We start from the raw sequence: 56670 nt of genomic DNA on the forward strand, positions 1-56670 counted from the left end.
CCTTGACTAGAGCTGCGCGCGCCATCTCCACGCTTCCACGGTCGGGACGAAGAGCTGGCCTGCAATCGAACAAAGAGCTGACCATAAACCTTGACACACCAAATCCCCATGTGAGCAATCCAGACTGTCTCTGCGGTGGGATTCTGGATTGCTTCGCTGCGCTCGCAATGACGAAAACAACAAAGAACATTCGCAGGGGGGAACATCAGTGACTGACACATTCGACTTCGTCGTCGTGGGCGCGGGCTCCGGCGGCTGCGCAGTGGCGGGGCGGTTGTCGGAGGATGCGGCGACATCCGTCGCGCTGCTGGATGCGGGCGGACGCAACGACAATTGGCGGATCACCACGCCGTTCGGACTGGCGTTGCCATACAAGGCGGCCAACTGGGCCTTCGACACCGTACCGCAGAAGGGATTGAACGGCCGGATCGGCTATCAGCCGCGCGGCAAGGGGCTCGGCGGCTCCTCGGCGATCAACGCCATGGTCTATATCCGCGGCCACAAATCGGACTACGACCACTGGGCTTCGCTCGGCAATGCCGGCTGGTCGTATGCCGACGTGCTGCCCTACTTCAAGCGCTCGGAGAACAATGCCGATTTCGACGGCGCCTATCACGCCAAAGGCGGCCCGCTGCATGTCAACAGGCTGCGCGCAGACAATCCGATCCATGACGTCTTCCACCAGGCTGCGCGCGAGGCGCAGTTCCGCATCCGCGAGGACTTCAACGAAGAGGATCATGAAGGGCTCGGCAGCTACCAGGTAACGCAGCACAATGGCGAGCGCTGGAGCGCGGCGCGCGCTTATCTGCAACCCCACATCGACAAGCGCGGGAATCTTCGCATCGAGACGGGCGCGCATGCCACGCGCATCCTGTTCGAGGGCAAGCGCGCGGTCGGCGTCGAATATGTGCAGGGCAGGCAGACGAAGCAGCTGCGCGCCCGCCGCGAGGTGATCCTCGCCGCGGGCGCGTTTCAGTCGCCGCAATTGCTGATGCTGTCGGGCATCGGCGACGGCGAGGCGCTTGACAAGCATGGCGTCGGCGTCGTGCATCATCTGCCGGGCGTCGGGCAGAATCTGCAGGACCATCCGGATTTCGTGTTCGTCTACGCCTCCGACTATCCGCACTTCGCTCACGCCTCGCTCGGCCGGCTGCCATCCCTGCTCCGCGCCATTCAGCGCTACCGGCGCGAACGGCGCGGCCTGATGACTACCAATTTCGCCGAATGCGGCGGGTTCCTGAAGACGCAGCCCCAGCTCGACGTGCCTGATATTCAGCTCCACTTCGTGGTCGCGATGCTCGACGACCACGGCCGCAAGAAGCACAAGGAAGCGGGCTTCTCCTGCCACGTCTGCCTGCTCCGGCCGAAGAGCCGCGGCAGCGTCGCGCTCGCAAGCAACGATGCGATGCAGGCACCGCTGATCGACCCGAACTTTTTGGGCGAGGAGGACGATCTCGAGACCATGGTCGCGGGCTTCAAGACCACGCGCAGCCTGATGGAAACGCCCGCGCTGCGCGCGCTTCAGACGAAAGACATGTTCACCGCGAATGTGCGCACCGACGACGACATCCGCGCGCTGCTGCGCGCGCGCGTCGATACGGTCTATCATCCCGTCGGCACCTGCCGGATGGGCACGGATGCGATGGCCGTGGTCGATCCGAAGCTGAAGGTGCACGGCGTGGAGGGCTTGCGGGTCGTGGACGCCTCGATCATGCCGACGCTGATCGGGGGCAATACCAATGCGCCGACCATCATGATCGGGGAGAAGGCGGCGGATATGATCAAGGCGGAGATGCGGTAGCTCTCTCCCTCTCCCCGCAAGCGGGGAGAGGCGAAGTGGGGCTCAATTGAGCAGGAACCCACCGTCGACCGTAATCACACTCCCCGTCATGTACCGCGACGCCTTCGACGCCAGCAGCAGGATGGCGCCGTCGAGATCGGACTCGGCGCCGACGCGGCGCTGGGGGATGCGTTTTGCCAGGCGCTCGCCGGCGGGCGTCGACCAGAACGCGTGGTTCATCTCGGTGTCGATGTAGCCGGGCGCGAGCGCGTTGATGCGGATGTTTTGGCCCGCGAGCTCCAGCGCCATCGCTTTGGTTGCCTGGAGGATGCCAGCCTTGGAGATCGCATAAGGTGACACCGCCTTGAGCACACCGGTGCCGAGCACGGAAGCGATGTTGACGATGTTGCCTTCCTGCTTGCGCGCGATCATGCGCCGCGCGACTTCGGTCGCGAGGAAATAGGCGCCCTTGAGATTGGCGCCGATCACGGCGTCCCAATCGGCTTCTGTCTGCTCGGTCGCGAGCTTCTCGATGGCGATGCCGGCATTGTTGATCAGCACCGTGACGGGGCCGAGCGCCGCTTCCGTCGCATCGACCGCCTTCGCGATCGATGCGGTGTCGGTGACATCGAGCGCGACAGCGGCGGCGCGGCCGCCCTTGCCGCGGATTTCTTCCTCAAGGCTCTTCAATTTGTCGGTCTGCCGTGCCGCCAGCGCGACGGCCGCGCCATGAGCCGCCAGCACACGGGCAAATTGCCGCCCCAGCCCCTGGCTCGCCCCGGTGACGAGGATGGTTTCTTGACTGACGTCGAATAGGTCTGACATGTGGCGCAATCCCTGAGCTTTGGAGCCACCAATACAGACGATTTTAGCGATCTGAAACCGGAATGATCGGTCCGGCGTTCATTCGTTCCATCGTTCCATCCGAGGTTGGGCTCGCGCTCATGAACAGCTTTGATCTTGCCGTCTATGCCGCGCTCGCCATTGCGATCGGCTTCGGTTTCAGGACCGGCCTGCTCCAGAGCGCCATGACCATCCTCGCCTATCTGCTCGCAGCGCCGATCGCGGTTGCGCTGATGCCGCTGATCGCGCCGCAGATCGCAGGCAATCCGAATCCGCCGCTGCTGCAGAACTGGATCTGGTTCTTCGGCATCTTCCTCGTCGTCGGCATGCTGTTCGGATATATCGGGCGCCTGGCGCTGAGCGACACGGTTCGCGACGCCGGGATCGGCGACCGGCTCGGCGGTGCGGCGCTCGGCGCCATCAGGGTCGGGCTCGTCGCCACCACGCTGGTGCTGGTGTTCGACCAGATCGTGCCGGCCAACCGCCAGCCGCCTTTCCTGGCCGGCTCGCAGCTGCGGCCGCTGTTCTCGCTGGTCGGCCAGATGGGCTTCAAGACGCTGCCGCCGGAGGCCGCCGCCGCGATCGACCGCCTCAAGCAGGAGCGGCGCATCTGAAGCGCGATCGGATCTTTTCCGGATCATGCCCGCACATTTGCATCGCAGCGCGGACGCGCATGCATTTTGACGCGGGCCCCTCCCTTATCAGCGGCATCGATGTTGGATAGAGTGCGGCCCGTCCAAAACCTGCCTGACATTATGGGAGTGAAACAGTGGATCTTGGGATCAAAGGTCGCCGCGCCATCGTCTGCGCATCCAGCAAGGGCCTCGGCCGCGCTTGCGCCATCTCGCTGGCCGAAGCCGGCGTTGACGTCACGCTGACCGCGCGCGGCGCCGAAGCCCTGAAGAAGACGGCCGACGAAATCCGGAAGGCCTACCCGGGCGTGAAGGTCACCGAGATCGTCGGCGACATCACGACGCCCGCCGGCCGCGAGGCCGTGCTCAAGGCCTGCCCCGAGCCGGACATTCTGATCAACAATGCCGGCGGCCCGCCGCCCGGCGATTTCCGCAACTGGACCCGCGACGACTGGATCAAGGCGATCGACGCCAACATGCTCACCCCGATCGAGCTGATCAAGGCGACCGTTGACGGCATGATGGCGCGCAAGTTCGGCCGCATCGTCAACATCACCTCGGCCGCGGTGAAGGCGCCGATCGATATCCTCGGTCTCTCCAACGGCGCCCGCGCCGGCCTCACCGGCTTCATCGCCGGCCTGTCGCGCAAGACCGTGATCAACAACGTCACCATCAACGGCCTGCTGCCCGGCCCGTTCGAGACCGATCGTCTCACCGGCACCGCGAAGGCCGAGGCCGACAAGCGCGGCACGACGCCGGAGCAGATTTTGGCCGAGCGCGCAAAACTCAACCCGGCCGGCCGCTTCGGCCAGCCCGACGAGTTCGGCTATGCCTGCGCCTTCCTCTGCGGCGCCAAGGCCGGCTTCATCACCGGGCAGAACATCCTGCTCGATGGTGGTGCTTTCCCCGGAACGCTGTGAGAGCGGTCTGGTACGAGCAAACGGGGCCGGCGGCGGACGTTCTCACCTATGGTGAGATGGCGACGCCGGTCACAGGCCCAGGCGAAGTTCGCATTCGCCTGGAAGCCTCCGGCGTCAACCCCGCCGATGTCGGCCGGCGCGGCGGCAGCTATCGCGCAATGGAGTATCCGCGCGTCATTCCCAACAGCGACGGTGCGGGATTCGTCGACCAGATCGGCGATGGCGTGACGCGCTTCAAGGTGGGCGATCGCGTCTGGCTGTTCAACGGTCAGCGTAACGGCCGCGCTTTCGGTACCGCGGCCGAATATATCGCGCTTGCCGAGCCGCTGGTGACATCGCTGCCGGACAATCTGTCTTTTGCGGAAGGCGCAACGCTCGGCATCCCCGCGATGACGGCATGGTGCAGCCTGTTTGCCGGCGGACCGATCGTCGGCAAGACAGTGCTGGTCACCGGCGGCGCCGGCGCAGTCGGCCATTATACGGTGCAGCTCGCGAAATGGGGCGGCGCGCAGGTGATCGCGACCGTCAGCTCGGCGATGAAGGGCGAGCAGGCGCGGCGAGCGGGCGCCGATCTCGTCATCAACTATAAAGATGACGACGTCGTCGCCAAGGCGATGGCGTTCACCGGCGGCCGCGGTGTCGACCATGTCGTCGATGTCGATTTCGGCGGCAACATCGCGACCACCCTGAAGCTGATGGCCGTCAATTCGACCATCGCCGTCTACGCCACCAACGGCAACCGCACGCCTGTGGTACCGATGCGCGAGCTGATGGAGAAATGCATCAACCTGCGATCGCTGGTACTGTTCGCACTGCCGCCTGCGTTGCTCGCAGCGGCGCAAGCCGACATCTCGAAGTGGCTGGCGGCAGGGCCGCGGATCCACAACGTCGCGGCGCAGTTCGCGCTGTCGGACACCGCCCAGGCCCATCTCGCCGTCGAGAAGGGCGACAAGCTCGGCACCGTGATCGTCGACTGCGCGCGGTGAGAGCTAGGAGACAGGCGTGGTCCGCTCGTCGGACCAGTCGATGCCGAGCTCGTCCATGCCGTCGGCGAGCAGATCGCCCAGCATCGGCTCGCCCAGGAGGTACTGCACGGCCTCGCGGCGAGGGGCCTTGAATTCGGCGCGGGCCTCGACGGCGCGGGCACGCAGATCGTCCCACTCCTCCACATCACCGTCGCCGCGGCCGAGCCACATCAGCGTGACCAGGTCGAGCTGCTCGTCCTCGTTCAACGCCCGGATGAAGCCCGCGAGTTCACTCGCGACCGGATCGGACGAGGTGTCTTCCAGCACGTCGATCTCATCATCGTCGGCTGCGTTGGAGCCCGAGTCCGGATCGGAGGCCCCTTCCTTGACGTCGAATTCGCGCGCCTTCTCGATGATGAAGGCGACCTTGTCGGTGGAAATGGCAAGCTCTGGCATTGGGCTCCCCTCGGCGCGTCGTTCGTGGTTCCAGGTTCCTGCAATAACGCAACATCACGACAGATGATCCATTGCGTTCGACGGCGGAAGGCCGCATCTTTCGCGAAAGCAAGAAAATGCAGGGGGCGCAGCGCATGCAATGGACGGTGGGCAAGGTCAGGATCACGAAGCTGGTCGAAATGGAGACGGTCGGCTCGACCCGTTTCATCCTCCCCGCGGCGACCGATGATGAAATCCGCAAGCTGCCCTGGCTGATCCCGCATTTCGCCACGGAAGAGGGCCGGCTGAAAATGTCGATCCATTCGCTGGTGGTGGAGACGCCGACGCGCCGCATCGTGGTCGACACCGGCCTTGGCAACGACAAGCAGGGCCGCGGCGTGCCGACCTGGAATAACCGGAGCACGCCGTTCCTGGAGACGATGACCGCGGCGGGCTTTCCGCCTGAGAGCATCGACACCGTGCTGTGCACCCATCTTCACGTCGACCACGTCGGCTGGAACACGAAGCTGGTCCAGGGCCAATGGGTGCCGACCTTCCCCAAGGCGCGCTATTTGTTCGGCAAGACGGAATACGAGTACTGGCGCGACTATACGGCCGAGCCGGACAAGATCGCGGTGTTCAACGATTCCGTGAAGCCGGTCGTCGATGTGGGCCTCAACGACCTGATCCCGAGCGACCACCGTATCTGCGAGGAGATCAGCGTGATCCCGACCCCCGGCCACAGCCCCGGGCATATGAGCGTCCTGATCGAGTCCGGCGGCGAGCAGGGGCTGCTCAGCGGCGACGTCGCCCATCATCCCTGCCAGATGGCGCATCTCGACTGGTGCTCGGTCGTCGACAGCGATCCCGCCCAGTCGGCCGCGAGCCGGCTCAAGCTGTTCTCGCGCTTTGCCGACACCCCGACACTGGTGATCGGCGGACATTTCTCGGCCGGGCACATCAAGCGGGACGGTGATGCGTTCAGGTTTGTGGCGCTGGGCTAGATCTCGTGCCCCGGATGCTGCGCAGCACGAAGTGATGCGCTGCTAAGCCGGGGCCCACGATTGTAGCAATCTGGGTCCCGGTTCTGCGCCGCACCGCTTCGCGCTGCGTCGCGTCCGGGACACGCAGCCCAGTGCGTCCGCCCACCGAATCCGGAAGCCTGCAATGCACCCCTCTTTGGGCGGTTGAATTTCCCGTCGCCCTGTTCCATGAAGCTCTTTAACCGATCAGTCCATCCCAAGGAGAAACGAGAATGAAGCTTGTTCGTTATGGCGAAAAGGGTGCGGAAAAGCCCGGCCTGATCGATAAATCCGGCCAGTTGCGCGACCTGTCGGCGCATGTGAAGGATCTGACCGGCGAGGCCTATTCGCCGGAATCCCTGAAGAAGCTGGCCGCCATCGACCCCGCTTCGCTGCCCGCCGTCTCCGGCAAGCCGCGCTTCGGCGCGCCCGTGACCGGCATCTCGAAATTCATCGCCATCGGCCTCAATTACAGCGACCACGCCAAGGAGACCGGCGCGGCGATCCCGACCGAGCCGATCATCTTCATGAAGGCCAACACCTCGCTGTCCGGCCCGAACGACGCGGTCGAGAAGCCGCGCGGCTCGACCAAGCTCGACTGGGAAGTCGAGATCGCCGCCATCATCGGCACCCGCGCCAAGTACGTCTCGGAAGCCGACGCGCTGAACCACGTCGCCGGCTATTGCGTCTGCAACGACGTCTCCGAGCGCGCCTTCCAGATCGAGCGCCTGGGTCAATGGACCAAGGGCAAGTCGCACGACACCTTTGGCCCGGTCGGACCGTGGCTTGCGACCAAGGACGAGATCAAGGAAGTGCAGAACCTGTCGATGTGGCTCGACGTCAACGGCCAGCGCCGCCAGACCGGCTCGACCAAGACCATGATCTTCTCGATGGCCAAGTGCATCTCCTACGTCTCGCAGTTCATGACGCTGCTGCCGGGCGACATCATCACGACAGGCACCCCGCCCGGCGTCGGCCTCGGCATGAATCCGCCGACCTTCCTCAATGTCGGCGACGTCATCACGCTCGGCATTGAGGGCCTCGGCGAGCAGCGCCAGGAGATCGTCGCGGCGTAAGGTTCTCCGACCTCTCCCCGTCATTGCGAGGAGCCCGCGACAAAATTGCGAAGCAATTTTGCGCGGGCGACGAAGCAATCCAGACTATTTCCACAGAGACAGCCTGGATTGCTTCGCTTCGCTCGCAATGACGAAAAATAACTGCCGGTCACCCCGTAGGACATTCCCATGAAACTCTCCTTCTCCGCCGCCTCGCCCTTCGCCCGCAAGGTGCGCATTGCCGCGATCGAGCTCGGGCTGATCGACAAGATCGAACTCACGCCGGCAACCGTCGCGCCGGGCACGGCCAACGAGGACTATTCCAAGATCACGCCGCTGAAGAAGCTGCCGGTGCTGATCACCAATGACGGCGACGTCATTCTGGATTCCTATGTCATCGTCGAATATCTCAACGAGATGGCCGGCGGCAGCCTGATCCCGGACTACGGCCCGCGGCGCTGGAAAGCCAAGACCAATCACTCGCTGATCAACGGCATGCTCGATTCCATGCTGCTGTGCCGCTACGAAAAGATGGTGCGGCCGCAGGGCCTGCAGTGGCAGGCATGGTCGGACGACCACTGGAACCGCGCCTGGACCGGCATGGCGCGCTTCGAGAACATGCCTGACGTTCTGAACGGCCCGTTCGACATCTCCCAGATCGGCCTCGTTTGCGTGCTCGGCTATGCCGACTTCCGTTTCGCCGATTGCGGCTGGCGCAAGGCTTATCCGCAACTCGACGCTTTCCACCAGAAGATGCTGGAGCGGCCCTCCGTGAAGATCTCGGTGCCGCCGGCGGCGTAGCGAAGAGTTGGCGGGAGAATGACGATGCACGATCGGTTCTCCCGTCTCACAAGCTTCAGTGCGAGCCTCGTGCTCGGGCTCTCCGTCTCAGCCACCGATCTACGGGCCGAGAGCGTGACGCCTGGACAACGCCATCAGGCCTGCGGATCACCGTCATGGATCGACGATGGCTGGGAGACCGCCTCGCTCGACAGTGTCGGCATGGACGAGGCGCGGCTTTGCGGCATCGCCGCGCGGCTCGAGCAGCGGGCAACCGCAGTCCATTCGATCGTCGTGGTCAGGCATGGCAAGCTCGTCTTCGAGCAATATTTCCCCGGCTACGACCAGCCGTGGGGACAGCCCGAAGGCCGGCACGAATTCACCGCCACGACCAGGCACGACATGCGCTCGGCAAGCAAGAGCGTGACCTCGCTGCTGGTTGGAATCGCGATCGACCGCAAGCTCATCGCAGGCGTCGACGAGCCCGTTCTGAAATTTTTCCCCGACTACGCAGCAGTGAAGCAGCAGGGATGGGACGCCATCACGCTGCGCCATCTGCTGACGATGTCATCGGGTTTTAAATGGGACGAGGCGCGGGCCTGGACCGATCCGAAAAACGACGAGCCGCATCTCGTCACCGAGCCGGATCCGCTTGGCTATATATTGTCGCGACCGGTCGCAGCATCGCCCGATACGCTGTGGACTTACAGTGGTGGCAGCACAGAGCTGCTCGGCAACATCGTCGAGCGCGCCTCGAAACAACCGCTGGAGGCATTCGCACGCGAGGTGCTGTTCCAGCCGCTCGGCATCACGGATGTCGAATGGAAACCCTATAAGAACGGCAAGATCGCAGCGGCCGCGGGCCTGCGCCTGCGGCCGCGCGATGCGGCAAAGATCGGCCAGCTCGTGCTCAATCGCGGCCAGTGGAACGGCCAGCAAATCGTCTCGGCCGACTGGATCGCACAATCGATCACGCCGCGCTTCCAGGCTGTCGGTTATTTCGGCGGCACGCTGTTCTACGGCTATCAATGGTGGATGGGCCGCTCGCTCGCCGGCGGCAAGGACATCAAATGGGTGGGCGCCTTCGGCTGGGGCGGGCAACGCATCTTCATCGTGCCCGAGCTTGATCTCGTCATGATGACGACCGCCGCGCAATATGGCCAGCCCAAGGAAGGCATGGCCGCGATCGACATCCTCTCCAATATCGTCATTCCATCGGCGCGCGACGCGCACTGACAACAGAGGAAGCGAGCATGAGCCTGAAATACGCGGTCGGCGATCTCACCATCCAGCGCGTCATCGAGCAGGAGACTTCCTTCGTCCCGGCACTGGAGATGCTGCCGGGACTGACGCCCGAGGCCCTTGCCGAGAACCGGGACTGGATGCGCGAGGCGCGGGCGCTGGACGAACAGGACGTGCTGCTGCTGTGCTTCCAGTCCTACGTGGTGAAGACGCCGCACCACACCATTCTGATCGACAGCTGCATCGGCAACGACAAGCCGCGCCCCAATCGGCCGAAATGGAATATGAAGACCGACGACACCTATCTGCGCGAGCTCAACGCCGCCGGGTTTGCGGTCGATGACATCGATTTCGTGATGTGCACGCATCTGCATGTCGATCACGTCGGCTGGAACACGCGGCTGGAGAATGGCCGCTGGGTGCCGACCTTCCCCAGGGCACGCTACGTGTTCGCCAAGCAGGAATTCGACCATTGGTCGGAGCAGAATGCGAAGACGGAGATTCCGCCCTTCGCCGACAGCGTGCTGCCGGTGGTCGAGGCGGGGCGCCACGAGCTGGTCGGCAATGATCACCAGATCGGCGATCACGTCCGTATCCTGCCGACACCGGGCCACACGCCTGGCCACGTCGCCGTCACGATGGGCCGCGGCAAGGACGACGCCGTGTTCTCCGGCGACCTCATGCACTCGCCGCTGCAGACGCTCTATCCGGAGCTGTCGATCAAGTTCGACGTCGATCCGGCCGCTGCTGCAAAAACGCGCCGCGGTTTCCTGGAACGCTATTGCGACACCGACACGCTGTGCTGCACGGCGCATTTCCCGTCACCGTCGGTGGGGAAGATCCGGCGCAAGGGCAACGCGTTCGTGTGCGAGTCGGTTTAGCGAGCTGCCGTAGGGTGGGTTAGCTCTGCGGCTACGCGAAGCGTAGGCGCTGAGCGTAACCCACCTCTTTAGGGTCTACAGGACAGAAGCGGTGGGTTACGCCTTCGGCTAACCCACCCTACGATTCCACCCGAGTGGAGAGATTCGATGGCTGCACTCCCCGACATCCCCCTGCCCGCCGGCATCCGCTCGCGCACTATCGACGGCATCAACGGCTTGCGCATGCATGTGCTGGAAGCCGGCTTCGAGACCAAGGGGCGGCCATGCATCCTCTTGCTGCACGGCTTTCCCGAGCTCGCCTTCTCCTGGCGCAAGGTGATGCCGGCGCTGGCGGCCGCGGGCTACCACGTGATCGCGCCGGACCAGCGCGGCTACGGCCGCACCACGGGATGGACTGCCGACTACGACGGCGATCTCACGCCGTTCTCGCTGCTCAACCTAGTGCGCGACGCGCTCGCCCTGGTGTCGGCGTTCGGCTACAGGCAGGTCGATCTCGCCGGACATGATTTCGGCAGCCCGGTCGCGGCGTGGTGCGCACTGATAAGGCCGGACGTATTTCGTTCGGTGACGTTGATGAGCGCGCCGTTCGGCGGCGCACCGCAGCTGCCCTTCAACACCGTCGATAGCCCGGCGAAGCCTGCGGTCGAAGATCCCGTGCATCGCGAGCTTGCCGCGCTGCCGCGTCCGCGCAAGCACTATCAATGGTACTATTCGACACGCGAAGCGAATAACGACATGCAACGCGCGCCGCAGGGCGTGCATGATTTCCTGCGCGCCTACTATCACCACAAGAGCGCGGACTGGACCGACAACAAGCCCTATCCGCTGAAGTCGTGGTCGGCGGGCGAACTCGCAAAACTGCCGACCTACTACGTGATGGACGCCGGCGAGACCATGGCCGAGACGGTCGCCAAGGAGATGCCTTCGCCCGCCGCGATTGCCGCCAACCAATGGCTGCCGGACAGCGACCTCGCTTTTTACAGCGCCGAATATGGCCGCACCGGATTCCAGGGTGGGCTGCAATGGTATCGCTACGGCACGACGGGCATTCTCAACAGCGAGATGCAGCTGTTCGCCGGGCGGAGCATCGACGTGCCCTCCTGCTTCATCTCGGGCAAGCAGGATTGGGGCACCTATCAGCGCCCTGGCGTGTTCGAGGCGATGCATGGACGCGGTTGCACGAAGATGCTCGGCTGCCATCTCGTCGACGGCGCCGGTCATTGGGTCCAGCAGGAGCAGCCGGCCGAGGTCAGCCGCCTGCTGCTCGACTTCCTGGAGAAGGCAAAAGCCGCCTAATTTGACCCGGGAACCGGGGCGCCCTATATTGTTTAGAATAATTCTAAACTGATGAAACAGGGCCACCGTGAAGACTTTTGCCGAACTGACCGAGCGCGAGGTGCTTGCGGTCGCGATCTCCTCCGAGGAGCAGGACAGCCGCATCTACATGACCTTCGCCGAGGACCTCCGCGAGCGCTATCCGGATACGGCGAAGATCTTCGAGGAGATGGCCGAGGAGGAACGCGGCCACCGGCATCGCCTGCTCAAGCTCTACGAGGAGCGGTTCGGTCCGCATCTGCCGCCGATCCGCCGCGAGGACGTCAAAGGCTTTCTGCGCCGGCGCCCGATCTGGCTGACCAAGAACCTGCCGCTCGACACGATCCGCAAAGAGGTCGAGACCATGGAGCTCGAGGCCGAGCGCTTCTACGCGCGCGCCGCCGAGCAGGCCGAGGATGTCGGCGTGCGCCGCCTGCTCGGCGATCTCGCCGAGGAAGAGAAGCATCACGAGAACCGCGCGGTCGCGCTGACCGACGAGATTCTCAAGCCCGACGTGCGCGCCGAGGAAGACCGCACGCGGCGGCGGATGTTCGTGCTGCAATATGTGCAGCCGGGCCTTGCCGGCCTGATGGACGGCTCGGTCTCGACACTGGCGCCGCTGTTCGCGGCCGCCTTCGCCACGCATCAGAACTGGCAGACTTTTCTCGTCGGCCTCGCCGCCTCGATCGGCGCCGGCATCAGCATGGGCTTTGCGGAGGCGCTCTCCGATGACGGCTCGCTGACCGGGCGCGGCTCGCCCTGGCTGCGCGGCATCACCTGCGGCGCGATGACGACGCTGGGCGGGCTCGGCCACACCGCGCCCTATCTCGTGCCCGACGACTGGGCCAACGCGTTCTGGATCGCGACGGGAATCGCGGGCGTGGTCGTGTTCTTCGAGCTATGGGCGATCGCCTTCATCCGCTCGCGCTACATGGACACGCCGTTCCTGCAGGCCGTGTTCCAGATCGTGCTCGGCGGCGCGATCGTGCTGGCGGTGGGAATCCTGATCGGGGCGGCGTAGCTGCCTCGCATTCAGTGTCACGCCCCTTGTGACATGGCAATCGCCATCAAACGGCGGTTGCGACATTCCGCCAAACTGCGCATCATCCCTCCAGTGAAGCGCGGGAGCATGTCGTGGCGAAATCGGAATGGAGTTTCAAGAGTGCGGTCGAGCTGTCGGCCGCACTCACCGCAAGGAAGGTGTCGGCGGTCGAGCTCACGCAGGATGCGATCGACCGCATCGAACGTCACGACGGCAAGGTCAATGCGATCTGCGTGCGGGATTTCGACCGCGCGCTCGGCGCCGCGCGCGATGCGGACGCGGCACTCGGTCGCGGCGAGCGCAAGCCGCTGCTCGGCCTGCCCATGACCGTGAAGGAATCCTACAACGTCGCCGGCCTGCCGACGACCTGGGGCATTCCCGCCCAGAAGGATTTCATCGCGAAAGAAGACGCCTTGCCCGTCACGCGGGTCAAGGATGCCGGCACCATCGTCATCGGCAAGACCAATGTGCCGCTCGGGCTCAGCGACTGGCAGAGCTACAACGACATCTACGGCACCACCAACAACCCCTACGATCTCGGCCGCACGCCGGGCGGCTCGTCCGGCGGCTCCTCGGCGGCGCTCGCCGCGGGCTATGGCCCGCTGTCGATCGGCTCGGACATCGGCGGTTCGCTGCGCGTGCCGGCGTTCCATTGCGGCATCTACGCCCACAAGCCGACCTTCAACCTCGTCGCGATGCGCGGGCATGTTGCGCCGCCGGCGCCGCCACTGCCATTCGAGCGCGATCTCTCGGTGATCGGCCCGATGGCGCGCAGCGCCGCCGATCTTTCGCTCGTGCTCGACGTGATGGCCGGCCCCGACCCGATCGAAGCAGGCATCGCATACAAGCTCGACCTCCCCGCCGCGCGTCACACCGCATTCGGCGATTTCCGCGTGCTGGTGATCGACACGGATCCGGTCATGCCGACCGACATCGCCGTGCGCGGCAGCATCAACACGCTCGCAGACAATCTCGCCAAGGCCGGCGTGAAGATCGCGCGGAGCAGCCCGCTGCTGCCGGATTTCGCGGCGTCCTCGCGGCTCTATATGCGGATGCTGATGTCGTTCCTCGCCGCAAGTTTTGCGCCTGATATCTATGCCGGTGCCAAGGCAGCCGCGGCCGCGCTCCCCGAGGGCGACAACAGCCTCGCCGCCGAGCGGCTGCGCGGCATCGCGCTGAGCCATCGCGATTGGGTGGCGGCAAATGCCGGGCGCACGCGGCTGCGCGCGCAATGGCGGGAGCTGTTCGAGACCTTCGATGCGGTGATCTGCCCGGTGATGCCGACCGCTGCCTATCCGCACGACCATGCGCCGGACCAGGAAATGCGCCGCATCAAGATCGACGGCAAGGAGCACGTCTATACGGACCAGCTTGCCTGGCCCGGCATCGCGACGCTGCCCGGCCTGCCCTCCACCGCGATCCCGACGGGATTTGCGCCGGATGGCTTGCCGATCGGGGTGCAGATCGTCGGCCCGTGGCTGGAGGATCGGACGCCGCTCAAACTGGCCGAGCTGATCGAGCGCGAGTTTGGCGGGTTCGTGCCGCCGCCTTTGTTCAACGATTAGTTTTTCCATCATTGCGAGCGAAGCGAAGCGATCCAGAATCCTTGCGCGGTGGCGGTCTGGATTGCTTCGTCGCTTCGCTCCTCGCAATGACGGAGTAAAATGGCGGAGGAGGGAAAAGCATCATGAGCCAGGACCTCGAACAGCTCACAGCACTCAACCGCGACTACGTCGCCTCGGTGCAGACCTGTGACGTCAAGCGCTTCGACGAGATCCTGGCGCCGGAGTTCTATTGCTCCAATCCCGACAAGACGCTGGTCGACCGCGCCGCCTTCCTGGAGCAGACCGCGCGGCCGATCGCGATCCGCAATCTGCACGCCTACGACGTCGTGATCCGCATCATGGGCGATTTCGCGATCATCCACGCCGCGACGAGCTACACCACGGCGGATGGGCAGCAGGCGACCGGACGATACACCGATTGCTGGGCGAAGCAGAACGGCAAGTGGCTGGCGGTGTCGGCGCACGTGTCGCGGTGAGCGCTTTCCTGTAGCCCGGATGGAGCGAAGCGAAATCCGGGACAGCTCCATCCGCGACAGAGATCCCGGATTGCGCTTCGCTCCATCCGGGCTACGAACACTGCGCTCGCGTCAGCTATCAAACACAATCACGCTCCGCAGCGTCTTGCCGGCTTTCATGTTGGTGAAGCCCTCGTTGATCTCGCTGAGCTTCAGCTTGGCCGAGATCCAGTCCTCCAGGTGAAGCCGGCCGCGCAGGTAGAAATCGACCAGCCGCGGCATGTCGACGCGAAAGTGGTTCGAGCCCATCGACGAGCCCTGGATCCGGCGCTCGCGCAGGAAGTCAAAACCGTGCAGCTCGATCTTCTGGCCGAACGGGATCATGCCGACGATGGTGGCGGTGCCGCCTGAGGCGAGCATGCCAAAAGCCTGCTCGGCGGTTTCCTTGCGGCCGAGCACCTCGAAGGAGTGATGCACGCCGCCATTGGTGAGGTCGCGCACCTGCTTCACGACGTCGCCGTCGGCGGGACTGATGATGTCGGTGGCGCCGAGCTTGGTCGCGAGCTGGAGCTTTGCCGGATTGCTGTCGATGGCGATGATGCGGCCGGCGCCGGCGATCTGCGCGCCGTTGATCGCGGCCATGCCAACGCCGCCGCAGCCGATCACGGCCACGGTCTCGCCCGCGGTCACCTTCGCCGTGTTCACCACCGCGCCGTAGCCGGTGATGACGCCGCAGCCGATCAGCGCGGCGAGATCGAGCGGCATTTCCTTCCTGATTTTGACGATCGCGTTCTCGTGCACCAGCATCTGCTCGGCGAAGGACGAGAGATTGAGGAACTGGTTCAGCTTCTCCGGCCTGTTCCACTGCATCCGGTTCGACGCGCCGGGCCGCATTTTGACCGTCGTGTCTGTGCAAAGCACCGTGCGGCCGGTAGTGCAATTGTCGCAGGTGCCGCAGAACACAGACAAGCAGGTGACGACGTGGTCGCCCGGCTTCACGTAAGTGACGTCGGAGCCGACCTGCTCGACAATGCCGGCGGATTCGTGGCCGAGCACCGCGGGCAGCGGATGCGGATAAAGGCCTTCCATGAAGTGCAGATCGGAGTGGCAGAGGCCGGCGACGGCGGTGCGGATCAGGACCTCGCGCGGACCGGGCTTCGGCAGGCTGACATCCTCGATGACCAGCGGCTTGTTGACTTCATAAAGGACGGCGGCCTTCATCGAGCACTCCCTATCGCGTTTTTTGTTTGATCGTGGAGTGCAGCCTACGCTGCCAGAACCAGTTCGCCAACCTCGCTCATGCCGGCATCCCGATCGCCAAGCAGCAGCGCCGCGATCTTCGCTTGCGCCGCATTTTCCGTCAGCCGGAACGGATCGCTCGGCGCCACGCGATGATCGATCACCAGCCGCGACAGCAGCAGCCGGCGCGCGTCGCCGCGCATCGCGTGGATGCGATGCGCTTCCCAGGCGAGCGCGACCGCGCTCGCGACATGATAGAGCAGGCTGGTGGCGCGCCGCGCGTCGGCCTCGTTCTCGGATGAAGCTGCGACCTCGCGCGCAAAGCCGACCGCGCGATCGACGAGGCCGCGCAAAGTGTCGCGCCAGGCCTGCGACACCGAGGCACTGTCGTCGAGCCGGGCATGCAGATCGGCTGATAGCGCGGATTCCGCGCCATGGCGGCCAACCGCGCGCCGGAGCGCGTCGATGGCGACGATGTTGCCGGTGCCCTCCCAGACCGAACCGAGATGCGCATCGCGCAGCAGGCGTGGCGTGGCGAATTCCTCGATATAGCCGATGCCGCCGCGCATCTCGAGCGCATCGCCGCAGACTTTTCGCGCATCGCGCGTGGCACGGAATTTCAAGGTCGGCGTCAGGATACGCAGCAGCGCCGCCGCATCCTGGCTACCGGCCTCGGCGCGGTCGAGCGCGTCGGCGGTGAGAAAGCTCATCGACAGCGCCTGCTCGACCGGCAGCATGATCTTCAGCATCTGCCGGCGGCCGAGCGGCAGATCGATGATGCGGTTGCCGAACACGACACGGTTCCTCGCCACCGTCATGGCGTCATGATAGGCGCGGCGCATCAGCGCGGTCGACTTGACGCCGTTGGAGAGCCGCGAGGAATTCACCATCTCCGCCATCTGCACGAAGCCGCGGTCGAGCTTGCCGACCGCATAGGCGATCGCGCCTTCGAGCTTGATCTCGCCCGACGCCATCGAGCGCGTGCCTAGCTTGTCCTTCAGGCGCACGATCCGGTAGTGGTTCTGCGAGCCGTCGTCGAGGAAGCGCGGCATCAGGAACAGACCGACGCCGCGCGTGCCGGGACCGGCGCCTTCGGGACGCGCCAGCAGCATCACCACCTTGGCGTCCGCATTCGAGCAGAACCATTTCTCGCCAGTGAGGCGCCAATGGTCGCCCTCCTGCACCGCGCGCGTGGTCAGCGTGCCGACGTCGGAGCCGCCCTCCTTCTCGGTCATGAACTGGCCGCCTTGCGTCAGCTTGCTCATGTCGGTCGAGGTCAGGCCGTCCAAATATTTTGCCTTCAGCGCGTCGTCACCAAAATTCGCGAGCAGCTTGGCGCAGCCATCGGTGACGTTGATCGGACAGCCCATGCCGAACTCGGTCTGGTTGAACAGAAAGGTGAAGGCGTGTTTTGCCACGACCGGATATTTGTCCGGCCAGCCCATGATGCCCTTGCGGATCGAGAGCGCGTGGATACCGAACTCGCCGAACGCCGCGTTCTCCAACTCGCGATAGGCCGGGTGATATTCGATCCACTGCACGTCGCGGCCGAACTTGTCGCGCTGATGCAGCACCGGCGTGTGCCGGTCGGCGAGCCGCGCGCATTCGTCGAGACGGCCGCCGGCAAGCTCGCCGAGGCGATCGAGATGCGGCTCGATGTGACGGAACAAATTCTCCGGCAGCTGGATGCGCAACAGATCCGTCAGCGCCTGATCGGCTCGGTAGAAATTCATGCCAGAGGTGTCGGGCGCCAGCAGGCCGGAGGGTGCGGCCGCGACATTTTTCGCCTCTGCTGTGACCGGCTTGTGCATGATCGTCCTCTTCGTTTCCGTCCCGCGAACATTTTGCGCTGTTTTGGCGCTTGCCGCGTTGAATGATGTCGATCATGCTCCAGTCGCGGATAGCGATAAAGCCGCAAATTGTCAGGGAGGCATGAGCGCCGTGAAGGAGCAATTCGCTCTGCGGAATTGTGACCAGCCCGGCTGGTTGTCCGCGCGGCGGATGCCTAGATCAACGGTTTCCCGTCTCCGAGAGATCACCCCAGAGATCACATCATGGAACACCCGAAATACAAGATCGCGCTCATCGTCGGCGCCGGCGAGGGATTAAGCGCCTCGCTGGCGCGGCTGCTGTCGAAGCGAGGCATCCGCGTCGCGCTGTCCGCGCGAAAAATCGAGAAGCTCGGCGCGCTCTGCAGCGAGACCGGCGCCAAGGCCTATGCCTGCAACGCCACCGACCCCGAGGAAGTCGAGCGGCTGTTCGGCCTGGTCGAACGCGAGATTGGTACGCCCGACCTCGTCGTCTACAATGCCAGCGGCCGCACCCGCGGACCGTTCGTCGATCTCGTTCCAGCCGACGTCGCGAATGCGATCGCGGTCAGCGCCTATGGCGGCTTCCTGGTGGCGCAGCAGGCGGCGAAGCGCATGCTGCCGAACAAGCACGGAGCGATCCTGTTCACCGGTGCCTCCGCCAGCGTCAAGGGCTATGCGCAATCGGCCTCGTTCGCGATGGGCAAGTTCGCGCTCCGTGGCCTCGCGCAGAGCCTCGCGCGCGAACTCTCGCCGCAGGGCATCCACATCGCGCATTTCGTCATCGACGGCGGCATCCGCAGCGCCACGCGAACCGAGCCGGAAGACAAGCCGGATTCGATGCTCGATCCCGATGCGATCGCGGAGAGCTATTGGAACGTCTTGCAGCAGCCGCGCAGCGCCTGGAGCTGGGAGCTCGAGCTGCGACCCTGGGTGGAGAAGTTTTGAGGACGATAACGTAACAACAACCGTCATTGCGAGGAGCGAAGCGACGAAGCAATCCAGACTATTTCCGCGGTGACGGTCTGGATTGCTTCGCTTCGCTCGCAATGACGAAAGAAAGGGAGCGACATGACCACGGAAACCACCATCGACACCGGCACCAACGAACTCCTCTGCGTCATCCGCGACCGCGTCACAATCATCACGCTGAACCGGCCGGAGGCACGCAATTCGCTGTCGGACACGCTGACGCCGGCGCTGCGCACGATGATCCGTGCCTGCGGCGAGAACCCCGGTGTCGGCGCGCTGCTGCTCACCGGCGCGGGCGAAGCCTTTTGCGCCGGCGGCAACGTCAAGGGCATGGGCGCGCATCGCGATCCCAAAAAGCTCGAAATGTCCTTTGACGACAAGGTCGCCGATCTGCAGGAGCGCCAGCGGCTGCTCACCGGTGCGTTGGTGTCGGTGCGCAAGCCGACCATCGCCGCCCTGCCCGGCCCCGCGGTCGGCGCCGGGCTCGCCATCGCCATGGCCTGCGACATCCGCATCGCCGCGCAATCGGCCTTCGTCGCCACCGGCTATGCCCGCATCGCGCTGTCAGGCGATTACGGCATCGCCTGGCTGCTGACGCGCCTGGTCGGCACCGCGCGAGCACGCGAGCTGCTGTTCACCGGCGACCGCGTCGACGCCGCCCGCGCCGAAACCATCGGCCTCGTCAACCGCGTCGTGCCCGACGACAAGCTCCAAGCCGAGGCCTTCGCTCTGGCAAAATCGCTCGCCGAAGGCCCGCGCCTCGCGCTGCGCTACATGAAGGACAATCTCGACGAGGCCGTGCTGTTCGACTTCGAAACGGCCAGGGATCACGAGGCCGAGCGGCTGATACGCCTGACGACAACCGCCGACCATAAAGAGGCGGTACAGGCCTTCATCGAGAAGCGCAAGGCGGTGTTCACCGGGAGATAGTGAGTCATCCGTAGCCCGGATGGAGCAAAGCGAAATCCGGGGCCGCTTGCGAGCGTGGCACGAATCCCGGATTGCGCTCCGCTCCATCCGGGCTACGCAGTATCGACCATCAGATCATTCCATAGAGTAGGTACCCCATTTTCAGGAGCGCTGAATGAATTGGTCTGAGGTGGTACGGAAGGCCGCAATCCTGGCGGAGAAGACCGGCTACGTTACTTTCGATCAGCTGAACGAGTTGATGCCGTCCACCGAGATAGAACCGGAAGACATCGAAGCCGTGCTCACCGCTCTCAGCGACCGCGGTATTTGGATCGAGGAAGAATAGGTCAGCGCTGTCCTTTCCGGAGCCCTATCGTAGCCCGGATGGAGCAAAGCGAAATCCGGGAAAGCCCTCTTGTGGCACGAGCCCCGGATTGCGCTTCGCTCCATCCGGGCTACGCGGCTAGCATCGAGGGCGAACGCGTCAATCGGTCCGGCGCACCTCGGCCTCATGCTTGATGCGAGCCATTTCGTCGGGCTTGTTCAGGAGCTCCAGCTGCCTGCTATCGAGTGGCCCAAGGCCGCACGCTCCCAATACGGCATCGATTCGGCCCCGATAAACCACCGGCCCGCCGGAAGACTCGACCGCCTTCGATGGATCGGCGAATTTGTTCTGATAAGCTGCAACGGCAACTGTCTTGCCGACGGGCCACACCGACTTGGACAGCTTGCCGATGCAACTGGCATCACACCATTCGCTTCGGATGACAAAGGCCCTGCGGTCCCGCGGCTTTGTAAATAATTGCCCCTTCAGGATTTCGACGCGGTCGAAGACCAGGAGGCTCAAAGGGACATTCGTCTTGCGCAGGTCCGAGAGATAGCGCGCGGAGGCGACGCGCCCGCGAAATATGATCGGCGCCTGCTCCAGCGCATAGACGTTGAAGCGATCCCGCTCGTCGCGACGTTGCTGCCCGGGCGAGATTTCTTCGCCCTCCGCCGGTCGAGACCAGACGTAGGCCGGGATTGCACAATCCAGCGCCCTCACCGTCCCCGGGCAAGCCAACACGCTGATCGACGTCAATGCGAGAATGATGGTGCGCATCTGATGAGTGGCTCCCCCGCCGGGCGGCCCGGCCGATTGCTTCCGCACCGCCAAAAACCGCCTCCAAGTTTGACAATCAGCGTCATGTCATTTTCGTGACACGACCGGCCCGGTCTCGCCGCGCGCAAAATCCACGAACGCCCGCAGCGCCGCGGGCAGCTGTCGGCGGCTGGGGTAGTACAGGAAGAAGCCGGGATAGGCCGGGCACCAATCGGCGAGCACGCGCACCAGCTTGCGTTTGGCCAGCAGCGCTTCGACCTGGGCCTCGAACACATAGGCGAGACCGACGCCGTCGAGTGCGGCATCGACCATCAGGTCCTGGTCGTTCATCGTCAGCGGGCCGGCGACGTCGATGGTAAGCTCGATGCCGCCGCGCTCGAATTCCCAGTGGTAGAGCGCGCCCGAGGTGAAGCGGTAGCGGATGCAGGGCAGGCCTTTCAGATCGCGCGGCGTGGCCGGCGGCTTGTGCGTCCTGACGAAGGCGGGCGCGCCGACGACGGCAAAGCGGTGGCGCGGGCCGATCGGCACCGCGATCATGTCGGCGGCGATGGTCTCGCCGAAGCGGACGCCGGCGTCGAAGCCGGCGGCGACCATGTCGATCAGGGCGTCGTTGATGACGAGTTCGACGCTGACGTCGGGGAACGCCTTCAGGAAGCGCGTCACGATCGGGAGCAGCACGAGCTGGGCCGACTGGCGCGCCGCGGTGAAGCGCAGCGTGCCGGCGGGCTTGCCGCGGAAATTGTTGAGGTCCTCGAGCGCGTCGTCGATATCCCGAAACGCGGGCGTGATGCGGGCGAAAAGCCGCTCGCCGGCTTCAGTGAGCGCGACGCTGCGGGTGGTGCGGTTCACGAGCCGCAGGCCCAGCCGCTCCTCGACATTGCGCAAAGCATGAGACAGCGCAGACGGCGTGACGCCGAGCTCGGTCGCCGCCGCGCGAAAGCTGCGGTGGCGGGCGATGACGAGGAAGGTTGCGAGGTCGGACGGGTCGATCCGCATTGATGAATTTTTATCAATAGCCCACCGAATACATAGCGGATTATCTCAGCTATGGCGAGCCGCTACACCTTGTCCATCGGCTTCGGCCATCGCCGGGCCTCGACAAGGAAAGGGCAACATCATGCGTGTCTGGTTCATCACAGGAGCATCCCGCGGATTTGGTGCATTGATCGCCGAAGCAGCCTTGAAGGCCGGTGATGCCGTTGTCGCGACCGCGCGCGATCCTTCGACCGTCACCGCGCGGCTCGGCGATCAGAAGCGGCTGCTCGCCACCCGGCTCGACGTCACAAGCGAGACCGAGGCGCATGAGGCCGCGGGACAGGCGGTGAAGAAGTTCGGGCGCATCGACATCCTCGTTAACAATGCCGGCTATGGCCTGTTGGGCGCGATCGAGGAAGCCAGCGACGCTGAGACGCAAAAGCTGTTCGGCACGAACGTGTTCGGCCTGCTCAGCGTCACCCGCGCGGTGCTGCCGCATATGCGGCTGCAGCGTTCGGGCCACGTCATCAACATCTCGTCGGTCGGCGGCTACGCGGGCTTTCCCGGCTGGGGCGTCTATGGCGCGACCAAATTCGCGGTCGAAGGCCTCACCGAAGCGCTGGCCGGCGAAGTCGCCCCGCTCGGCATCAAGGTCACCGTGGTCGAACCGGGCTTCTTCCGCACCGATTTCCTCGACGAGAGCTCGCTGTCGCGCACCGCGCAGGTGATCGACGATTATCACGAGAGCGTCGGCAAGACCCGCGCGCATGCGGCCGACGTCAATGGCGGCCAGCGCGGCGATCCACGCAAGCTGGCGCAGGCCTTCCTCAAGCTGGTGGATGCCCAAAACCCGCCGCTGCGGCTGCCGCTCGGCAGCGACACGGTGGAGCGGATCGAGGCGAAGAACATCTTCGTTGCCAGAGAGCTGGCAGGCTGGCGGACGGTCGCGACCTCGACCGATTTCACCGACGACGATGCCAACTGAAGGGCAAAAAAATGCCCGGCTCTGGTTGGACCAGGCCGGGCTCGGAGTGGTGTCAGGCCGAGGCTGAGGGGTTTTCGGCCAGACGGGAAAGAGCGGCGAGGCGCCAGCTCGCGCAGGGAATGTCCTTTGGCGCGACGTGGATCTCCTTGTCGAAGCGCACCAGCTTCCAATCATCGGGATGGTTGACGAAGGCGAAGCCGGATTTGCGTGCGAGCGAGATCATGGTTTCGTTGGAACGCAGCGTGTCGCCGAACATGTGCTCGGCACCGAGCGCGGCAGCGCGGCATTCGAGATTCTTCATCAGCGCGGTGGCGATGCCATGGCCCTGCCAGCGGTCGTCGACGGACAGGCCGAACTCGAGCGTCGAGGTCTCGGCGTGGAACGCGTAGCGCGCTTCGGCGACGATGGTCTCGAAGCCGTCGATGCCCTTGGTCGCGACCACGGTGAAACGTTCGCGCTCGCCGACCTGCAGGAAGTCGCGCAGCAGGCCGTAGGGCAACTCGCTGATCGCGCCGAAGAAACGGTTGTAGCGAGAACGGGTCGAGAGCGAGCGGAAGTAGTGCTGAAGCTCCTCGGTGTCGCGCGGCTCGACGAAACGGACGTTGATCGTCTCGCCGTCGCGGGTGCGCAGCATATCCGAATATTGCTTCAGGTCTTCCAGGCGAAGGGTGCTCATGACACGTGACCTAGACAAAGGGACCGCCGGCGCCCCTGTGATCAGGCGGCGCCGGCCTGGCGGCCAATCAGGCCCGCCAGAACGGTTTGTCGGCCTCGTAGGCGATGTCGGTCCAGGACAGGCCGACGTCATGAAGATCGCGGGCCGTCCAGTTGGTCAGTTCGCGGCGGGTCCGGTAGCGCTCGTGCCAGACGTGAAGCGTCTCGCCGATCTGCTGAATCAGACCCGGCACATGATGATTTGTCATCGAATTGTGGGTCAACGTAGACATTTTCAGCTCCTTGAGCTAACTTGACTGCTAATATCTGCTTCTGAGTGCACTGCGACAAACGACAATTTGTACCCGTTCGCATGAATTAAACTCATGCATCCTGCTGCCAAATGACTGCCAGATTGCCTTCCCTGAACGGATTGCGGGCCTTTGAGGCCGCCGCGCGCCATCTCAGCTTCACGCTGGCGGCGAGCGAGCTGAACGTGACCCAGACCGCGATCAGCCATCAGATCCGCCGCCTCGAGGAAGAGCTCGGCATCCGCCTGTTCATCCGGCAGAACCGCGCGCTGGCGCTGACGCCGGAGGCGCGCGACTACCTCCCGGGCGTCCGTGCCGCCTTCAACGACCTTCGCCTCGCCACCGACCGGCTGCTGCGCAAGGACGACGACAAGGTGCTGACGGTCTCGACGCTGGCCTCGCTCGCCGCGAAATGGCTGCTGCCGCGGCTGACCGATTTCCAGGAACAGCACCCCGGCATCGACGTCCGCATCACGACTTCGACGAGCCTGGTCGATTTCCAGCGCGACAATGTCGATGCCGCGATCCGCTACGGCCGCGGCCAATGGCCGGGCCTGCGCGCCGACTGGCTGATGGCGGATGAGCTGTTCCCGGTGTGCAGCCCGTCGCTGCTGCGCGGCGACAAGCCGCTGCGCCAGCCCGAGGATCTGAAGGGCTATCCGCTGCTGCACACCTCGAACGCCAACAGCGACGACTGGCGGCTGTGGCTGACGGCGGCGGGCCTGCCGTCCGACATCGCGCGGCAGCCGGGCATCACCTTCGACATGATCTTCATGACCATCCAGGCCGCGATCGACGGCATCGGCGTGGCGATGGGCCGGACCTCCTACGTCCAGGACGATATCGCCAAGGGGCGGCTGGTGGTCCCCTTCAAGATCGCGCTGCCGGCCGATGCCGGCTTCTACATGGTGGCGCCGGAGGGCCGCCGCGAAGCGCCGAAGCTGGCCGCCTTCCGCCAATGGCTAATCGCTGCAACGCAAAATAAAGCCTGAAAAATCATCATCTTCCGCGGCAAATTCAATTGACTCGCAGCGCCCCGCGCGAGAAGGGGTAAGGCAGATTGTCGCAGCATCAATCTGTCGCCTTGCCGTGAAAATGAGTTCCGGTCCGGCCACGCCTTCCAGGGGAGCAACGTCATGGCTGGACCAGCAACCAATCCGCCCGAGATCAAGTCGCGCATCGGCGCGATCCTGCGCGCCACGTCAGGCAATTTCCTCGAGCAGTTCGACTTCTTCCTGTTCGGCTTCTATGCCGCCGCCATCGGCAAGGCGTTCTTCCCCTCCAGCAACGAGACGGCGTCCCTGCTCAACACGTTCGGCGTGTTCTGGCTCGGCGCCTTGATGCGCCCCGTCGGCGCGATCGTGCTCGGGGCCTATATCGACCGCATCGGCCGCCGCCAGGGCCTGATCGTCACGCTCGGCATCATGGCCTTCGGCACCGTCGTGATCGCGTTCTGCCCGAGCTATGCGACCATCGGCATCGCCGCGCCCATCATCGTGCTGATCGGCCGCCTGCTGCAGGGCTTTTCAGCCGGCGTCGAGCTCGGCGGCGTGTCGGTGTATCTTGCGGAGATCGCCACGCCCGGCAACCGCGGCTTCTACACCTCGTTCCAGTCGTCGAGCCAGCAGGTCGCGATCTTCGTGGCCTCGATCCTCGGCTACATCCTCTCCGAGGTGATGCCGGCCGACACCGTCGCTTCCTGGGGCTGGCGCATTCCGTTCTTCGTCGGCTGCCTGATCATTCCCTTGATCTTCTTCCTGCGGCGGACTCTGGAGGAGACGCCGGCGTTCCTCGCGATGAAGAAGCATCCGACCGCGAGCGAAGTGTTCGCCTCCGCGCTCGCCAACTGGCGCATCGTCATCCTCGGCATGATGATCGCGATCCTGACCACGACGACGTTCTACTTCGTCACCGTCTACACCCCGACCTTCGGCAAGACCGTGCTGAAACTGTCGACGCAGGACGCCCTGCTGGTGACGCTGCTGGTCGCCGTCACCAACTTCATCTGGAATCCGGTCGGCGGCGCGCTGTCCGACCGCATCGGCCGTAAGCCGGTGCTGATCGGCATCGCCACCCTGGCGCTGCTCACCGCCTATCCGGCGCTGAGCTGGCTCGTCGCCGCGCCGACCTTCGGCAAGCTCCTCGCCGTCGAGATGATGTTCTCGTTCTATTTCGGCATGTACAGCGGCACCATGCTCGGCGCGCTCGTCGAGATCGTCCCGGCACATGTGCGCACGACCTGCTTCTCGCTGGCCTTCGCGCTCGCGGCTGCCCTGTTCGGCACCTTCACGCCGTTCGCCTCGACCTGGTTGATCGAGCAGACCGGCAACAAGGCCATGCCCGGCGCGTGGCTGATGTTCGCAGCCGCGCTCGGCATCATCGCCGCGATGATCGTCTATCGTGGCGGCGGCAAGGCGGTGCCGACCTATGATACGGCGGCGGAGCCGGTCGCGGGGCATTGATGTTCGGTCTTCACCTCTCCCCGCCTGCGGGGAGAGGTCGGATCGCTCTTGCGATCCGGGTGAGGGGGTACAGGTCTCTTGGCCATCTCACGTGCGGAGAGAGGCCCCTCACCCCAACCCTCTCAGCGCGAGCGAAGCTCGTCGCGGCCCCGTAAGAACGGGGCGAGGGGAGCGCACTGCCGGTGCAGCGAAGACCTACAGCTCCACCACCACGTAATCGCTTTCGACCCGGACCGGGATCGTCTCGGCGACATACGGCCCCTTCACCACGCTTGCGCCCGGCTCGACATGGGCCGGATAGGCCTTTACGCGGAAGCGGCGGGGGTCGCAGTACGACTGCCCGGTGCGGATGTCGAACTCCCAGCCGTGCCAGGGACAGCGGATGATCTCGCCCAGCTTGGTGTATTCGATCTCGCCGGGATCACTCGATTGCGCGAGCCCGATCAGCGGACCCTCGCACAGCGCCGCGCCCTGATGCGGGCAGCGGTTCATCAGGCCGAAATATTCGCCCTTGATGTTGAAGACCGCGATCGGCCGTCCGTCGATCTCCAGAAATTTTCGCGTACCGGGCGGAAGCTCATCGACCGCGCCAATCACATGCCGCGCCATCAAGCGATTCCATAAAGCTTGCGCGCATTGCCGAGATAAAACGCCTCGCGATTGGTTTCGCTCACGCCAGCCGGCAGCACGCGTGACGGCTCGTCATAATCCCAATGCGGATAGTCGGTCGCGAACAGCAGACGGTCCCAGCCGATCCATTTGATGACGTCGAACAGATCCTCGCGTCTTTCAGGATCTTCCATGGGTTGCGTCGTCCACCACACCTGCTCGCGGATATATTCGGACGGCGGCCGCTTCACATGCGGCACCTCGCTGCGCAGCCGCTGCCAGGCCTTGTCGAGCCGCCACGCCAGCGACGGCGCCCAGCCGAAACCGGCCTCGATCATCACCATCTTCAGTTTCGGGAAGCGCTCGAACACGCCTTCCAACACGAGGCTCGCCAGCGCCGATTGCTGGCACTGCGAATGGCCCACCATCTCCTCGATGTAATAGGACGGCCAGCCCGACGGCGTGATCGGATTGCCGCCGAAGCCGAAGGCGTGCACGCCGACGGGAAGTCTCGCCTCTTCCGCGGCCTGATAGATCGGCCAGTAGCGGCGCTGGCCGAGCGGCTCGACATTGCGGCTCAGCAGCAGCACCTGCACGAAGTTCTTGTCGCCGGCGCGTTCGCGGATCTCGGCGGCGGCCGACAGCCCGTCCTCATTGCCGACGACGATCGACGCCTTCAGCCGCTTGTCCCTGCTGGTCCATTTGTCGATCTGCCAATCGTTGATGGCCGAGCATAGCGCCGCCGAGAGCTCGTGATTGCGGATGCCCTGGCCCGTATTGAGCGGATTGAGCACGCCGAGCTGCACATTGTTGGGATCGAGCAGCTGCTGCTGCATGAAGGAGAGTGAGGAACCCTGCGGGCCGCCTTCCGGCGGATAGGCGTCGCGGCGCGAGGCGTTGGGCTGGGCTTTCGGATAGGGCGGGCCTTCCATCATGCCCTGATAGGCATGGACGCCATAAACCTCGAGATGATGCTGCCAGCGTTTGGCCAGATACGGGTAAAGCTCGGTCCGGGTCGCGCGTGCCGGGTGGATGTCGCAGTCCGCGATCGCGGTCTTGGTGGTCAGTGGGGAAGCAGCCTCGGTGCCTTCGCGGAACTGTATATTCATCGCCTTGCCTCCTTTGGCAGCGGGCTCACGTCAGTCGGGGATAGGTTGCATGTGGATTGTCGATCATGATCTTGCGCACGAGATCGGGGGACAGACCTTGAGGCAGCGCATCCTGGCCGTCGAACTGCCAGTGCGGATAGTCTGTGGAGAATAGGACCAATTCATCCGACTGCATATGATCAAACAGGCGAATTAATGTCGCTTCATCCGGCGGTGCATCAAAAGGCTGTAAAGAGAAGCGGATGTTGCTTCGCACAATCTCGAGCGGGGCGCGATCGACCCAGGGCGTCTCCATTCGCACCCCGCGCCAGAATTTGTGAAGTCGCCAGAGATAGGGCGAGATCCAGGAGACGCCGGATTCCAGCATCACCATTTTCAACCGCGGATATTTGGCGAACACGCCCTCGACGATCAGGCTGGTGAGCTGGGTCTGGAACGCCTGGGCCTGACCGACATAATCCTCGATGTGGTAGGAACCCCAACCCACCGCAGTCGGCGGATTGTGATAGGCGGAACCGGCGTGGATGCCGATGGGAAGGTCGAGCCGTTCCGCGGCCTCGTAGATCGGCCACAGTGCGCGCTTGCCGAGCGGCGTGTCGCCCATGACGAGCATCAGCACCTGGACGAAGCGCCGGTCCTGCGCGCAGCGCTCGATCTCGGCGACGGCTTTCTCGACGCTCTGCGTCGGGATCACGATCGAACCACGCAGCCGTGAATCGCGATCGAGCCATTCCTTTGCAAGCCACTCATTCAGTGCGCGGCAGAAGGCGGCCTGCATGTCCTCGGAAAACACCATCTGTACGCCGTAGAGCGGGTTGCAGATGGCGTAACTGAGCTGGAAGGGATCGAGCACATGGCGCTGCATGTCCTCGAGACTCTCGCCGGGTTTTCCCTTTTCGGGACGCCAGTCGGGGCGCGCCACGATCGGAGAATTCTTCGGATAGGATTGCGAGGCGAGATCGACCATGCCGCGCGTCGTCACCTGATCGCGCCAATAGTCGTTCAGGTAGGGCAGCAGGCTGGTCAGATGCGGCACGGCCGGTTGCACATCGCAATCCACCCCACCGGCGATCAGGGACGCCATGACGTCTCCCTTCTCACGTTTCCTCGTTCGTCTTCTCGCGGGCGGCGCTTGGGCCGTTTCTTGGCCGCTTCTTGGCCGCTCCGCCTTGCCTGCCATTCAAGCAGGCCTGCCCGTCGCCCGCAACTCGGCCAAGGCCACTGTCATATGCTAGGAAGGCTGAGCTCAGTTGCGAAGGAACAGGGGTGTTGCGGATGAAAGAGCTCGTCGGCATTGCGGAACAGGTCGCGGCGAAACTGATGGCGCGCAAACAGACCATTGCGGTCGCGGAATCCTCGACCGGCGGCCTGATCGCGGCGAGCCTGCTCGCGGTGCCCGGCGCCTCCGCCTATTTCCTCGGCGGCGCAGTGGTCTACACCCGCGATGCCCGGCGCGTCCTGATGGATATTTCGGATGAAGGAATGAAGGGCTTTCGTTCGTCCTCGGAGCCCTACGCAAAGCTGCTCGCCGACCAGATGCGCGGCCGCTTCAGCTCCGACTGGGGCCTGTCGGAGACCGGTGCCGCCGGCCCCACCGGCAATCGCTACGGCGACGCCGCCGGCCATAGCTGCATGGCGGTCGCAGGCCCCGCTACCGAGGTGATGACGCTGGAGACCGGAGGCAATGACCGGCTCGCGAATATGCAGGTGTTCGCGGCGACGGCGTTGAAGCTGTTGCTGCGGAATCTGGAGCGATGAACGCCCTCCTTGTCGCGATCCTGCTTGCCCTTGGGATAACGACGGCGCAGGCCGCCGGGGTCAGAAACTTCGACATTCCCGCCGGTCCGGCGGGGCCGGCCATCCGATTGCTGGTCTGGACTCCGTGTGCAGAGCCGCCTCAGGAGATGGATGCGCGTGGCGCCACCTTCTTCGCGGTGCCCGGATGTCCAGTCACCGGAGAAAAACTTCCGCTCATCGTGATGTCGCACGGCCGGCGAGGTTGGTTCGGCGGTCATCACGACACGGCGGCGGCGTTGGCGGACGCTGGATTCGTCGTGGCTGCGCTCAATCACCCCGGCGACACCTGGCGTGACACCAGCCGCACCGACAGTCTATCGGTTCTGGTCGAGCGCCCCACGGATATGAAGCGGCTGATCGACTACATGCTGGACGGGTGGCCGGACGCGTCCCGCATCGATCCCCAGCGCATCGGGCTCTACGGGTTTTCGTTCGGTGGCTACACCGGCCTTGCCGTCATCGGCGGCACCCCCGATCTGCGCAAGGGATTGCCGAACTGCGAGACGTCCAGCCTGAAGGCGTGCAAGCAACTCGAAAACGGCGAGCTTCCCGATCAGCCGGTGAGCCATGACCCGCGCGTCAAGGCCGCCGTCATCATCGATCCCTATCCCGTATTCGTCTTCGCTGAGGAGAATCTGAAAGGGATCACGGCGTCGGTTCAATTGTGGAGCTCTGACCCCGCGCAGAGTGCCGATGGTCTATCCGGATGCTGTGCGGCAGCGATCAATCAGAGACTTCCGGTCAAGCCGGACTACCATTTCGTGGAGAATGCGAAGCATTTTTCCTTCCTCGCGACCTGCACCCCAAAGGACGCCCAGGAGGCTCCGGCGGTCTGCACCGATGCGCCGGGTTTTGACCGCGTCGATTTCCATCGACGGCTTCACGCAGATGTCGCTGCATTCTTCCGTAAGCATTTCGCCGAAAACGCCAAGCCTTGACGCGGCCCTCAGCCCGCCGCTGCCCTGCCTAGAAACAGGACAAGCCGTTACCGGGCTCGCGACAGAGTTTTGCGCGCACCTCGACGATATCGATGTCGTACTTCCCGGCTCTCCGCTTGCGCGAGGCGTAGGCCGAGTCAGCGCTGTCCATTGAAAGCAGGTTGAGCTGCTTCTTGGTCGCCGCGCTGCACATCAGAGCAGCGTTGCCGTCGAGATATCTCGACTGGGCCCAAAGCTCCTGCCGGCTGAGCTCCGCGAATGGCCCCAGACGCAATTGCATTTCGATCGCCGCGATCTCCGCGTCGCTCGCCTGCGTCCGGGCAACACCCTTCATCTTGCGTTCGAAGCCGTTGGCGATCGCCGCCCCATGTGCCGCGCCAAGATCCGCAACCTCTTGTGCTGCGTCCGCAAACTCACCGCGCTGGGAACCCGCCAAGAGATAGGACTTGCAAGCCAATGGGTCGCTCGCGAGCTTCAGGAGAGTCGCCAGCTCCGCCCGGTCCAGGGCATTGATGTGCTCGTCGTCGGCATAGACTTCCATCTCGCTCGCCAGGATCATGTTGAGCACACCATTGGCGGCGGGCCATCCGCCCTCGTTGAAGGCCTCTTCGGTCTCCCGAAGGAAGACCGCCCTGAGCGCAGGATCGCTGCGGGCAATCGAGGCGGCCAAAGGAAAGCGCGCGATGTTCTGATCGAAATCACGCGCAAACGCGCTCGGCCCGACGAGATTCGCATAGGCCAGGTTTCCGGCCAGCAGGGCGACGACGATGAGCAGCAGGACTGATCTTCTGGTCATGTGAAAGCTTGGGGTGGGTGACCGCGAGACATCATTTCACGCCGCGTCGCCGCCATCCATTGCAACTACAGGCTGCCCTTAATGAATCCTTTCGCAGCCCAGGTTAAGTTGCGGGCACGCCCCTCTATCTCGCCAAATGCCGCATGAAAATCCGCACGACATAGCCTTTGAACCGCGGCGCCTCGTCGTAAAGATCCGACGCGATCCGTTCGATGGTCTCGCGCAGCGACGTGAACTGCGCCTGCCGCGCACTGCTCTCGGTGCCCTGCATGCCCGCAAGCTCGTCCATCGCGGCATCGCTGATCTGGCACTGCACGACCTCATCCTCACGCATCATCGTGAAGCGAAAGGCCAGCCGTTCAAGGTCGTGGCCGATGATCCTGTCGCGCGTCAGCGGCATCCAATTGTCCCGTTCGCGCCCCCGAACGGGACAATGCTGAAAATCTGACGCTTTGTCACCATCCGCGCCGGGCGACATCGCTGTCATGCGATGTTCATCAACAGCGCGCTTCCGTCAGCCCGACCCGGCTCAGACGTCAGTAAGCGAGCGCCGTTCCGGTCGGCTTGTCGAGTGCTGCGGCCAGCGATCGATACTCCTCGCAATCCGTCCCGCAGATCGCGGCAATCCGGCCGAGATGATAGAGCGCCTGCTCGCGGTTGCCCCGCTCGAGCTGCCACAGCCCGTAATACTGCCACGTCAGCACGTGGTTCGGATCTGCCTTCAGCGCGCGCTCGTACCAGACCTGCGACTGCTTGTAATCGCCGAGCTTGCGGTAGGAGTAGCCGATGAGGTTGGCGACATTCGGATGGTCGTCACGGCCAAGCGATTTCAGTTGCGCGATCGCGGTCGCATAATCGTTGCGCTCGTAGATGGTGTCATAGGCGACACGGTAGCCGGCCGCGAAGGCGGGATCGTCGAGACTGGACTGGTTGTTCGGCTTCTTGCCTTTCTGTGTTGCCTTGGTGCCCCAGCGCCTCGGGTAGACAGGCTGCGGCTGCGGCTTCTGATCCGCATAGGCTCCGGCATAGGGATCGGTGGAGCTGATGCCGCCCCCGCCGCCTCCACCACCCCCGCCTCCGCCGGCGGCAAAGGCCGGCGAGCTCAACAGCGCTGCCGCGAATGTACCGAGCATGACGAGCCTGATCACCGCTGTGATCATGTCTGTCTCCTGTCCTGTTCAAGCGGCCCCGGACGAATTGATAACCCTGCCTCGGCAGCGTTATTCCGCGACGCTTGCGCTCATGAAGACATCAGCGTTCGTATGACAGGTCTATTGTCCTTTACTGGAACGCGACCTCGGCGAAGCTTCGCAGCTTGCGCGAATGCAGACGCTCAGATTCCTGCTGCTTGAGCCGCTCCAGCGCCTTCAGGCCGATCTCGAGATGCTGGCCGACGCGGCGGCGGTAGAATTCGCTGGCCATGCCCGCGAGCTTGATCTCGCCGTGCAGCGGCTTGTCGGAGACGCAGAGCAGCGTGCCGTAGGGGACACGGAAGCGGTAGCCGTTGGCGGCGATCGCAGCCGATTCCATGTCGAGTGCGACCGCGCGCGACTGCGACATCCGGCGGATCACCTCGGGCCCCGAGATCTCCCAATTGCGGTTGTCGACGCTGGCGACGGTCCCGGTGCGCATCAGGCGCTTGAGCTCGAAACCTTCGAGGCCGGTGACGTCCTCGACCGCCTCCTCGAGCGCGACCTGCATCTCGGCCAGCGCCGGGATCGGTACCCAGAGCGGCAGTTCGCGATCGAGCACGTGGTCTTCGCGGACATAGCCGTGGGCGAGCACGTAGTCGCCGAGCCGCTGCGTGTTGCGCAGGCCCGCGCAATGGCCGAGCATCAGCCAGGCATGAGGGCGCAGCACGGCAACGTGGTCGGTGACGTTGCGCGCGTTCGACGGACCGGTGCCGATGTTGATCAGCGTGATGCCGCGGTAATCGGGCGCGACCAGATGGAAGGCCGGCATCTGCGGCATGCGCACCGGCGCATCGCCGCTCGTTGCACCGCCGCTCCGGGTGATCACATTGCCCGGCGCGACGAAGGCATCGAGGCCCGCCTCGCCGGATTGGAGCCGCTGCTGGCAGAGCTGCGCGAAGGCATCGACATAGAACTGGTAGTTGGTGAAGATCACAAAATTCTGGAAATGCTCGGGGTCGGTGCCGGTGTAGTGATAGAGCCGGCGCAGCGAGTAATCGACGCGGGCGGCGCGGAACAGCGACAGCGGCTCGGGCGCGCCGGCCTGGAGCTCGAAGGTGCCGTCGGCGATGGCATCGTCCATGGTGGCGAGATCCGGCACGTCGAACGCATCGCGCAGCGATCGCGTGACGGTGGAGTTCTCGTTGGTGGTGATGACGCCTTCGATATTGATGTCGCGGCGATAGGCGAAGTGAATCGGGATCGGCTCGGCCGACTCGCCGATCTCGACGGGCACGCCGTGGTTCTGGATCAGGAGCCCGATCTGCTCGGTGAGATAGGCGCGGAACAGATCCGGCCGCGTGACGCTGGTCTCGTGCACGCCGGGCCCGGCGACGAAACCATAGGACAGCCGCGAATCCAGCCGCGCATGCGTCGCGGTGGTCAGGCGGACGAAGGGATAGTAGGCCCGCACCCGCGTCGTGATCGCCTCACCGCCGACATAGGCCTCGAACCGGTCACGCAGGAACTTTGTGTTGCGGTCGTAGATCTCCTCGAGGCGCGCGACGGCTGCGGACGCATCGGAGTAGGATTTGGTGGCGATGGAGGGGGGAGATTGCATGGTTCGACCGCCGGGTTGGTGGGAGCTTGAGTCGAACTATAGCAAGAACAGAGCCACGCGGTCATTGCGAGCGCAGCGAAGCAGTCCAGGAATCCCTCCACGGGAACAGACTGGATTGCTTCGCTACGCTCGCAATGACGGATGGAGACGGCGCGCTTTTCGCGCGTCACCTCTCGCGGAACGCCCGCATCAGCTGGTCGTGCAGGGGCTTCATCAGATAGGACAGCATGGTGCGGTCGCCGGTCTGGACGAAGGCTTCGACCGGCATGCCGGGGATCATCTTGACGTCGCCGAGGCGGGCGATCTCCTCCGGCGGCATCGAGACGCGGATCGTGTAGTAGCTCTGGCCGGTGCGCTGGTCGGTGGTGACGTCGGGCGAGACGCGGCTGACGGTGCCGTTCAGCTCGGGCGTGGTGCGCTGGTTGAAGGCGGACAGGCGCAGCAGAGTCTTCTGGCCGATCTGGAGCTTGTCGATGTCGACCGGATTGACCTTGGCCTCGACCTGGAGGTCGTCGGCCTGCGGCACGATCAGCATCAAGGTGTCGCCGGCGGTGACGACGCCGCCGACGGTGTGCACCGTCGATTGCAGCACCATGCCGTCCTGCGGCGCGCGGATGTCGACGCGGCGGAGCTGGTCCTCGGCGGCGACCTTGCGCTCGATCAGCTCGCCGATCTTGTCGTTGGTCTCGCGCAGATCCTTGGAGACCTCGCTGACCATGTCCTTGTCGACCTGGATGATCTGCAGCTCGGTCTCGGTGATCTTGCCCTTGGCCTGCGCGCGCGAGGCGATGTACTGCGCGCGCTCGCCGTTGAGGCGGGCGCTGTCGCGCTCGAGCGTGGTCAGGCGCGAGATCTGCACCAAATGCTTCTCGTAGAGATCGCGCACGCCGGTGAGCTCCTGCTGCACCAGGACGATTTCCTTGTCCTTGGCCTTCTCCTGCGCGGACAGGCCCTCGATTTCCTCGTTGAGCTGCTGGACGCGCTCGCGGAGCTGCGCCTTCTGGCCGGCGCGGCCGTTGACGCGGACCTCGAACAGCTTGGTTTCGGCAGAGAGCAGCGCCTTGACGTCGGGATCGTTAGCGCGATCGAGCAGGCCTTGCGGAAACTCGATCTTGTCGAGACCGCGCTGCTCGGCCTGCAGCCGCGCGGTGCGCGCCTGCGCTGCGTCGAGATTCTTGACGACGATGGCGAGGTTCGCCTTGGTGACGGTGTCGTCGAGCCGCACCACGATGTCGCCGGACTTGACCACGTCGCCGTCGCGGGCGCGCAGTTCGCCGACCACGCCGCCGGTCGGGTGCTGCACTTTCTTGACGTTGGATTCGACCACGATCTGGCCTGGCGCGATCAGCGCGCCCGAGATCAGCGCCGTGGAGGCCCAGCCGCCGAGGCCGACGACCAGCACCAGCACGATCCCAAGCCCGAGCATCAGGTGAAACTTGATCGAGTCCCGCACGGTCTTTTGGGCGGCGGACTTGGCGCTGCCGATCGTCATCATGCTCATGACTTGGTCACTCCGCCTTCGCTGACGACCTTGATCGGGGCCGGCGGCGTCACTCGCGGTTGCAGCACCTGGGCGAGCACCTGCTCCTTCGGGCCGAACGCCTGCATGCGGCCGTCGCGCAGCACCAGGATCTGGTCGACCGCCTCGACGCCGATCGGCCTGTGCGCCACCACGATGACGATGGCGCCGCGCTCGCGCGCGCTGCGGATCGCGCGGGTCAGCGCCTCGTCGCCTTCGGTGTCGAGATTGGAATTGGGCTCATCGAGCACGATCAGGAACGGATTGCCGTAAAGCGCGCGCGCGAGCGCCACGCGCTGCGCCTGGCCTGCCGAGAGCGCCCCACCCTGCTCGCCGACCTGCGTGTTGTAGCCCTCGCGCATCTTGATGATCATCTCGTGCACGCCGGCTTCCTTCGCCGCAGAGATGATGCCCTCGGACGTCGCCTCGGGATCGAAGCGGCCGATGTTCTGCGCGATGGTGCCGCCGAACAGTTCGACGTCCTGCGGCAGATAGCCGATGTGGCGGCCGAGGATGTCGGACGACCATTGGTCGAGCGCCGCGCCGTCGAGCCGCACCTTGCCGCGCACCGGATGCCAGACGCCGACCAGCGCGCGGATCAGCGAGGATTTGCCGGAGCCGCTCGGCCCGATCACGCCGAGGCCGTTACCGGCGGCGAGCGCGAAGGTGACGTCCTGCACGATCAGGCGCTGGTCGCCCGGCGGCACCATGGCGATGCCTTCGACCGAGAGGCGGTTGGTGGGCGCCTGAAGCTGGGTCGGCATCGCCTGCGCCGGCATCTGCTCCAGCAGGCGCGTGAGGCGGTGCCAGCTCTGGCGGGCCGCGACGAAGGATTTCCAGTGCGCGATCGCAAGATCGACCGGCGCCAGCGCGCGGGCAGAGAGGATCGAGCCGGCGATGATGATGCCGGCGGTCGCCTCCTGGTGGATGACGAGATAGGCGCCGACCGCGAGCACCGCCGATTGCAGCATCATGCGCAGCACCTTGGCGATTGCGCCGAGGCCGCCGGCGACGTCGCTGGCGCGCTGGTTGCCGGAGAGGTATTTTTCGTTGGCCTCGCTCCAGCGCTGGTTCATCCGGCCGGCCATGCCCATCGACACCATGACTTCGGCGTTGCGGCGGCCGGCGGAGGCGAGATCGTTGCGCTGGGCGGCAAGGCCCATCGCCTCCTTCGCCGGCTGGCGGGACATGAATTCGGTGACGACCGTCAGCCCGACCAGGATGACGGCGCCGGCCAGGGCGGTGACGCCGATCATGACGTGGAAGGCGAAGCAGATGGCGAGATAGAGCGGCAGCCAGGGCAGGTCGAAGAACGCGCTCGGGCCGGCACTGCCGAGGAAGGAGCGGACATTGTCGAGGTCGCGCAGCGGCTGCAGGCCCTCGTTGCGGCTGCCGACCAGCAGCGGTAGGCGCACGATGGTGTCGAACACGCGCTTGTTGAGGGCCTCGTCCAGCGCGGTGCCGATCCGCCCCAGGATCCGATTGCGGATCATGTCGAGGACGCCCTGCGCCATGTAGAGGAAGCTGGCGATGATGATCAGGCCGACCAGGGTCGGCACGCTGCGGCTCGGCAGCACCCGGTCGTAGACCTCCAGCATGAAGATCGACCCGGTCAGATAGAGCAGGTTGATCATGCAGCTCATCAAGCCGACGCCGACGAAGGCCGTGCGACAAGCGCGCAAGGCGTCACCGAGCTCTGAACGGCGGACGCCAGGTAGGGCTGCCATCAGTCTGATCTCTTCCAGGTGAGGGGCCACAGCCCCTGATTTCACAGGCGGTTCAGGGGTACTCGACCCGGATTAACATCGCGTCTCCCCAGCGGCGGACGCAACCAAATTCATCCGGGACCCTGATGGGCCACATCTACCCGTGACGGGCCCGCACGCAAGTCCGGTCTTTCACAGTCTTTGCGGCTTTTTATAGCAGAGATCGCCGCCTCTCCCCAGGCTTGGATCAGCCTTGGGGAGAGGCGGCAGGTTCCGACCGGCCGAACCGGGCGATCGCTAGAGCCTGCCTCCGCCGCGCACCAGGCGGACCACCAGCAGCAGGATGATGGCGCCGATCGCGGAATAGATGATCTCCGAAACCAGCCCGACGCCGATATGGATGCCGAGCTTCGGGAACAGGAAGCTCGCGACGAACGCGCCGGCGATGCCGATCACGATGTCGCCGATGATGCCGAACCCGGCACCGCGCACCACCTTGCCGGCAAGCCAGCCGGCGACCAGGCCGACGAATAGAATGACGATGAGGCTTTGGCCAGAAATGTACATAAGTCGAAGTCCCTCTCCATGAACGAGCGGCATGGAACCGGAACCGGCATGAATGGGGTCTGAATGGTTGGGGCGGATAAAAAGTCGAAAACAACCCCATGCACAGTAGAAATCGTTCCGCCGCGGAGCGCGCGGTGGATTGTGACAAGCGGGTGTCGGCGCAGAGGATTTTTGGGGAAAGGAGCGGCGTCTCTCTTCACCTCTCCCCGCCTGCGGGGAGAGGTCGGATCGCGCTTGCGATCCGGGTGAGGGGGTACAGGTCCCTCAACCATCTCACCCGCGGAGAGAAGCCCCTCACCCCAACCCTCTCCCCGCAAGAGCGGGGCGAGGGAGCGCACCTGCTACGTCGCCGCCACCGGCTCCGCCAGCACGCAGCGCGCTGCCCGGCCCGGGCCGACCTCCACATTGGCCGGCAATTGCTCCAGGCAGCGCGGCTCGGCGAGCTTGCAGCGGGGGGCGAAGGAGCAGTTGTGGGGTTTTTCGGCCAGCGACGGCGGGGTGCCGGGGATGGTTTCCAGCCGCTGGCCGCGCTTGGCGCCGTGGATGGTGGAGGCGAGCAGGCCTTTGGCGTAGGGATGCACCGGGGTGCGGACGATGTCGCGAAGCGTGCCCTGCTCCACGATCTGGCCGGCATACATCACCGCAACGCGGTCACAGATCTCGATGGCGACGCCGATGTCGTGGGTGACGAAGATGACGGACATGCCGAACTCGCGCTGCAATTCGCGCAACAACAGCAGGATCTGGATCTGCACGGTGGCATCGAGCGCCGTGGTCGGCTCGTCCGCCAGCAGTATCTTTGGACGGCAGGCCAGCGCCAGCGCGATCATCGCGCGCTGGCGCATGCCGCCGGACATTTCGTGCGGATAGGCATCCAACCGCCGCTTGGCCGAGGGAATGCGGACCACCTCAAGCATCTCCAGCGCGCGCGCCCGCCCTTCCGCAAAGCTCTTGCCTTCATGGCGAACGACGCTCTCGGCGATCTGCGCACCGATGGTGTAGACCGGATCGAGCGCGAGCGCGGGCTCCTGGAAGATCATCGACACGGTCTGGCCGCGGAACGACGACAGCTGCTCGTCGTTCATGGCGAGCACGTCCTGGCCCATGACATTGACCTTGCCCGTGATCTGCGTGCGCTTCTTCGGCAACAGCCGCATCAGCGCGCGCAGGGTCACGCTCTTGCCCGAGCCGGACTCGCCGAGCAGGCCCAGCACCTCGCCGTCACCGAGCGAGAGATTGAGATCGTTCACGGCGTAGACCGTGCGCTCTCCGGTGAAGCGGATATTGAGGCCCGAGATCTCGACAAGTTTTGTCATGACGGCAATTTCGGCAATCGATCGTGATAATCGGTGACGCGCTGGAAGGCGGCGCCGATGGTGAGCAGGGTCGCTTCATCGAAGGAGCGGCCGATGAGCTGCATGCCGACCGGCAGGCCGCTCCTGGTGAAGCCCGAGGGCACGGTGAGCGACGGCAGGCCCAGGAAATTCACCGGGCGGGTGAACAGCGTCAGGCGCTGCACCATCGCCGGCGCGTTCGGGCCGCCGCCGACATCGCTCTCCTCGATCGTCGGTGCCGGCACCGGCGAGGCCGGCGCGATGATCGCGTCGACGCCGGCAGTCGCAGCGTTGTGCGCGGCGAGCGCCGGACCACGCCAGCGCATCGCTTCGAGATAGGTGATGGCGGGAACGGCGAGACCGTTCTGCAGCCGCATCAGAACCTGCGGGCCATAATCCTGCGGCCGCTCGATCATCCAGCGCTTGTGGAAGGCGGCAGCTTCCGCCGCGAGCACGAGCTGGCTCGCCGAATTCAATTGCCTCTGGTCGGGCAGCTCGACCGTGACGATGTCGGCGCCCTCGCGCTTGAGCACCGCGATGGTCTCGTCCAGCACGCGCGCGACCTCGCTGTCGAGATCGTCGACATAGAAGGATGCGGGCACGCCGATCTTCAGACCCTTGAGCGAGCCCTTGGTCGCGCCGACATAATCGGACAGCGGCTCGTGGCTGCAGGTTGAATCCGCGGGATCCGCGCCGGCCATCAGCGCCAACAGCAGCGCGCAATCTTCCGCCGTGCGGGCGAGCGGGCCGACCGTGTCGAGCGATTGCGACAGCGGCATCGCGCCGGCGCGGCTGACGCGGCCGACCGTGGTCTTCAGTCCCGTCACGCCGCAGAAATGCGCGGGCATGCGGATCGAGCCGCCGGTGTCGGAGCCGAGCGCCGCAAAGGTCAGGCGCGCGGCGACCGCCGAACCGGAGCCCGAGGACGAGCCGCCGGTAATATGCGCGACGTTCCAGGGATTGCGCACCGGGCCGTAATGGGCGTTGTGCCCGGTCGGGCCATAGGCGAACTCCGCAAGATGCAGCGTGCCGAGGCGGACCTGACCGGCATCCTTCAGCCGCTGAAGCGCGGTCGAAGTGACTGTCGGCACGAAATCGCGTCGGATCAGCGAGCCGCAGGTCGAGACCTTGCCGGCGTCGTAATACATGTCCTTGTGCGCGAGCGGCACGCCGTGCAGCGGTCCACGGACATTGCCCTTGGCAAGCTCTGCGTCGGCGGCTTCGGCCGCCTTCAGAGCCGCCTCGGCCTCGATCAACATGAAGGCGTTGAGATGCGGCTGCCATTGCGCGATCCGGTGCAGCAGCGCGCGCGTCACCTCATGCGAGGACACCTGCTTCATCGCGATCGCACGCGCGACCTCGGTGAGCGTCATCAATGCGGGTTCGGTGCTCATTTCGACACCTTCTGCGTCTGCGCGATCGGATAGAGCGCCGGCTCGAGGTCGAACGGCAGCGTGCCGGCGATGGCTTCAAAGCCCTCGAAAGCGGGCCCGATGGAGTTGGAGATACGCGTTGCGATCTGATCGTCCACGGGAATGCCCGAGACTTGCGCGATCGGCTTGATCTCTTTCGGTGTCGGTCTTGTCATGCTGTTTCCTCTGCGGGCGCGCGGCTGTGGCCTGAACCCGGAATCGCCATGTAGCACGCGGCCTCGTGGCCCATCTTATCGAGCGCGGTGAGCTTTGGTGTCGCATTTGCGCAGAGCGGCTCCGCAAACGGACAACGGGTGTGGAAGCGGCAGCCCGAGGGCGGATCGATCGGATTGGGCGGATCGCCGGTGATCGGCGGCTTCTCGGTGCGCTTATCAGGGTCGGATGACGGCATCGCAGCAAGCAGCGCGCGGGTGTAGGGGTGTGCGGGGCTGTCCCAGACCTGATCGACCGGGCCGAGCTCGACGACCTCGCCGAGATACATCACCAGCACGCGGTCCGAGATGTAGCGGACGACGTTGAGGTCGTGGCTGATGAAGAGATAGGTCAGCCCGAATTCGCGTTTGAGATCGGCGAGCAGGTTCAGCACCTGCGCCTCGACGGATTTGTCGAGCGCGGAGACGGCTTCGTCGAGGATCACCAGCCGTGGCGACAGCGCCAGCGCCCGCGCGATGTTGACGCGCTGGCGCTGGCCGCCGGAGATCTCGTGCGGGTAGCGGTTGGCGAAGTTTTCGGGGCGCAGGCCGACCTTGCCGAGCAGCTCGCGCGCGAGTGCCCGCGCGGTGCCGTCGGCCATGCCGTGCACCTTGGGGCCGAAGGCGATCGATTCCTCGATGGTCAGGCGCGGATTGAGCGAGGCGTAGGAGTCCTGGAACACCATCTGCATGCCGCGGCGCAGCTCGCGCAAGCTCAGCGACTGCCCGACGGTCATGCCGTCATAGATGATGTCGCCGGTGTCGCGCGGCATCAGATGCATCAGCAGCCGCGCGGTGGTGGATTTGCCGCAGCCGGATTCGCCGACGATGCCAACGGTCTCACCCTTGGCGACGGAGAAGGAGACGTTGTCCACGGCACGGACAGTGCGTTTCGCAGCGAACAGTCCGCCACGCACCGGGAAGTGCTTTGTCAGGCCATTGACCTGGAGCAGCGGCTGCGCGACGCCGCCGCGGTCTTCGACCTGCTCCAGCATTTCGACGGATGTGTTGGTCTCGCTCATGGCTAGTTCCTGATATCCATGGCGCTGCGCAGGCCGTCCGAGAGCAGATTGAAGCAGATCGACACCGCGAAGATCATCGCGCCCGGCAGTGCCGCGACCCAGGGATTGACGTAGATCGCGGTGCGGAGCGTGTTGAGCATCAGGCCCCATTCCGGCTCCGGCGGCTTGGTGCCGAGACCGAGAAAGGAGAGACCGGCGGCCAGGATCATCGAGACCGAGATGAGACTGGTGGCATAGACGAAGATCGCGCCCAGCACGTTGCCGAGAATGTGCACGCGCATGATGGTGAAGGGACCTGCGCCCGATGCGCGCGCGGCCTCGACGAAATCCATGTTGCGCACGCCGGTCGTGACGCTCTCGGCGACGCGGGTGATCTGCGGCACGAACACGATGGTCAGCGCCACGATGGAGTTGAGAATGCCCGCGCCGAGCGCACCGGAGATCGCGATCGCCAGCAGCACCGAGGGAAAGGCGTAGAACACGTCGACCGTGCGCATGATCGCGGTGTTGAGCTTGCCGCCGACATAGCCGGCAATGATGCCGAGCGACGTGCCGAAGCAGAAGGCGAGGATCACGGGCAGGATGCCGATGACCAGCGACAGCCGCCCGCCATAGACGAGGCGAGCCAGCATGTCGCGGCCAAGCTCGTCGGTGCCGAGCGGATAGCCCACCGTGCCGATGTGCCGCAGGCGGCGGATCATCGAGCCCTTGTAGGGGTCTTCGAGACCGAGCCACGGGGCGAAGATCGCGGAGAGGAAGATCAGCAGCAGCACCAGCGCGCAGGCCATGCTGACCTTGTCGCGCGTGATGCGGCGGCCGACGGTCGCCCAATAGCCGCGCGCCTTGGTGGCGGGTGCGGCCTGCAGCGCGGCGTCGGCGGTGGCAGTCAAAGGAAGCTCGCTCATCGCTAGCCCCGCTTGATGCGCGGATCGATCGCGGCTTGCGCGATGTCGACCAGCAGATTGAGGAAGACGAAAAACAGCGCCAGGATCAGGATCGTGCCCTGCAGCAGCGGCAGATCGCGCTGGAAGATCGCGGAATTGAGCAGGAAGCCCGAGCCCGGCCAGGAGAACACGGTCTCGATCAGGATCGAGCCGCCGAGCATATAACCCAACTGGAGTCCCATCACCGCCAGCGCAGTCGGCGCGGCGTTCTTGATGACGTGGCGAAACACGCCGCGCTCATGCAGGCCCTTTGCGCGCAATGCCTCGACGAAGTCCTGCGAGAGGATGTCGCCGGTCAGCGCGCGCACGGTGCGGGTGACGATGCCCATCGGGATCACCGATGTCGTGATCGCCGGCAGAACGAGATATTTCAGGTGCGCCCAGTCCCAGGCCCAGGAGTTGGAGCCGTTCGGCCCGGCGCCGACCGCGGGCAACCAGTTGAGCTGCACCGAGAAGATGATGACCAGCACCATGCCGAGCCAATAATGCGGCACGGACACGCCGGCGATGGCAAAGGAGGTCGCGACCTTGTCGATCCAGGTCTCGCGGAAATAGCCGGCGATCAGGCCGAGCAGGATGCCCATGGTGAAGCCGATGATGGCAGCCGCAATCGCGAGCGTGACGGTGTTGCTGACCGCGCGCATGACTTCGGCCAGCACCGGACGCCCCGTCGCGATGGAATTGCCGAGATCGCCATGCAGCGCGCGCAGCAGCCAGAGGCCGAACTGCACCGGCAGCGGACGGTCGAAGCCATACGCGGCACGAAGCTGCGCGGCGAGCTCCTGCGAGGCATCTGCGGGGAGCACCGCGACGAGCGGATCGCCCGGCGTGATGTGCACGAGCAGAAAGCACACCAGCGCGACGCTGATGACGATCGGAATAACGTAGACGATACGTCTGGCGGTATAGGCGAGCACTGGTCTTCTTTCTTCCTTCTCCCCTTGTGGGAGAAGGTGGCGTAGGCCGCCTCTGGCGGCCGTTTTAAAGAACGACGCCGAAGCGGAGCTTCGGCTACGGCGCCGGATGAGGGGTATCTGTCCGCGGAGATTATTGCATCGATGGAGAGGTCCGCATCCGCGGAGAGAGACCCCTCACCCGGCTTCGCTGAAGCGAAGCCACCCTCTCCCGCAAGGGGAGAGGGTGCACTGAGCTTGTGGCGCGAACTACTTCATCGACACCAGCGAGAAGTCGATGAACCAGCTCTTCGGCTGCACCACGCCCGTGACCTTCGGGCTGATGGCGCGGGGGCCGACGTCGTGGGCGACATAGAGGAAGGCGGCGTCGTCGACGGAGGCCGCATGCAACTCGGCGAGCGCGGCGTCACGCGCGGCGGGATCGAAGGTCTGGCGTGCCTTCTTCACCAGCTCGTCGAACTTGGGGTTGTTGATGAAGCCCCAATTGTTCGAGACCGGCGGCGCCATGGTCGACTGCAGGAAGCGCACCAGCGCGAAGAACGGGTCCATCGCCGCATAGGTGACGTTGGTCGCGTTCGAGCCGTTGGCGCTGGGATCCTTGGCGCCGCGTCGCCAGTTGGTGAACAGCGTGTTCCACTCGATGACGTCGAGCTGCACATCGAAGTAGCACTCGGCCAGTGCCTGCTGCAGATATTCGTTCATCGGCAGCGGCTGCATCTGGCCCGAGCCGGAGGCCGATGTCTGGATCTTCACCGTCAGCTTCTTGCTCGGACCGAAGCCGGCCTCCTGCATCAGCTTCTGCGCCGCCGCCTTGTCGTACTTGATCTCGAAGGTCGGCTTGCCGCGCCAGGGATGGCCGGGCTCGAAGGTGCCGGTCGCCGGCACCATCAGGCCGGCGAGCAGGCCGTCCTTGAGGCCTTCGCGATCGACGCAAAGGTTGGCGGCCTTGCGGACGCGGATGTCGTTCCAGGGCGAGCCTTCGATGCGCGAGAACTGCCACGGCCAGACATGCGGCTGCTCATTGGCGTACAGCTTGAAGCCGCGCTGCTTCAATTCGGGCAGCGCGTCGGGCGCGGGCGCCTCGACCCAGTCGACCTGCCCGGAGAGCAGCGCCGCAGTGCGGGCATTCGCTTCCGGCATCGGCAAGAGCACCATCTTGTCGACCTTGGGCACGCGCGCCTTGTCCCAATAATTCGCGTTCTTCACCAGCTCGAGCCGCTCGCGCGGGGTGAAGCTCGCCATCTTCCACGGGCCGGTGCCGGCGGCGTCCTTGGCGAACGCAGTCCAGGCGGCCTGCGACTTCGCCTTGGCGTCGGCGCCTTCGGCCTTGTCGTAGAAGGCCTGCCACTTCGCCGGGCTCGCCATGAAGAGATTGGTGAGGTTGATCGGCAGGAAGCTGTCGGGCTCCTTGGTGGTGAGCTCGACCGTCATGTCGTCGATCTTCTTCGCGGAGGCCAGCGTCGGCATGCGCGAGGCGGTGACGCCGACCTGGCTGGCGTCGAACTGCGGCGCATCCTGCTTCAGCACCTTCTCGACGTTCCACACCACGGCGTCGGCGTTGAACGGCGAGCCGTCATGGAAGGTGACGCCGGGACGCAGCTTGAACGTCCACTTGGTCTTGTCGGCATCGTCCACCTTCCACTCGGTGGCGAGGCCGGGGATCACCACACTCGCCTTGTCGGCGGAGGACAGGTCCCAGCCGGTCAGCGCGTCATACATGGTGAGGCCGGTGAAGCGATTGCCTTCAAAACCCTGATCGGGCTGGCCGAGCGTGCGCGGAATATCGGCAGCGGTCATACCGATGCGCAGCACAGTCTCTGCGCTCGCGACGCGCGGCCAGGCGGCCGCCGTCGTCAGGGCCAGCGCAGCAACCAGCGCCGCGCGTGTCGTCATCTTCATAAGCATCGCCTCAGTCCTCTTCCGGCTTTCGATGATTAATTTTGATGCAATCGTATGCAATGGCTATGCCAAGGAGATACTTATTCTGCAAATTGCCCCTGCGGCGACAAGTCCTTGTGATCAGATCAAGGCAACGCCGCAGCTTTGCCTATTCTGGCATCAAGATTGCACGTTTGGCCCCGAATTCTCCCTTGAATTTTCCCCTGGAGCCTTGGGCCATGCGTATTCGAATAACGACCTGTCTCGCCGTGCTTGCGCTGGCGGCGTCCGCAATCTCGGCGCGCGCCGAAACGGTGGTGCGCTATGGCATCTCGATGGCGGATATCCCGCTGACGACCGGCCAGCCCGATCGCGGCGCCGGCGCCTATCAGTTCACGGCCTACACCATCTACGATCCGCTGGTGGCCTGGGAAATGGACGTCGCCGACCGCCCGGGCAAGCTGGTGCCGGGCCTCGCCACCGAATGGAAGGTCGATGACACCGACAGGACCAAGTGGCGCTTCACGCTGCGCAAGGGCGTGAAGTTTCATGACGGCAGCGATTTCAACGCCGATGCGGTGATCTGGAATCTGGACAAGGTGCTCAACGACAAGGCGCCGCAATTCGACAAGCGGCAGAGCGCGCAGGTGAAAACCCGCCTCCCCTCCGTCGCCAGCTACGCCAAGATCGACGACTTGACAGTGGAGATCACCACCAAGGCGGTCGATTCCTTCTTCCCCTATCAGATGCTGTGGTTCCTGGTGTCGAGCCCGGCGCAGTACGAAAAGCTCGGCAAGGATTGGGACAAGTTCGCGAGCCAGCCCTCCGGCACCGGCCCGTTCAAGCTGACCAAGCTGGTGCCGCGCGAGCTTGCCGAGCTCACCAAGAACCCCGACTACTGGAACAAGAAGCGCATTCCCAAGGCCGACAAGATCGTGTTGGTGCCGATGCCGGAAGCGCTGACGCGCACCAATGCGCTGCTCGCCGGCCAGGTCGATCTGATCGAGACGCCGGCGCCTGACGCCGTGCCGCAGCTCAAGGCCGCCGGCATGAAAATCGTCGACAACGTCACGCCGCACGTCTGGAACTATCATCTCAGCGTGCTGCCGGGCTCGCCCTGGACCGACATCCGCCTGCGCAAGGCACTCAATCTCGCGATCAACCGCGACGAGGTCGTCGGCTTGATGAACGGGCTCGCAAAACCCGCCAAGGGCCAGGTCGACCCGTCGAGCCCGTGGTTCGGCAAGCCGACCTTCGACATCAAATATGATCTCGCCGCCGCCAAGAAGCTGGTCGAGGAAGCCGGCTACTCCAAGGCCAAGCCGCTCAAGACCACCTTCATCATCGCGCAGGGCGGCACCGGCCAGATGCTGTCGCTGCCGATGAACGAATTCCTGCAGCAGAGTTTCAAGGAGATCGGCATCGACATCGACTTCAAGGTGGTCGAGCTCGAGACGCTCTACACGCATTGGCGCAAGGGGGCGGCCGACGAGATGAACGCCGGCATCACGGCCAACAACATCGCCTATGTCACGTCAGATCCGCTCTACGCCATCGTGCGCTTCTTCGCCTCCGACCAGATCGCGCCGGTCGGCGTCAACTGGGGCGGCTACAAGAACCCGAAGGTCGACGCGCTGATCAACGAGGCCAAGCAGACCTTCGATACCACCAAGCAGGACGATCTGATCGCGCAGGCGCATGCGCTGATCGTCGACGACGCCGTGCTGGTCTGGGTCGTGCACGACACCAACCCGCACGCGCTGTCGCCGAAGGTGAAGCAGTTCGTGCAGGCGCAGCACTGGTTCCAGGACCTGACGACGATCGGGATGGAGTGACGCGGCGCGGCGGCAAACACCGCTGCCGTAGAGTGGGCAAAGCGAAGCGTGCCCACCACCGCCGACGAGAAAGACCGTGGGCACGGCGCTACGCGCCTTTGCCCACCCTACGGGAGTCTCTCAATTAAGTTCGTCATCGCGAGCGAAGCGAAGCAATCCAGAATCTCTCCACGGAGACAGTCTGGATTGCTTCGTCGCCAGCGCAAAATTGCTTCGCAATTTTGTCGCGGACTCCTCGCAATGACGGCGGAGGGACTCACTTCCCCCAGCGCAGCGCCAGCGCGTCGCGCTCTTTCGCCAGTTCCAGCAATCCGGCCCGCGTTGCCGGGTGCAGCGGCTGGAGCGGGTGCCGCACGGCTTCGGACTTGATCACGCCGCCGGCCTGCATCATCGCCTTGCAAGCGATCAGGCCGCATTGGCGGTTCTCGTAATTGATCAGCGGCAGCCAGCGCTCATAAGCGGCCTTCGCCTCCTCGCGCTTGCCGGCGAAATAGGGATCGATGATCTGGCGGATGCCGTCGGGATAGCCGCCGCCGGTCATCGCACCGGTGGCGCCGGCGTCGAGATCGGCGAGCAGCGTGATCGCTTCCTCGCCATCCCACGGTCCCTCGATCGCGGCTCCGCCCGCCTCGATCAGACTGCGCAGCTTCGACGCCGCGCCGGGCACCTCGATCTTGAAATAGCGGATGTTGGCGAAGTCGCGCGCCAGCCGCGCCAGCAGCTCGACCGACAGCGGCGTGCCCGCCACCGGCGCATCCTGGATCATGATTGGAATGTTGATCGCGCCCGAGAGCACCTTGAAGAACTCGACGATGCCCTTCTCGGGCACGCGGAAGGTCGCGCCGTGATAGGGCGGCATCACCATCACCATCGCCGCACCGGCGGCTTCCGCCTGCTTGCTGCGCGCCGCACACACGGCGGAGCTGAAATGCGTGGTCGTGACGATGACGGGAACCCGGCCCGCGACATGTTCCAGCACCGCATGCATCACGGTTTCCCGCTCGGCATCGGTGAGCACGAACTGCTCGGAGAAATTCGCGAGGATGCAGAGGCCGTGCGAGCCGGCGTCGATCATGAAATCGATGCAGCGGCGCTGGCCCTCGAGATCGAGCTCGCCGCGCTCGTCGAAGATGGTGGGTGCGACCGGGAACACGCCGCGATAGGGGCGCTGGGCCTTGTGGGGGGTGACCGGCATCGAACTCTCCATCCCTGATATGTCTTACGTCTGTTGCCGCCTGGCGCGGCGGCACAGATGTAGCCGCCGCGCGGACCGGCGGCAATGCCCGCGCGACTTAGGATGCGACTTAGGATGCGACCTGGGATGGAAGAAGTAAGCGGCGTTACGCGGTCTTCACCGCGCCGAGGAAGCCTTCGACCGCGACACGGAGACGATCGGCGTCCGCCGACATCTTCTTCACGGAATCCGACAGCACCGTGCCGGCGTTGCCGGTCTCCTGATTGAGCTTTGCGACGCTGCCGATGGTGTCGGTGACCTCGCGGGTGCCTTGGGCGGCCTGCTGGAAGTTGCGCGAGATCTCGGTGGTCGCCGCGCGCTGCTGCTCCACCGCCGCCGCGATCGCCGTCATCTTCTCGTCGATGCCGCTGATGGCGCCGCCGATCGAGCGGATCGCGATCACGGCCTGACCGGTCGCGCCCTGGATCTCCTCGACCTGCTTCGAGATCTCTTCCGTCGCGGTTGCGGTCTGCGCCGCGAGGCTCTTGACCTCGCCGGCGACCACGGCAAAGCCGCGGCCGGCCTCGCCCGCACGCGCGGCCTCGATGGTGGCGTTGAGCGCGAGCAGATTGGTCTGGCCGGCGATGGCGTGGATCATCTTCACGACTTCGCTGATACGGCTTGCGGTCTGGTCGAGGATCTCGACGGTGGCATTGGTCTGCTCGGCCTGCGCCACGGCCTCGCGGGCCTCGCGCGCGCTCGACTGCACCTGGGCAGAGATCTCGCCGACGGAAGCCGAGAGCTCTTCCGTCGCGGCCGCGATGGTCTCGAGATTGTTGGTCGCCTGTTCCGCTGCGGAGGAGACCGCCGCGGTCTGGCTGCTCGATTCCGAGACCAGCGTGCGCACGTCGGTCGCGGTGGCATCGAGCTCCTTCGCCGACGCCGCGACGCTGTGGATCACCGCCTGCACGGTGTCGTCGAAGCTGCGGCAGGCCTCGTCCACGGTGCCGGAGCGGGCGAGCTGCAGCGCCTGCTGCGATTCACGCTCCTGCCCGAGACGCTCGGCGGTCGCCGCGCTCTCGCGCAGGCTTTCGAGCGCGGTAGCCATGGTGCCGAACTCGTCGGGATAGCGGGATTGCGGCACCGGCGTCGCGTAGTCGCGGGCACCGATCCGCGCGATCGCGTCCAGGATGGCGCGCACCGGGCGCATCAGGCGATTGCGCACCACGTACACGCCGGCCAGCGTCACGGCGAGTGCCATCAGGAAGGCGAGCGACTGCACGATGAGCTTGGTCAGCGCCGTCGTCTGGACGGCCTCGGCGCGCGCGATCGACTGATCGAGCGCCTTGGTCGCCACGCCGACAATGAGCGGGAACGGCGACTGGCAGAACGTGTTCCACTCCGACGCGGGCATCGCGGGCTTGCCGCTGCCGTCAAAATTCCTGGTGAGATCGCCGATCTGCTTCAGGACGCCATCGGTCTTGGCCTGGGCTTCCTTGGCCGCGGTCACCAGGTCCGCACTTACGTCAGGCGCTGCGAGCAATTCGCCCATGCCGGCCCAGCCGGAGGCGATGGTGCCGTCCCATTGCGCCACCGACCGCTTCTGGGCGTCGTCGAGCGGCTTGCTGCTGTTGACGTTCGAGCGAAGGGACGAACAATGGACGCCATAGCGGTCGCGCACCTGCCAGGCGAAGCGGCGGACCTGGATCATGCGGGCGATGTAGGGATCGTTCATCCAGGCGCGGTTCGACACCGCTGTCGAGGCGAGATTCGCGGTGTCGATCACCTTGGTGACGGCGTCGTACCAGGAATTGGTCCGCTCGATCTTGCGCTCGGCGCGCGGACGCTTGGCTTCATCATAGAACAGCTGGAATTGCGGCGCGGCTTCGCCCCAGCGCTGCTTCAGCGTGGAGGCGAGCTCGTCGCGGCGAGCGAATTCGATGGTGGCGAGTGCGGCGATGATCCCGTCATAGCCGCCCTGCTCGGCCTTCTCGGCTTCGGCGAGTTTGGTGCGCGGATCGTCCTCGCCGAGGATGGCGCTCTGGGCATCGCCGCGATTGTTGCGCAGCGACAGCACGCCTTGGAAGATCGCCTTGTCGGCGGCGGCGAGCCGCGCGGTCTCGAGACTGTCGCTGTAGCGCCCGAAGGCCCCGAACATCTGGATCGCCGTCGAGGCGAGCGCGCCGGCGGCCAGCAAGGCCATCAGGGTCAGGAGAAGCGAGCTTACCGATTTCTTAAACATTGCCATAAGTCACAAGGGGCCTACGTCCAGGAGAGGCCACCTTGCACCGCGACATGCCAATGTTTCGTTAAGGTTTTAATCGAATTGCTGCGTCAACCTGTGCGCTTTACGCGACTTTGGTGAAATCGGGCGGGCGGCGCTCCGCAAAAGCCGTAAATGCCTCGCGCGCCTCGGCGGTGCGCAGGCGCTGCGCGAACTGCTCGCCTTCGGCCTGCATCTGCGCGACCAGCGCCTCGCCGTTACGCATCAGCTTCTTGGTGGCGGTGAGCGCGCCGGCCGGCTGGCGGGCGAGCCGCTGCGCCAGCGCGAGTGCCTCGGCATCGAGCTTGTCGAGCGGCACCACGCGGTTGGCGAGGCCCCAATCCAGCGCGGACTTCGCCGGCACGGTCTCGCCGAGCGCGAACATCTCGTAGGCGCGGGCATAGCCGATGCGGGCCGGCATCAGCAGGCTGGAAGCGGCCTCCGGCACCAGCGCGAGGCTGACGAAGGGCGTCGACAATTGCGAATTGTCGGCGAGCACGACGAGGTCGCAATGCAGCAGCATCGTGGTGCCGACGCCGACGGCACGGCCCTGCACGGCGGCGACCAGTGGCCGGGTGCAGCGCGCCAGCGACTGGATGAAGCGGATGACGTTGCGGCTGCCTTCCGACTTGCCGCTCGCCACGGCCGCGAACTCGCCGACATCGTTGCCGGCGGTGAACATGTCGCCCTCGCCGCGGATCAGGATCACGCGAGCGGAGGGATCGAACTCGGCGGATTCGATGGTATCGGCGAGCTTGCCGTACATCGCATCCGTCAGTGCGTTCTTCTTGTCGGGACGCGCCAGCGTGAGGGTGAGAATTCCGTTGTCGTTCTCGACGCGCACATGCTCGGTCATTTGTCTCTCCTTGTTATTCGTCTGAGGCTCTTGGAAACTTGTCCTGAATGCTCGTCAGCCAGCGCGCGACGATGTCGATCTCCGCGCTGGTAAATCCCTCCGTCAGCGCCGCGTTGATCGCGGCGGCCTCAGTCTTTGCCTGCGCCAACACGGTGCGGCCCTTCGGCGTCAGCCACACCCGCCACGCACGGCCGTCCTCGCGATCGGTGCGGCGCTCGACCAGTTTTGCCGCAGCGCTGCGATCGACCAGGCCTGAGATGCCGGCCGGGCCCATGTCCAGCGCCGCGCCCGCCTCGCCCATCAGGACGCCGTCCTGCTTGCCGAGGATGAACAGTAGCCCGGCCTGCGCCGGCGTCACCTCGTTCTCGGGCTGCGCCGACATCCAGCGCTGCAGCCGGCGCTGGGCGACGTTCAGCAGATAGATCAGCCGGTGGTGCCTCGCCGCGGCGTCTTTATTTCGCATGCGAAACATTTAGCCGAGACTGGCCGGCTTGTCAAAACGGCGCCGCTAGGTCGATTTGACGCGGCAGCCGTCCAAAAACAACGCGGCGCAGGTCTGCACCCGGCGCTCGATCTGCTTGCGCGACGGCAGCGGCATGCCGCCATAGATCGCCGCACGCTGCGGCGCCGATGCGACCATGCCGATCAGCATGCCAGCGACCTCATCGGCATCCTCGATCGCGATCCGCTTGCGCTTGACCTGAAGGCGCAGCCAGCCGGCCAGCGCCTTCACGGTGCGAGCAATGCCGTTGTTGTAAAAATTTGCCGCGAGCTCGGGAAATGTCGCGGATTGCTGCAGCACCATGCGCTGCAACGCCACGACTTCAGGATCGAGCGCGAGATCCGCGCACGCCAGCAGCGCGGCGCGCAGTCCGGTGTCGATGTCGACGTCGTCGCTGGCCTGTAGATCCACGGCGGACAGCAGGCGCTCCAGCCGGTCCGCGCACATCGCCTCGAACAAGGCGGCCTTGCCGGGGAACAGGCGATACAGCGTCTTGGTCGAGATGCCGGCGCCGCGCGCGAGTTCTTCCGTGCTGGTCGCGGCATAGCCTTCGGCCGCGAACGTGTGCCGTGCGGCTTCGAGGACGATCTGCTTCGTCTCCTCGTCGCTGCGCACCGGCGGCCGTCCGCGGGGACGGGCTTCACTGTCCGATTTTGCCTGAGCCATGTTTTTAAATGATGCCTGTCATTCCATTGACAATTCCAAAGCTAGTCTCATTTTGGAAATCGTCAAGTTTCCTAATTCAGGGGAGCCGGCCATGACCGTGCACACCAACCCATCTGCAGCCGCCGAGACCGCCCTTCCTGCCTCTGCGCTGGAGGGCGTCCTGCCCGCCAATCCGACCCGCGCCGTCAGGCAAAAGCTCAATCTCCGCAAGCTGTTGCTGACGGGAGCGGCGGCCATCGCGTTGGCCGGCGCCAGCTGGTACGGCTACGATTACTGGACCGTCGGCCAGTATCTCGTCTCCACCGATGACGCCTATGTGAAGGCCGACAACACCACGATCGCGCCGAAGGTCAGCGGCTATCTCAACGGCGTCCTGGTCGCCGATAACGAGCATGTGAAGGCCGGCCAGATCCTCGCCAGGATCGACGACCGCGACTTCCGCGTCGCGCTCGACCAGGCCCGCGCGGATGTCGCCGCCGCCAATGCCACGGTGACGAGCAAGGAAGCCCAGCTCGACGTTCAGGAAGCGGTGATCACCGCGGCAAAGGCGACCATCGACGTCGACAATGCCGCGAAGGTTTTCGCCAAGCAGGAAAACAAGCGCTACACCGACCTTGCCGCAACCGGCTACGGCAGCGTGCAGAATGCGCAGCAGGCGCAGGCCCGCGACGCCGGTGCGGACGCGACGATTGCGCGTGACAACGCCAACCTCATCTCCGCCCAGAAGCAGGTCGATCTGCTCAAGGCCGAGATCGTGCAGGCCAAAGCCGCCGCCGCCCGCGCCGCCGCGATCCAGCAGCAGGCGGAGCTCAATCTCGGCTACACCACGATCGTCTCGCCGATCGACGGCGTCGTCGGCAACCGTTCCCTGCGCGTCGGCCAGTTCGTGCAGGCGGGCACGCAGCTGATGTCGATCGTGCCGGCCGAGGGCGCCTATGTCGTCGCCAATTTCAAGGAGACGCAGCTCACCCATGTCGCACCGGGCCAGACCGTCGATATCGAGGTCGACATGTTCCCGGGCCAGGTTGTTCACGGCCGCGTCGATTCCATCGCGCCGGCCAGCGGCCAGGAATTCGCGCTGCTGCCGCCTGACAACGCCACCGGCAATTTCACCAAGGTGGTGCAGCGCATCCCCGTCAAGATCGTGCTCGATGGCAAGCATGGAGCCGCGATCGCGCTGCGGCCCGGCATGTCCGTGATCCCGACCATTGCAACACGTTCGGCCGCGCCGACCGCCAATGCGGACGCCGCAGCAAAGGCCAAGCTCGTTTCCGGAGGGTCGTGCCATGTCAAACAGCCTCTCACTTTCGACGCAAGCCACACCGGCCGCGACGTCTAATAGCGTCGCCGTCGATCCCAATCGCGCGAGCGCCGCGACCTGGATTGCCGTGCTCGCCGCCATGATCGGCTCGTTCATGGCGATCCTGAATATCCAGATCACCAACGCCTCGCTCGCCAACATCGAGGGCGGCATCGGCACCGGCGCCGACAACGGCTCCTGGATCTCGACGTCGTACCTGATCGGCGAGATCATCGTGATCCCGCTGACCGACTACCTGAGCCGCGTGTTCTCGTTCCGCCACTACATGCTGGCGAGCGCGACGCTGTTCGCGGCGTTCTCGGTCGCCTGCGCCTTCACGCATGACCTGCCGTCGATGATCGCGATGCGCGGCCTGCAGGGCTTTGCCGGCGGCGTGCTGATCCCGATGGCGTTCACGCTGGTGCTGACCAAGCTGCCGAAGCCGCAGCAACCTGTTGGCCTTGCGATCTTCGCGCTGTCCGTCACTTTCGCCCCCGCGATCGGCCCGACCATCGGCGGCTATCTCACCGAGACCTATGGCTGGCGCACCATCTTCTTCGTCAACGTGATCCCGACCGCCGTCATGGTGGCGGCGCTCTACATGACGCTGGAACGGCAGAAGATGCAGCTCGGGCTTTTGAAGGACGGCGACTGGGCCGGCATCGTCACCATGGCGATCGGACTGTCGGCGCTGCAGGCCGTGCTCGAGGAAGGCAACAAGGACGACTGGTTCTCCTCGCCCTTCATCGTCAAGCTGGCGATCATCGCAGCCGTCAGCCTGACGCTGTTCGTCACGATCGAGCTCACGATCGAGAAGCCGCTGATCCGGCTGCGCCTGCTGACGCAGCGCAATTTCGGCTTCGGCACCATCGCGATGACGATGGTCGGCTTCGCATTGTTCGGCTCGGTCTACATCCTGCCCGCCTATCTCGGCCAGGCCCAGGGCTACAATGCCGAGCAGATCGGCAACGTGCTGGCCTGGACCGGCTTGCCGCAGCTCGTGCTGATCCCGCTGATCCCGAAACTGATGCAGCGCTTTGACACACGCTACATCGCCATCACCGGCCTCCTGATCTTCGCCTATAGCTGCTTCATGAACACGGCGATGTCACCGGACTATGCCGGCGACCAGCTCTGGATCCCGAACATCGTGCGCGCCGTCGGCCAGGCCATGGTGCTGACGCCGCTGACCTCGGTGCTGACAGGCGGCATCGCGCCCCAGGACGCAGCCGCGGCCTCCGGCATCAGCAACATGTTCCGCAATCTCGGCGGCGCGATCGGTACGGCGACGCTTGCCACCATCATCACCAAGCGCGAGCAATTCCACTCCAACATCATCGGCCAGTCGGTCACGCTCGGCCGCGAGGAGGTCCGCACCCGCATCGCGCAGATGACGGACTACTTCATGGCTCACGGCGTGCCGGACCCCCACGCCGCGCGCGAGCAGGCCATCATCGCGCTCGGCAAGACGGTAAAGCGCCAGGCGCTGGTGATGGGCTATTCCGATGCCTTTGCGGTGATCGGCGTGGTTCTGGTACTCGCCGCGATTGCGGTGCTGCTGACGCGACGGGTGAAGGCCGCGGGCGGGGGTGGCGCGCATTAGCGGCTCGCCCATCGATTGCAATTTGTCGCGGCCGTCACGCTTGACGGCCGCTTCTTTTTATGTTCCCTATTCGTTCTGTTCTAGTTATAGTTGTAGTGGGGTTCATTTCATGACGGGTAATGCGCGCGGCGAGCGTGAGCCGACTCAGCTCGTGATTTACAATGATGACGAGACGCCAGATGAGTTCGTCATCGGTCTGCTCCGTCAGGTTTTCGGCAAGACAGACCGGGAAGCCGCCGCGCTGATGACACTCATCGAGCGTGAAGAGAAAGTCGCCTGCGGTCCCTACCCTCAATCGGTCGCGGAGGCGCTGTTCAAATCGGCCAAACAATATGTCTGGCTCGGCCAGCATCCCCTGAAGATCACGCTCGAAGAGATCAAGCCCCCCTGCGAGCTCTGTGGCAAGCCGAAGGGACAGACGGATGTTCGCGTCGGCAACCGCACGGTCTGGCTATGCAGCGACTGTATTCGCGCAGCGGATACCGTGAGCGCGCCGGCAGAGCCGGAAAAGGAATTCGAACACGCTTGCGATGTGCTAGGCTGGCACTTTACCGACGTCCCGCGGAGCAAGCTCGTAACCACTATCCGCCAGTTTCCTGGACATATGCGGGTGGA

The 56670-nt window shown here is 64.8% G+C and carries 55 protein-coding genes (1 of these 55 only partly in view); 25 read left to right on the forward strand and 30 right to left on the reverse strand.

All coding sequences use genetic code 11. The features are described 5' to 3' along the window. Window positions 1–208 precede the first annotated feature (208 nt). On the forward strand, window positions 209–1801 hold the full coding sequence (locus tag RAD16_RS35890) for a GMC family oxidoreductase (RefSeq protein WP_458162589.1): 1593 nt from the start codon (window positions 209–211) through the stop codon (window positions 1799–1801). Between the two features lie 42 nt (window positions 1802–1843). Here the strand turns inward: RAD16_RS35890 and RAD16_RS35895 are convergent, their stop codons facing one another. Continuing rightward, window positions 1844–2605 carry an SDR family oxidoreductase gene (locus tag RAD16_RS35895; RefSeq protein ID WP_458162590.1) on the reverse strand — a complete coding sequence of 254 codons (762 nt, stop codon included), beginning with the start codon at window positions 2603–2605 and terminating at the stop codon, window positions 1844–1846. Between the two features lie 119 nt (window positions 2606–2724). Here RAD16_RS35895 and RAD16_RS35900 point away from each other — a divergent pair, with 119 nt between their 5' ends. From RAD16_RS35900 to RAD16_RS35910, 3 genes are all read left to right on the forward strand, one after another. Next, complete coding sequence (locus RAD16_RS35900) at window positions 2725–3237, forward strand: CvpA family protein (protein WP_326898097.1); 513 nt, start codon at window positions 2725–2727, stop codon at window positions 3235–3237. A 155-nt stretch (window positions 3238–3392) separates the two neighbouring features. Beyond that, the gene (locus RAD16_RS35905) at window positions 3393–4175 is read left to right on the forward strand and encodes an SDR family oxidoreductase (RefSeq protein ID WP_063686725.1); all 783 of its coding nucleotides are present in this window, start codon (window positions 3393–3395) and stop codon (window positions 4173–4175) included. After that, entirely contained in the window at window positions 4172–5161 is a 990-nt protein-coding gene (locus RAD16_RS35910) for an NADPH:quinone reductase (protein WP_458162591.1), read from the forward strand. The genes RAD16_RS35905 and RAD16_RS35910 overlap by 4 nt, the downstream gene beginning before the upstream one ends. Window positions 5162–5164: 3 nt before the next feature. On the opposite strand, the gene RAD16_RS35915 is transcribed toward RAD16_RS35910, so the two are convergent. Continuing rightward, window positions 5165–5596 carry a DUF3775 domain-containing protein gene (locus RAD16_RS35915; RefSeq protein WP_458162592.1) on the reverse strand — a complete coding sequence of 144 codons (432 nt, stop codon included), beginning with the start codon at window positions 5594–5596 and terminating at the stop codon, window positions 5165–5167. Window positions 5597–5730: 134 nt separating this feature from the next. On the opposite strand from RAD16_RS35915, the gene RAD16_RS35920 reads away from it, so the two are divergent. From RAD16_RS35920 to RAD16_RS35960, 9 genes are all read left to right on the forward strand, one after another. After that, on the forward strand, window positions 5731–6579 hold the full coding sequence (locus RAD16_RS35920) for an MBL fold metallo-hydrolase (protein WP_458162593.1): 849 nt from the start codon (window positions 5731–5733) through the stop codon (window positions 6577–6579). 251 nt (window positions 6580–6830) lie between these two features. After that, window positions 6831–7673, forward strand: coding sequence for a fumarylacetoacetate hydrolase family protein (locus RAD16_RS35925; RefSeq protein WP_458162594.1), 843 nt, complete (start codon window positions 6831–6833; stop codon window positions 7671–7673). A gap of 168 nt (window positions 7674–7841) precedes the next feature. Next, on the forward strand, window positions 7842–8453 hold the full coding sequence (locus RAD16_RS35930; protein WP_458162595.1) for a glutathione S-transferase family protein: 612 nt from the start codon (window positions 7842–7844) through the stop codon (window positions 8451–8453). A 24-nt stretch (window positions 8454–8477) separates the two neighbouring features. Next, on the forward strand, window positions 8478–9668 hold the full coding sequence (locus tag RAD16_RS35935) for a serine hydrolase domain-containing protein (RefSeq protein ID WP_458162596.1): 1191 nt from the start codon (window positions 8478–8480) through the stop codon (window positions 9666–9668). Window positions 9669–9685: 17 nt separating this feature from the next. Continuing rightward, window positions 9686–10555 carry an MBL fold metallo-hydrolase gene (locus tag RAD16_RS35940; protein ID WP_458162597.1) on the forward strand — a complete coding sequence of 290 codons (870 nt, stop codon included), beginning with the start codon at window positions 9686–9688 and terminating at the stop codon, window positions 10553–10555. Window positions 10556–10702: 147 nt separating this feature from the next. Continuing rightward, the gene (locus RAD16_RS35945) at window positions 10703–11851 is read left to right on the forward strand and encodes an alpha/beta fold hydrolase (RefSeq protein WP_458162598.1); all 1149 of its coding nucleotides are present in this window, start codon (window positions 10703–10705) and stop codon (window positions 11849–11851) included. Window positions 11852–11918: 67 nt separating this feature from the next. Further along, window positions 11919–12890, forward strand: a complete 972-nt coding sequence (mbfA, locus tag RAD16_RS35950) for an iron exporter MbfA (RefSeq protein WP_458162599.1) — start codon at window positions 11919–11921, stop codon at window positions 12888–12890. 113 nt (window positions 12891–13003) lie between these two features. Further along, entirely contained in the window at window positions 13004–14476 is a 1473-nt protein-coding gene (locus RAD16_RS35955) for an amidase (protein ID WP_458162600.1), read from the forward strand. 122 nt (window positions 14477–14598) lie between these two features. Next, entirely contained in the window at window positions 14599–14952 is a 354-nt protein-coding gene (locus tag RAD16_RS35960) for a nuclear transport factor 2 family protein (RefSeq protein ID WP_458162601.1), read from the forward strand. Between the two features lie 111 nt (window positions 14953–15063). Here the strand turns inward: RAD16_RS35960 and RAD16_RS35965 are convergent, their stop codons facing one another. Next, window positions 15064–16152 carry a Zn-dependent alcohol dehydrogenase gene (locus RAD16_RS35965; protein WP_458162602.1) on the reverse strand — a complete coding sequence of 363 codons (1089 nt, stop codon included), beginning with the start codon at window positions 16150–16152 and terminating at the stop codon, window positions 15064–15066. Between the two features lie 44 nt (window positions 16153–16196). Further along, the gene (locus RAD16_RS35970) at window positions 16197–17981 is read right to left on the reverse strand and encodes an acyl-CoA dehydrogenase family protein (RefSeq protein ID WP_458162603.1); all 1785 of its coding nucleotides are present in this window, start codon (window positions 17979–17981) and stop codon (window positions 16197–16199) included. A 243-nt stretch (window positions 17982–18224) separates the two neighbouring features. On the opposite strand from RAD16_RS35970, the gene RAD16_RS35975 reads away from it, so the two are divergent. The 3 genes from RAD16_RS35975 (at window position 18225) to RAD16_RS35985 (ending at window position 20205) form a co-directional block, all read left to right on the forward strand. Next, the gene (locus RAD16_RS35975) at window positions 18225–18926 is read left to right on the forward strand and encodes an SDR family oxidoreductase (RefSeq protein WP_458162604.1); all 702 of its coding nucleotides are present in this window, start codon (window positions 18225–18227) and stop codon (window positions 18924–18926) included. A gap of 123 nt (window positions 18927–19049) precedes the next feature. Beyond that, on the forward strand, window positions 19050–19880 hold the full coding sequence (locus RAD16_RS35980; RefSeq protein ID WP_458162605.1) for an enoyl-CoA hydratase: 831 nt from the start codon (window positions 19050–19052) through the stop codon (window positions 19878–19880). A 154-nt stretch (window positions 19881–20034) separates the two neighbouring features. Next, the gene (locus RAD16_RS35985; RefSeq protein ID WP_458162606.1) at window positions 20035–20205 is read left to right on the forward strand and encodes an RNA polymerase sigma factor region1.1 domain-containing protein; all 171 of its coding nucleotides are present in this window, start codon (window positions 20035–20037) and stop codon (window positions 20203–20205) included. Between the two features lie 138 nt (window positions 20206–20343). On the opposite strand, the gene RAD16_RS35990 is transcribed toward RAD16_RS35985, so the two are convergent. Together RAD16_RS35990 and RAD16_RS35995 are read right to left on the reverse strand one after the other, a co-directional pair. Further along, complete coding sequence (locus tag RAD16_RS35990) at window positions 20344–20961, reverse strand: hypothetical protein (RefSeq protein WP_458162607.1); 618 nt, start codon at window positions 20959–20961, stop codon at window positions 20344–20346. Between the two features lie 87 nt (window positions 20962–21048). Further along, window positions 21049–21957: a LysR family transcriptional regulator gene (locus RAD16_RS35995; RefSeq protein WP_458162608.1), complete on the reverse strand. Its 909-nt coding sequence runs from the start codon at window positions 21955–21957 to the stop codon at window positions 21049–21051. Window positions 21958–22078: 121 nt separating this feature from the next. Here RAD16_RS35995 and RAD16_RS36000 point away from each other — a divergent pair, with 121 nt between their 5' ends. Beyond that, a complete protein-coding gene (locus RAD16_RS36000) occupies window positions 22079–22921 on the forward strand; it encodes an oxidoreductase (protein WP_458162609.1) in 843 nt (280 codons plus the stop codon). Between the two features lie 52 nt (window positions 22922–22973). Here RAD16_RS36000 and RAD16_RS36005 read toward each other — a convergent pair whose 3' ends face one another. After that, window positions 22974–23597: an N-acetyltransferase family protein gene (locus RAD16_RS36005; protein ID WP_458162610.1), complete on the reverse strand. Its 624-nt coding sequence runs from the start codon at window positions 23595–23597 to the stop codon at window positions 22974–22976. Between the two features lie 67 nt (window positions 23598–23664). Next, window positions 23665–23868, reverse strand: coding sequence for a DUF1127 domain-containing protein (locus tag RAD16_RS36010; RefSeq protein WP_458162611.1), 204 nt, complete (start codon window positions 23866–23868; stop codon window positions 23665–23667). A gap of 110 nt (window positions 23869–23978) precedes the next feature. Here RAD16_RS36010 and RAD16_RS36015 point away from each other — a divergent pair, with 110 nt between their 5' ends. Beyond that, window positions 23979–24878, forward strand: a complete 900-nt coding sequence (locus tag RAD16_RS36015; RefSeq protein WP_458162612.1) for a transcriptional regulator GcvA — start codon at window positions 23979–23981, stop codon at window positions 24876–24878. A 144-nt stretch (window positions 24879–25022) separates the two neighbouring features. Then, the gene (tcuC, locus tag RAD16_RS36020) at window positions 25023–26348 is read left to right on the forward strand and encodes a tricarballylate/proton symporter TcuC (protein WP_458162613.1); all 1326 of its coding nucleotides are present in this window, start codon (window positions 25023–25025) and stop codon (window positions 26346–26348) included. A 195-nt stretch (window positions 26349–26543) separates the two neighbouring features. Here tcuC and RAD16_RS36025 read toward each other — a convergent pair whose 3' ends face one another. The 3 genes from RAD16_RS36025 to RAD16_RS36035 are packed head-to-tail and all read right to left on the reverse strand — an operon-like array spanning window position 26544 to window position 29150. Further along, complete coding sequence (locus RAD16_RS36025; RefSeq protein WP_458162614.1) at window positions 26544–26957, reverse strand: Rieske (2Fe-2S) protein; 414 nt, start codon at window positions 26955–26957, stop codon at window positions 26544–26546. Next, the gene (locus RAD16_RS36030; protein ID WP_458162615.1) at window positions 26957–28066 is read right to left on the reverse strand and encodes an amidohydrolase family protein; all 1110 of its coding nucleotides are present in this window, start codon (window positions 28064–28066) and stop codon (window positions 26957–26959) included. Before RAD16_RS36030 ends, RAD16_RS36025 begins: the two co-directional genes overlap by 1 nt. A 25-nt stretch (window positions 28067–28091) precedes the next feature. Then, on the reverse strand, window positions 28092–29150 hold the full coding sequence (locus RAD16_RS36035; RefSeq protein WP_458162616.1) for an amidohydrolase family protein: 1059 nt from the start codon (window positions 29148–29150) through the stop codon (window positions 28092–28094). A 191-nt stretch (window positions 29151–29341) separates the two neighbouring features. Here RAD16_RS36035 and RAD16_RS36040 point away from each other — a divergent pair, with 191 nt between their 5' ends. Beyond that, window positions 29342–29824: a CinA family protein gene (locus tag RAD16_RS36040; protein WP_458162617.1), complete on the forward strand. Its 483-nt coding sequence runs from the start codon at window positions 29342–29344 to the stop codon at window positions 29822–29824. Continuing rightward, on the forward strand, window positions 29821–30801 hold the full coding sequence (locus tag RAD16_RS36045; protein ID WP_458162618.1) for an alpha/beta hydrolase family protein: 981 nt from the start codon (window positions 29821–29823) through the stop codon (window positions 30799–30801). The genes RAD16_RS36040 and RAD16_RS36045 overlap by 4 nt, the downstream gene beginning before the upstream one ends. A 28-nt stretch (window positions 30802–30829) precedes the next feature. Here RAD16_RS36045 and RAD16_RS36050 read toward each other — a convergent pair whose 3' ends face one another. From RAD16_RS36050 to RAD16_RS36115, 14 genes are all read right to left on the reverse strand, one after another. Continuing rightward, complete coding sequence (locus RAD16_RS36050; protein ID WP_458162619.1) at window positions 30830–31471, reverse strand: hypothetical protein; 642 nt, start codon at window positions 31469–31471, stop codon at window positions 30830–30832. Window positions 31472–31721: 250 nt separating this feature from the next. Next, complete coding sequence (locus RAD16_RS36055) at window positions 31722–31997, reverse strand: DUF1488 family protein (protein ID WP_458162620.1); 276 nt, start codon at window positions 31995–31997, stop codon at window positions 31722–31724. 136 nt (window positions 31998–32133) lie between these two features. Then, a complete protein-coding gene (locus RAD16_RS36060; RefSeq protein WP_458162621.1) occupies window positions 32134–32757 on the reverse strand; it encodes a tetratricopeptide repeat protein in 624 nt (207 codons plus the stop codon). 121 nt (window positions 32758–32878) lie between these two features. Next, window positions 32879–34348, reverse strand: coding sequence for an AMP nucleosidase (locus tag RAD16_RS36065; RefSeq protein ID WP_458162622.1), 1470 nt, complete (start codon window positions 34346–34348; stop codon window positions 32879–32881). Window positions 34349–34514: 166 nt separating this feature from the next. Next, complete coding sequence (locus tag RAD16_RS36070; protein ID WP_458162623.1) at window positions 34515–35849, reverse strand: HlyD family type I secretion periplasmic adaptor subunit; 1335 nt, start codon at window positions 35847–35849, stop codon at window positions 34515–34517. Further along, on the reverse strand, window positions 35846–37594 hold the full coding sequence (locus RAD16_RS36075; RefSeq protein ID WP_458162625.1) for a type I secretion system permease/ATPase: 1749 nt from the start codon (window positions 37592–37594) through the stop codon (window positions 35846–35848). Before RAD16_RS36075 ends, RAD16_RS36070 begins: the two co-directional genes overlap by 4 nt. Window positions 37595–37870: 276 nt before the next feature. Next, window positions 37871–38140, reverse strand: coding sequence for a GlsB/YeaQ/YmgE family stress response membrane protein (locus tag RAD16_RS36080; RefSeq protein WP_326904262.1), 270 nt, complete (start codon window positions 38138–38140; stop codon window positions 37871–37873). A gap of 341 nt (window positions 38141–38481) precedes the next feature. Further along, window positions 38482–39456 (reverse strand): ABC transporter ATP-binding protein, encoded by a 975-nt coding sequence (locus tag RAD16_RS36085; RefSeq protein WP_458162626.1) that lies wholly within the window; start codon window positions 39454–39456, stop codon window positions 38482–38484. Beyond that, on the reverse strand, window positions 39453–40868 hold the full coding sequence (locus RAD16_RS36090) for an amidase (protein ID WP_458162627.1): 1416 nt from the start codon (window positions 40866–40868) through the stop codon (window positions 39453–39455). The genes RAD16_RS36085 and RAD16_RS36090 overlap by 4 nt, the downstream gene beginning before the upstream one ends. Further along, on the reverse strand, window positions 40865–41062 hold the full coding sequence (locus RAD16_RS36095; protein ID WP_458162628.1) for a hypothetical protein: 198 nt from the start codon (window positions 41060–41062) through the stop codon (window positions 40865–40867). Before RAD16_RS36095 ends, RAD16_RS36090 begins: the two co-directional genes overlap by 4 nt. Continuing rightward, window positions 41059–42120 (reverse strand): ABC transporter ATP-binding protein, encoded by a 1062-nt coding sequence (locus tag RAD16_RS36100; RefSeq protein WP_458162629.1) that lies wholly within the window; start codon window positions 42118–42120, stop codon window positions 41059–41061. The genes RAD16_RS36095 and RAD16_RS36100 overlap by 4 nt, the downstream gene beginning before the upstream one ends. Window positions 42121–42122: 2 nt before the next feature. Beyond that, window positions 42123–43025: an ABC transporter permease gene (locus RAD16_RS36105; protein WP_458162630.1), complete on the reverse strand. Its 903-nt coding sequence runs from the start codon at window positions 43023–43025 to the stop codon at window positions 42123–42125. Between the two features lie 2 nt (window positions 43026–43027). After that, a complete protein-coding gene (locus RAD16_RS36110; protein WP_458162632.1) occupies window positions 43028–43981 on the reverse strand; it encodes an ABC transporter permease in 954 nt (317 codons plus the stop codon). Window positions 43982–44227: 246 nt separating this feature from the next. Next, on the reverse strand, window positions 44228–45883 hold the full coding sequence (locus RAD16_RS36115; RefSeq protein WP_458162633.1) for an ABC transporter substrate-binding protein: 1656 nt from the start codon (window positions 45881–45883) through the stop codon (window positions 44228–44230). A 212-nt stretch (window positions 45884–46095) separates the two neighbouring features. Between RAD16_RS36115 and RAD16_RS36120 the strand changes: the two genes are divergently transcribed. Continuing rightward, a complete protein-coding gene (locus RAD16_RS36120) occupies window positions 46096–47691 on the forward strand; it encodes an ABC transporter substrate-binding protein (RefSeq protein WP_458162635.1) in 1596 nt (531 codons plus the stop codon). 256 nt (window positions 47692–47947) lie between these two features. Here RAD16_RS36120 and RAD16_RS36125 read toward each other — a convergent pair whose 3' ends face one another. The 5 genes from RAD16_RS36125 to RAD16_RS36145 all read right to left on the reverse strand — a co-directional run bounded on the left by RAD16_RS36125 (window position 47948) and on the right by RAD16_RS36145 (window position 53101). Next, complete coding sequence (locus RAD16_RS36125; RefSeq protein WP_458162636.1) at window positions 47948–48886, reverse strand: dihydrodipicolinate synthase family protein; 939 nt, start codon at window positions 48884–48886, stop codon at window positions 47948–47950. A gap of 145 nt (window positions 48887–49031) precedes the next feature. Next, window positions 49032–51113, reverse strand: a complete 2082-nt coding sequence (locus RAD16_RS36130) for a methyl-accepting chemotaxis protein (protein WP_458162638.1) — start codon at window positions 51111–51113, stop codon at window positions 49032–49034. Window positions 51114–51213: 100 nt separating this feature from the next. After that, window positions 51214–51984 (reverse strand): enoyl-CoA hydratase, encoded by a 771-nt coding sequence (locus RAD16_RS36135; RefSeq protein ID WP_458162639.1) that lies wholly within the window; start codon window positions 51982–51984, stop codon window positions 51214–51216. 13 nt (window positions 51985–51997) lie between these two features. Beyond that, window positions 51998–52447 (reverse strand): MarR family winged helix-turn-helix transcriptional regulator, encoded by a 450-nt coding sequence (locus tag RAD16_RS36140; RefSeq protein ID WP_458162640.1) that lies wholly within the window; start codon window positions 52445–52447, stop codon window positions 51998–52000. Between the two features lie 45 nt (window positions 52448–52492). After that, a complete protein-coding gene (locus tag RAD16_RS36145; RefSeq protein ID WP_458162641.1) occupies window positions 52493–53101 on the reverse strand; it encodes a TetR/AcrR family transcriptional regulator in 609 nt (202 codons plus the stop codon). A gap of 142 nt (window positions 53102–53243) precedes the next feature. Here RAD16_RS36145 and RAD16_RS36150 point away from each other — a divergent pair, with 142 nt between their 5' ends. The 3 genes from RAD16_RS36150 to RAD16_RS36160 all read left to right on the forward strand — a co-directional run. Next, window positions 53244–54491 carry an HlyD family secretion protein gene (locus RAD16_RS36150; protein ID WP_458162642.1) on the forward strand — a complete coding sequence of 416 codons (1248 nt, stop codon included), beginning with the start codon at window positions 53244–53246 and terminating at the stop codon, window positions 54489–54491. Then, entirely contained in the window at window positions 54439–56055 is a 1617-nt protein-coding gene (locus RAD16_RS36155; RefSeq protein WP_458162643.1) for a DHA2 family efflux MFS transporter permease subunit, read from the forward strand. The genes RAD16_RS36150 and RAD16_RS36155 overlap by 53 nt, the downstream gene beginning before the upstream one ends. Window positions 56056–56164: 109 nt before the next feature. After that, a protein-coding gene (locus RAD16_RS36160) for an ATP-dependent Clp protease adaptor ClpS (RefSeq protein WP_458162644.1) crosses the window boundary here: on the forward strand, window positions 56165–56670 show its beginning. 1222 nt of this gene lie beyond the right edge of the window; the window shows 506 of its 1728 coding nt (coding positions 1–506); it begins with the start codon at window positions 56165–56167; its stop codon lies beyond the right edge, outside the window.

It is taken from the genome of Bradyrhizobium sp. 18BD (genome assembly GCF_054185225.1).

Bases quoted from the DNA above. Each gene is read 5' to 3' on its own strand.
- RAD16_RS35895 (WP_458162590.1), bottom strand. From the start codon at position 2,605: ATGTCAGACCTATTCGACGTCAGTCAAGAAACCATCCTCGTCACCGGG.
- RAD16_RS35900 (WP_326898097.1), top strand. From the start codon at position 2,725: ATGAACAGCTTTGATCTTGCCGTCTATGCCGCGCTCGCCATTGCGATC.
- RAD16_RS35915 (WP_458162592.1), bottom strand. From the start codon at position 5,596: ATGCCAGAGCTTGCCATTTCCACCGACAAGGTCGCCTTCATCATCGAG.
- RAD16_RS35920 (WP_458162593.1), top strand. From the start codon at position 5,731: ATGCAATGGACGGTGGGCAAGGTCAGGATCACGAAGCTGGTCGAAATG.
- RAD16_RS35925 (WP_458162594.1), top strand. From the start codon at position 6,831: ATGAAGCTTGTTCGTTATGGCGAAAAGGGTGCGGAAAAGCCCGGCCTG.
- RAD16_RS35930 (WP_458162595.1), top strand. From the start codon at position 7,842: ATGAAACTCTCCTTCTCCGCCGCCTCGCCCTTCGCCCGCAAGGTGCGC.
- RAD16_RS35935 (WP_458162596.1), top strand. From the start codon at position 8,478: ATGCACGATCGGTTCTCCCGTCTCACAAGCTTCAGTGCGAGCCTCGTG.
- RAD16_RS35940 (WP_458162597.1), top strand. From the start codon at position 9,686: ATGAGCCTGAAATACGCGGTCGGCGATCTCACCATCCAGCGCGTCATC.
- RAD16_RS35945 (WP_458162598.1), top strand. From the start codon at position 10,703: ATGGCTGCACTCCCCGACATCCCCCTGCCCGCCGGCATCCGCTCGCGC.
- RAD16_RS35960 (WP_458162601.1), top strand. From the start codon at position 14,599: ATGAGCCAGGACCTCGAACAGCTCACAGCACTCAACCGCGACTACGTC.
- RAD16_RS35965 (WP_458162602.1), bottom strand. From the start codon at position 16,152: ATGAAGGCCGCCGTCCTTTATGAAGTCAACAAGCCGCTGGTCATCGAG.
- RAD16_RS35970 (WP_458162603.1), bottom strand. From the start codon at position 17,981: ATGCACAAGCCGGTCACAGCAGAGGCGAAAAATGTCGCGGCCGCACCC.
- RAD16_RS35975 (WP_458162604.1), top strand. From the start codon at position 18,225: ATGGAACACCCGAAATACAAGATCGCGCTCATCGTCGGCGCCGGCGAG.
- RAD16_RS35980 (WP_458162605.1), top strand. From the start codon at position 19,050: ATGACCACGGAAACCACCATCGACACCGGCACCAACGAACTCCTCTGC.
- RAD16_RS35985 (WP_458162606.1), top strand. From the start codon at position 20,035: ATGAATTGGTCTGAGGTGGTACGGAAGGCCGCAATCCTGGCGGAGAAG.
- RAD16_RS35990 (WP_458162607.1), bottom strand. From the start codon at position 20,961: ATGCGCACCATCATTCTCGCATTGACGTCGATCAGCGTGTTGGCTTGC.
- RAD16_RS35995 (WP_458162608.1), bottom strand. From the start codon at position 21,957: ATGCGGATCGACCCGTCCGACCTCGCAACCTTCCTCGTCATCGCCCGC.
- RAD16_RS36000 (WP_458162609.1), top strand. From the start codon at position 22,079: ATGCGTGTCTGGTTCATCACAGGAGCATCCCGCGGATTTGGTGCATTG.
- RAD16_RS36005 (WP_458162610.1), bottom strand. From the start codon at position 23,597: ATGAGCACCCTTCGCCTGGAAGACCTGAAGCAATATTCGGATATGCTG.
- RAD16_RS36010 (WP_458162611.1), bottom strand. From the start codon at position 23,868: ATGTCTACGTTGACCCACAATTCGATGACAAATCATCATGTGCCGGGT.
- RAD16_RS36015 (WP_458162612.1), top strand. From the start codon at position 23,979: ATGACTGCCAGATTGCCTTCCCTGAACGGATTGCGGGCCTTTGAGGCC.
- tcuC (WP_458162613.1), top strand. From the start codon at position 25,023: ATGGCTGGACCAGCAACCAATCCGCCCGAGATCAAGTCGCGCATCGGC.
- RAD16_RS36025 (WP_458162614.1), bottom strand. From the start codon at position 26,957: ATGGCGCGGCATGTGATTGGCGCGGTCGATGAGCTTCCGCCCGGTACG.
- RAD16_RS36030 (WP_458162615.1), bottom strand. From the start codon at position 28,066: ATGAATATACAGTTCCGCGAAGGCACCGAGGCTGCTTCCCCACTGACC.
- RAD16_RS36035 (WP_458162616.1), bottom strand. From the start codon at position 29,150: ATGGCGTCCCTGATCGCCGGTGGGGTGGATTGCGATGTGCAACCGGCC.
- RAD16_RS36040 (WP_458162617.1), top strand. From the start codon at position 29,342: ATGAAAGAGCTCGTCGGCATTGCGGAACAGGTCGCGGCGAAACTGATG.
- RAD16_RS36045 (WP_458162618.1), top strand. From the start codon at position 29,821: ATGAACGCCCTCCTTGTCGCGATCCTGCTTGCCCTTGGGATAACGACG.
- RAD16_RS36055 (WP_458162620.1), bottom strand. From the start codon at position 31,997: ATGCCGCTGACGCGCGACAGGATCATCGGCCACGACCTTGAACGGCTG.
- RAD16_RS36060 (WP_458162621.1), bottom strand. From the start codon at position 32,757: ATGATCACAGCGGTGATCAGGCTCGTCATGCTCGGTACATTCGCGGCA.
- RAD16_RS36065 (WP_458162622.1), bottom strand. From the start codon at position 34,348: ATGCAATCTCCCCCCTCCATCGCCACCAAATCCTACTCCGATGCGTCC.
- RAD16_RS36070 (WP_458162623.1), bottom strand. From the start codon at position 35,849: ATGAGCATGATGACGATCGGCAGCGCCAAGTCCGCCGCCCAAAAGACC.
- RAD16_RS36075 (WP_458162625.1), bottom strand. From the start codon at position 37,594: ATGGCAGCCCTACCTGGCGTCCGCCGTTCAGAGCTCGGTGACGCCTTG.
- RAD16_RS36080 (WP_326904262.1), bottom strand. From the start codon at position 38,140: ATGTACATTTCTGGCCAAAGCCTCATCGTCATTCTATTCGTCGGCCTG.
- RAD16_RS36085 (WP_458162626.1), bottom strand. From the start codon at position 39,456: ATGACAAAACTTGTCGAGATCTCGGGCCTCAATATCCGCTTCACCGGA.
- RAD16_RS36090 (WP_458162627.1), bottom strand. From the start codon at position 40,868: ATGAGCACCGAACCCGCATTGATGACGCTCACCGAGGTCGCGCGTGCG.
- RAD16_RS36095 (WP_458162628.1), bottom strand. From the start codon at position 41,062: ATGACAAGACCGACACCGAAAGAGATCAAGCCGATCGCGCAAGTCTCG.
- RAD16_RS36100 (WP_458162629.1), bottom strand. From the start codon at position 42,120: ATGAGCGAGACCAACACATCCGTCGAAATGCTGGAGCAGGTCGAAGAC.
- RAD16_RS36105 (WP_458162630.1), bottom strand. From the start codon at position 43,025: ATGAGCGAGCTTCCTTTGACTGCCACCGCCGACGCCGCGCTGCAGGCC.
- RAD16_RS36115 (WP_458162633.1), bottom strand. From the start codon at position 45,883: ATGCTTATGAAGATGACGACACGCGCGGCGCTGGTTGCTGCGCTGGCC.
- RAD16_RS36120 (WP_458162635.1), top strand. From the start codon at position 46,096: ATGCGTATTCGAATAACGACCTGTCTCGCCGTGCTTGCGCTGGCGGCG.
- RAD16_RS36125 (WP_458162636.1), bottom strand. From the start codon at position 48,886: ATGCCGGTCACCCCCCACAAGGCCCAGCGCCCCTATCGCGGCGTGTTC.
- RAD16_RS36130 (WP_458162638.1), bottom strand. From the start codon at position 51,113: ATGGCAATGTTTAAGAAATCGGTAAGCTCGCTTCTCCTGACCCTGATG.
- RAD16_RS36135 (WP_458162639.1), bottom strand. From the start codon at position 51,984: ATGACCGAGCATGTGCGCGTCGAGAACGACAACGGAATTCTCACCCTC.
- RAD16_RS36140 (WP_458162640.1), bottom strand. From the start codon at position 52,447: ATGCGAAATAAAGACGCCGCGGCGAGGCACCACCGGCTGATCTATCTG.
- RAD16_RS36150 (WP_458162642.1), top strand. From the start codon at position 53,244: ATGACCGTGCACACCAACCCATCTGCAGCCGCCGAGACCGCCCTTCCT.
- RAD16_RS36155 (WP_458162643.1), top strand. From the start codon at position 54,439: ATGTCAAACAGCCTCTCACTTTCGACGCAAGCCACACCGGCCGCGACG.